This is a genomic window from Calothrix rhizosoleniae SC01 (assembly GCF_900185595.1).
Lineage (GTDB): Bacteria > Cyanobacteriota > Cyanobacteriia > Cyanobacteriales > Nostocaceae > Calothrix_A > Calothrix_A rhizosoleniae.
This window is the reverse complement of sequence record NZ_FYBH01000288.1, coordinates 1-45,362: the sequence shown is the minus strand read 5'-3', so window position 1 is coordinate 45,362 and position 45,362 is coordinate 1. Positions and strand designations below refer to the sequence as shown.

The window sequence follows — 45,362 nt, the reverse complement described above, 5'->3', positions numbered from 1 at the left end:
TATTGTTCTAGATGTATTAATTGGTCATGCGGTGCGATTGTCATGGTTAGAAAAGCATCCCCAAAGGAGCGATCGCTATGATGAAGATAAGGTAAAAGCATGGCCCGCTTTTTATGATACTTCCCCCAGTGATTGCGCCGATTATGTGGTCAAGGCATTCCGCTTCCTGACACAATTTGGGTGAAATAATTCCAGGCAAAATTTGGGCCAATTTCCTCTACCCAATTTCAATGCTCAAATATATCTTTATATTGGAGTAAATCTAACTTGACTATTGTCGGTAAACACTTAAAAGATTCTTTCGTTACTTCCCACCTTCCTTCCCTTTGTAGCATTGCCATCAATTTCTGTTGCACGCTGATTAAATAACGCACATCATTGGCTGCATAACTCAATTGTGCTTCCGTTAAGTTGGCTGCATTTCCCCAATCAGAACTTTGAGCAGTTTTATCCAGTTCTACTTGTTCCAATTCTTTGACTACATCCTTGAGTCCGTGACGTTGGGTATAAGTACGAGCTAATTTACTGGCAATCTTGGTACAAAAAATAGGACTGGCATTAATGCCGAGATGGTAACGTAAAGCTGCCAGATCAAAACGGGCAAAGTGAAATATTTTCAAGATATTTGTGGCTTCCATCAGCTTTTTTAAGTGGGGAGCCTCTTTTTGTCCCTTTTCTATCCTAATCGCAGTTACCTTGCCTTCTATATCACACAACTGTACTAAACACAAGCGATCGCGTTGTGGTAAAAGTCCCATGGTTTCTGTATCTACTGCGATTGCTTCTGATTGAAGATACTCCTCGACAACAGTATGACTGAGATCGCGATCGCACACATGAAAATCTGGTAATGTCATAATCCACTCAAAAATAAAATGTAGCATCTAGCAAACAACAGTCTTTTTAGACACTACATTATGGTGCAAAAAATAGGAATGGTTGATCACGAATTATACTGATTACACAGATTACACTGATAAAAGTGATTTGTGTAATCTGGAATTTCATAATCTAAAAATCAAAAGTAAGAATACTTATATTTTCCCCGTTTCATCTATTTGGGATAGTTGTTTTATTTACGTCGTACTTTACTAGTACGAAGAAAAATTTGTGTTAAGTAAACTTGCTTTCGATCATTGATAGCGACACCAATACCAGTTAAGTTGAAATTACCTTTAATATTTTTTAAATGTCCCTGACTCTTGAGCCAACCTGTTACAGCTTCAGAGGCTGGATCGTCATAGCCTATATTATAGGCAACATTTTCTGCTGCACTATTGTAAGCAATGGGAATCAAACTGACTCGTTCCTCGAATTCCTGGTGACTGAAGGGGACTTTTTCCAAAGCCATATTTTGACTATGATACCTTGCCTGTCGGGAAACTTTTGCATTCAGGGTTAGTTTCGGCAGACCTTTGGCAGTGCGGTAGCGATTAATTTGTTCAAAAACTGACTTTTCTATGGTTCTGGCATGAAAATTAGTAGATTTTGCGACCAAATGAGAAATTGTAGAAGTTGGTTGGCGATCAATAGTCTTTTTTGTAGAGGTGTGACCCGGCACAGGGATGGTCGTTAATCCACTGCCAAGGACAAGCATACTCAAAGCAATGCCAAAAGTAGTTTGTCGGAACATGGAGAGTTAAATCACATATGAGTTAATTGGACGTACACCCTATTTTTTGGTTCCTTGGTGCATCAGTATACTAGTAATTATTGAAGAATAAGCAAATATTTACAGATTATTTAAGCTTTGTCTAGAGTAGTAGTTTTACTGATTTAATATGTAGAATTATAGATGAAAAATTAGCTCTAGACAAGTTTTGACTGTAAATTAACTCAGAAAAGCCTCGATATATTTAATTTACTCATAATTGCTGCAAAAATATACAAATTAGGATTTCAAATTGCTTATTCTTAATTATTCGGATGATTGATTCCCATGTCAGAAGAAACACTGATAATTATCGCTGAAGATGTCCATAAATGGTATGGTAAATTCCATGTACTGCGTGGTGTGAGTTTGACTGTTAGCCGGGGGGAGGTCGTGGTCTTGATGGGCCCTTCTGGCTCTGGTAAATCTACTTTTATCCGCACGTTCAATGCTTTGGAACCATATCAACAAGGTAGTATTGAAATTGATGGTATTACCCTCAGTCATGATTTGCGTAATATTGAAGCAATCCGCCGGGAAGTGGGGATGGTATTCCAGCAATTTAATTTATTCCCCCATTTAAATGTTTTACAAAATATAACCTTGGCTCCCATTTGGGTACGTAAGTGGTCAAAGGAAAAAGCACAAGACTTGGCAATGCAATTATTAGAAAGGGTGGGTATTCTCGAACAAGCAAATAAATACCCCGGACAGTTATCTGGAGGACAACAGCAACGGGTAGCGATCGCTCGCGCTTTAGCTATGCAACCAAAAATTATGCTGTTTGATGAACCGACCTCAGCCTTAGATCCAGAAATGGTAAGGGAAGTTCTGGATGTAATGCGAACTCTCGCTGGAGATGGGATGACAATGGTAGTTGTGACTCATGAGGTCGGATTTGCCAGAGAAGTTGCCGATCGCGTAGTGTTGATGGATGGAGGTTCCCTAGTAGAATCAGCAACCCCAAACAATTTTTTTAACCATCCTCAGGAAGAACGCACCCGTCAATTTTTATCCCAAATTTTGTAGCTGAACGATATAGCCCTACGGGCAAGTAAGTAGAAGGCAGGGGGCAGGGAGCAGGGGGAACAATGCTTGCCCTCTAATTTCCTCGTCCTATAATCGCTGAAAAATTTAACTTGATAACAGCAACTCATTGCAGGTTGTCACCCATGATGGGTATAACCCCGTTGTTGACTAATGAAACTTAGGATAGAATTTTGCCCTCACGATTGAATCCCAATTGCGCCAGCTTTTCACCGTATTTCTGGCGCTTTCTATTTATAGCAGAAGGCAGGAGGCAGAGGGCAGGAGGCAGGAGGGAAAAGCTTACTATATCTGGATTTTAGCTTCTCAATATTCTAAATTCTTCATTCTAAATTCTAAATTCTAAATTCCCCTTGATTAATTTCGTCAATTATTGTGATCAGAAGACTTTTTCAAGTTATTGTGTATCATTGCCCAATCCAAGGGAAATGCATCTTGGGTATACACTTCTAAGGCTTGATTATAAAAGAAAATAGCTTTTTCCTGATTCTCAGTCTGATCCCCCATGATTCTTTCTGCGTAAACTGTACCAAGATTATTCAGTGTCATTGCCCAATCTTGGGGAAATTGTGATTTAGTTCTGACTTTTAAAGCATCATGGTAAGCAGCGATCGCTTTTTCTTGGTTTTCAGCCCGCTCCCCCATGATTCTTTCTGCATAAACTGTACCGAGATTATTCAGCGTCATTGCCCAATCTTGGGGAAATTGTGCTTGAGTTCTGATTGTTAAAGCATCATGGTAAGCAGCGATCGCTTTTTCTTGATTTTCAGCCTGATCCCCCATGATTCTTTCTGCATAAGCAAGACCAAGATTATTTTGCACCATTGCCCACTCAAACAATAGTCCTAGCTTTTGATAAGCATCTAAAACCAGCTCATAGCCAACGATTGCAATTTCCATGTTCATCTCTTCTTCTGCCATGGTAAACAGCTTAATTAAGTTACTCAATTCCACCACTAAAGCTACAATATATTCTGCCTCATCATTCTCTACATCTTCGATAGTGGTGATGAACCAGTAACTTAAGACAGAGATAAAATTTTTATCCAGTTTGTCTGTATTCTGCTGCAATAAAGCATAAACTACCTGGCGATCGCTACTTGTTTGCGCGATCGTTTGTATAATTTTAGGTAAAAATTCTAAGTGTGCTTCTAAACCCTCTAGTATATTTTCCAAATTTGTGATGCCTTCTCCTGCCTCTACTTCATCATCAATGTCTAAATGATTGAGTTTATCTTGGAGATTGAGTAACCAATTTTTAGTCTTCTCATTTCCATCCTCTCCAGCTTGTTTAGCTGCTGTTTTTATCATTTCCAAAAAATCAGCATCAAGTAAATATTGATGAGTTAATAAAATATCTGATTCTTCCTCAATCTGACAATTTAATAACTTCTGTATTAAATCAAAATAGTTATGAATACGTTTTTCATCCATAGATAATTGACATTGATGTTGTAATAATTAACTATTTTTTGTTATTAATAATTATGTTAAATGAGTAAAGACAATTTTCAATAAATCTACACTACTAAATGGCTTATCCAAGAATCCAGATACTCCTAATATTTGAGCTTTAAATCTATTTAATATTCCTTTGTTTGCAGTCATCCCAACAATTGGTGTTTTTTTAAACATAGATTTATTCCTTATCAAATGACATAATTCATACCCATCTATTTGTGCTGTATTCAGATCCAATAAAATCAAATCTGGACGGTAACGAATAATGGAGAAAAGGGCTTTCACTGGTTGATAAATAGTGACAACTGAAAAAATATCATTGGATAAAGTATGACTAATATGTTTCAGATTTGCAAGACTATCATCAATGGCAACAATTGTATATATTTTTTCCCGATGCAAATTTAGAGGAATAATCTGATGGTTTTCACAGTCAGAATCATTGATTATGAGATTTGACTGTGTTTGTTGGCTATTTTTTTCAGATACCTGGGGTATTTCTCCACTATTCAATAGACAAGGAATATCTGTAGAAGAGTTATCTGGATGATTAATAGATTTAGTTTTCAACGTATCAATAACTATTTTGGGTAATCTATCAAAGGGTGGATCTGGTTCATGTAGTGCAATTTCCCCTTCGACAATATAAGGATATATATTACTAGCTAAAACTAATTCATCTTGATTACTAATTACAGCCAAATGACGAATACTCAAGCCCTGATTCCAATGAGTTGAATTGGACTTATTTGTGATTTTTTCAATAGTTGCTGGTTCAGTATTCCCTAAGTATGGACGCTGATAGGGAGATGATATGTTGTTACCCATTAATTGCCATATTCGCAAATTCTCTTGGCAAATTTTGAGAATTTTGTTTATATTTAACCTGCAAATCTTCGGAATATCATGTAGTTTATTTGTCAGTTTATAACTACCTTGTTGAATTAATAAAAATGATTCAATCACCTCTTTCACCATCTCTTGAATCAACAAGGCTGCTTCTGCTAAAGAGAGATATTTCTGTTCAATTAGCCAATGAATACCTTGATACTCTGGATGGTGGGAAAGTTGACTGTGATAACCTTCTATAAATACTTGTAATTGAGCAAAAATTTCATTCGAAAGTGTGGGTATTTGAGCCCCTAGGCGATGCGAATGCCTTTCTAGCCGATCTACCGGTTCTACAGAATGAGTAGCGTAAATTATTTTTCCTTGTTCCACATAAATCGACCAAGAAACTCTATTGCTTAATACCTGTAAGGAAGTACTATCATGACTGTTCGCTAATTGTCTTAATAAACCCAGAGGATATAATTTTTTGAATGTTCCATAATTAATGCTATCTAAATATTCTCTTCCATTATCATAAGCAGATGACATATTTTTATATCAAAAAATACCTAATGCAAAAGTATAGTAATTAAGCTTTTTAACAAAACATGTTCAATGTTTTAACCTGGATATTTTTCTGTAATTTGGTCATGGATGGTAATTTTGTTGTAATGTAAAATCATAGAAATATAATCATGCTATAAAAATAATATTCCAGTTGAAAACACATTACCCAAAAATCCTCATTGTGTCTTTCTCCCTACTTTTAACAATAAATTATGAACTAAAGTAAAATTACGTAATTCCAGAAATATTGTTGCTATTTTTAATCCACAAAAAAATCCTGAATAATTATAACACATTAGTCAGAATTATAAAAAATGTATACATTTTTTATAATTACCACACTGTTAAAATACTCATAGCTATAATTGTGCTTAGGTTCACGATTTTAGATTAATTTTATTTTTAACTATAGTTTCTACATCAAATCTTTAAGAAAAATCAGAACCAGAAGCCCGATTATCTGCTTAGATGTGTGATATATATTGTGAGATATCCACTCATAGGGCTTATACCTAAATCTAGAACAACCATTTTTTTGGAAAAATTCTCTGAATAATTAATTAACCAGAATTTTGGTTGTGTTATCTATTGGGTTGAAAAAGTAGAGGAGCAGGGAGCAAGGAAAATTAATTATTTTTTCATATTCTCTAGTATACGTAAGATGATTCTTGTGAATTGCTGGGGATGAAATTATATTTATTACCTCAACTATTTCTGTAGCCACTGCGGGTATTTCAGCTATATACTTTTGAGAGAAAGGAAGACTAAGTCTTGGCGTTTAACATAACACAAAAAGTTATGCCCGATACATTACAACTTGATGAAGTAGTGGAATTTGCGGAGAATCCAGAACCGCGATGCCCTTGCGTACTACTGCTAGATACTTCTGGTTCTATGCACGGAGAAGCGATTGAAGCTCTCAATCAAGGTTTATTGAGTTTTAAAGATGAATTGATTAATAACTCTCTTGCATCTAGGCGAGTAGAGGTGGCGATAGTCACCTTTGATAGTGCAGTGAATGTAGTGCAGGATTTTGTGACTGCCGATCAATTCCAGCCGCCAATATTAACGGCACAAGGATTGACTAATATGGGTTCTGGGATCAATAAATCCTTAGATATGATCCAGGAGCGCAAAACACAATATCGAGCAAATGGTATTGCTTACTATCGTCCTTGGATATTTATGATTACAGATGGGGAACCCCAAGGAGAACTAGATCAAATAGTTGAGGAAGCTACAAAGCGTTTACAAACTGATGAAGCAAATAAGCGTGTTGCTTTTTTCTCAGTAGGTGTGGAAAATGCGAATATGACACGTTTAAGTCAAATAGCTGTTAGAGCCCCCTTGAAGCTCAAGGGCTTAAACTTTATAGAAATGTTTGTCTGGTTATCAGCGAGTATGTCAGCAGTGTCCCATTCTCAAGTAGATGAGCAAGTTGCCCTACCACCCATTGGCTGGGGAGCGGTGTAATAGTGATATTCCCAACTACTCTACTACACTGATTTATTCACCCCAAGAAAACCTGTTTCTTTGAATTTAGTATCGGGGAATGATTTTTGCATTGATTTTTCTAATACAACATGGTGGGAATAAACCAACTTAAAAATCATTAAAAAGTCTCTATTGTAATCTGCCTTTTTTACTTTGCCCAATTGTACTAGTTATTCACCCAGCTGTTGGAAAACTATATTTATGAATATCTCAACACAGATACCCGATTGGCAGGTAGTATCTGCCTCTGTATGTGGAACCAGCCATATTAAGAACTCCCAACTGTGTCAGGATGCTCATCACTGGCAAGTATTGACAGATAGTGTTTTAGTGGCAGCTGCTGCGGATGGTGCAGGTTCGGCAAAATTGGGCAAAGTGGGGGCAATGATAGCGGTGGAAACTGCCATTGAATACATTTCGATGCAGAATGTGAACCGTGAAATCTTGGTTAATGATGCGGCTGTGCGATCGCTGTTAATGGATGCTATTTTAGCTTCCAGACAAGCAGTAGAAGAGGAAGCTGTAGCTTGTGACACAAATCTTCAAGATTTAGCAACTACCTTAATCATAGTCGTTGGTACCCCAGAAATGGTAGCAGTGGCGCAAATAGGTGATGGGATGGCAGTCGCTAAAGACCTACAAGGAAATCTAATTGCACTGACGGTTCCAGATAATGGTGAATATATTAATCAAACCACATTTTTGACTACAGTTGATGCTTTATATACAACACAGGTGAAACTCTACCGGGATACTATAGTCAATGTTGGTATTCTCACTGATGGACTACAAATGCTTGCCATGAATATGGCCGCAGGTGAACCCCATAATCCTTTCTTTTCCCCCTTATTTGACTTTGTCAGTAAGGCAGAGGATGAAACGGTAGCCAGGGAACAATTGGTGAATTTTTTACGTTCAGATAAAATAACACAGAGGACAGATGATGATTTAACACTCATCCTTGCTGCCTTAAATAATTGATTAAAAATCACTGTGCCGTCTGCCCATAAACCATATATATACCAACTATTGTGCAGGTACTACGTTATCTTTCTAACCAAGAAATTGTTCCTCTCAACCTCAATGTAAGTTTGGGGCGTGGTGGGGAAGCTTGTGTGTATACAGTACCCACTGACAGTAATTTAGTGGCAAAGGTATATCATAAGCCCACAAAAAAACATGCTCATAAACTTCAGGTCATGCTTGCCCATCCTCCGGAAAATCCCATGGCGAGTTTAGGGCATATTTCCATTGCTTGGCCCAGTGAAATACTGCAATCGGCAGATGGGAAGCAAGAAGTTATTGGCTTTTTAATGCCTCGAATTCGGGGAATGCGTCCTGTCATTGACTTTTATAATCCCCTGACTAGAAGACAGCATTGCCCTTTATTTAGTTATCAGTATTTAATTCGTGCTGCTCGCAATTTAACAGCTGCTTTTGCTGCTTTACATCACAGTGGATATTGCGTAGGTGATGTTAACGAATCAAATATTCTAGTTAGTGACACCGCCCTAGTTACTTTAGTTGATACAGATTCATTTCAGGTCAGGGATCCAAACCACGAAATTATTTATCGCTGCGAAGTTGGGAAGCCAGAATTTACACCTCCAGAGTTACAGAATAAAACTTTTGCTCAGCATGACCGAACCATAGTCCATGATCTATTTGGATTGGGGGTACTATTATTTCAATTGTTAATGGAAGGTACTCATCCCTTTGCCGGTATATTTCAAAATCAAGGGGAGCCACCCCCCTATGAAGCCAGAATTGCTGCTGGTCATTTTACCTATAGCCAAAAGCGAGTAATTCCCTACGTCCCATCACCAATAGCTCCTCCTTGGGAAATTTTGCATCCTTGTTTGCAAGAATTATTTGTACGCTGTTTTGAATATGGACATGATAATCCTCTCCTGCGCCCTAGTGCTCAAACTTGGTTATCTGCTTTAACTGAAGTAGAGAATAATTTAAGTAGTTGTCATGTTAATCCCCAGCATCGCTATAGCAATCACCTATCTAAATGCCCTTGGTGCGAACGGACAGTACGCTTGGGAGGAAGAGATCCTTTTCCGTCTCTCCAAGCAGTTGCGAACAAAGAACATCTCAAACCACGGGTAAAAGCGAAAAAGAAATATCCCTCAGCTCAACCCCAACATCAACGTCAACGTTCTCCACAAACTGTTCTCCCCACCCACCGCGTTAATTATCAACCATCTGTACTACCCTATCAATTTTTTCACTATAAAAAAGCTCGGACAAATCCCAAAATATACCCAGTGATTTTATGTTTACTGGGCTTTGGTTTTTTGGGTTATTTAGACTTCATGGTCAAATTAACCAATCGTCCCTTCGTGCAATCCAATTATAGTCAAACAAATTGGATTACTCGTCAAAAGGATAATAACCTCTCCTTTGCTGATTATTATCGACAGGGACATGCATTTTATAAAATTCGTAAATATGAGTTAGCGATAGAAAAATTTAGCCAAGCAATCAAAAAAAATCCCAAACATGCTAAAACTTATGTTAATCGTGCCAATGCTCGTTTTAATCTGAAAAACTACGAAGCTGCGATCTTAGACTATAATCAAGCCATAAAAATTAGCCCGAATGAAGTTAAAGCTTATGTAAATCGGGGTAATGTGCGCTTACTAATTGCTGAATATAGTAAAGATCCAAACACAGAATATAAGCAAGCGATCGCTGATTATAATATTGCCTTGAGAATTAACCCCCAGGAAGTAGAAGCTTATATCCGTCGAGGTATAGTTCGCTTCCAGTTGGCTAAATATCATGGAGACTACCAACCAGATTTCCAAAAATCCCTAACAGACTTTAACCAAGCTATTAACATTAGTCCATCTAGGGCAGAAGCATACTTCCAGCGTGGTCTAGTTCGTTATCAAATTGCTCAGTATAGCAGTGATTTTGAGCAGGAATACCAACGGGCGATCAAAGATTTTAACCGGGCTGTAGAAATCAATCCTCATATGGCAAAAACATATCTCAAACGAGGAATTGTTAAATATGAGCTGAGTCAATATTCTGACAAAAATACTCAAGAACAAAAAAATCAAGCAGTTGCAGACTTGGAAACTTCAGCGCGTATTTTCCTCGAAAATAAAGATATGGAAAATTATCAAAAGGCATTAAGTAGTATTTGTTTAATTGCAGAAAATAAATGTGGCGATATGTCAATAAATAGTGAAAATATGCAAACTTATAAGTTACCAGAAGTTAAGTAATTCAGTAATCATTTGGCGGAGCATCCCACTTTTTTTACAATGTCAAGGATTCAATCACTTAAGTAATCTTGAATCAAGCAAAACGCTTACTTATTAAAATCTTCTAATATAAAAGTTTCCCAACGAGTATTTTCTGAACTCTGATAATCAACCTATACAGGTAATGCTTCACCATTTGGATTTTTGGCGTTGCATATTTGCGGGATGAATCATTTAAATACAGGTATTCCTCTATACTTCAAGTAATGAAGTAACAATCGAATAGAGTGATTAAGTATATATACGTCGCCAAAATTTCAATAGGTACTTAATCAGTACTATTTTTTGAGAATCAAGCACGAGTGCATCCCAGTTATTATTTTGCATCAAAATAATAAATGTCATTGCGCTAGCGTAGCTCCTCTGAAAGAGGCGCGCAAGGACTTGAAGCGTAAAGCCTACGGCATAGCTTCGCTTAACGCAGAGCGTGTCCGCTAGGACTTAGCAATCGCAAAATCTTCAATTCAGAACAAGTTCATGCGATTGCTTCTTCATTCCTCCTCACAATGACCTACAAAAAAGTGGGATGCTCCCAATGACAGCGCCTAGATTTTAAGGCGATGTGTTTGACCCTTCACTTAATTGACCCACAGCATTATAAATTTCAAGGTGGGAATGTGGGCTAAATGAGATTGCTGCAAGCTATGAGTTTAATCGAACCATCTGATACTCAAATATGTCATGAAAAACATATTTTTGCGAAATAATATGTATTATCAAACATAATTTTATATGCGCTTACCCTGGTAGGTATTAAGTATCAAAAAAAAACATTTTATTAATATTTATATAATATTTAAGTCAACTTCACAATATTTTTACATACAATACTGTTTAATTTATAAACTCTTTAATCTGCTATATCAAATAGCATTTAAATTATTGATTACAGCAATAATTAATATTTGCTTATAACCTGATGTAAATAGTTAATTAGTAACTACAAATACTATTTTTATAAGTCTAAAAGTTGTATATATCTACCTACTTATCTATCTTCATAATTTTGATGTAAGCATATGAAAGCAGTTATTTTGGCAGGTGGTCTAGGTACGCGCATAAGTGAGGAGACTTCTATCAGACCAAAGCCAATGGTAAATATTGGTGGTAAGCCAATACTATGGCATATCATGAAGATTTACTCCAGTCATGGTGTGAATGATTTTATCATTTGCTGTGGCTATAAAAGTAACGTGATTAAGGAATATTTTGCTAACTATTTCTTATATATGTCAGATATAACTTTTGACATGCGATTTAATCAAATGAATATACATTCTGGTTATGCAGAGCCTTGGCGCGTCACTTTGGTTGACACTGGTGAAAAGACAATGACTGGAGGTCGCTTAAAACGAGTTCAAGAACATATTGGAAATAATACTTTTTGCTTTACTTATGGCGATGGTGTCAGTAACGTAAATATTGCTGAAGCAATTGAATTTCATAAACAGCAAAAGACATTAGGAACTCTCACAGCAGTCCAACCTCCAGGACGTTTTGGTGCCATGGTTCTAGAAAATGAGCAAACCAAAATTAGTAGTTTTCGAGAAAAGCCTCAAGGTGATGGAGCTTGGATTAATGGAGGTTATTTTGTTCTGGAACCGGAAGTAATTGATTTGATTGCAGATGATTCTACAGTTTGGGAGAAAGAACCCCTAGAAAAGTTGGCTGATATGCAACAGCTATCTGCTTATAAACATCATGGTTTTTGGCAACCAATGGATACTTTACGAGATAAAAATTATTTGGAAGACTTGTGGAAGGACAACCAGGCTCCTTGGAAGGTATGGTAGATAATACAAGGACAAGTATATCTATATCTATATCTTAGTATTAAAACATACTCAATTGACAGAACTTGAAGGAGCAACAAACACCATGTACGATTTTGCAATTATCGGAGGAGGAATAGTTGGACTTTCCACAGGGATGGCTATTGGTCAACGCTATCCTGATGCCCGGATTTTAGTCTTGGAAAAAGAAAGTAGTTGGGCTTTTCACCAAACTGGTAATAATAGTGGTGTAATTCACTCTGGTATTTACTATAAACCAGGCAGTTTTAAAGCCAAATTTTGCCGGGATGGTTGTCGCTCTATGGTAGAGTTTTGTCAAGAGCATGGCATTGATTATGAAATTTGTGGTAAAGTCATTGTTGCAACGACTGCAGAAGAATTACCTCGTTTAGAGAACCTGTTTAAGCGTGGTTTAGAAAATGGCATCCAAGTCAAACGCATTAGCCCCGAAGAAGTTAAAGAAATTGAACCCCATGTTCGTTGTGTCGGCGGGATTCAAGTCCTTTCCACTGGTATTGCCAATTATAAGCAAGTTTCCTTTAAATATGCTGAATTGATTCAGCAGCAAGGAGGAGAACTAAAACTAAATACCAAGGTGGAGAAAATTAGCAAGAGTGGGAATCACCAAGTACTAGAGACTAATAACGGTACTTTTACTGCTCGCTTTGTCATTAACTGCGCTGGATTATATAGCGATCGCATGGCAAAACTTGGTAAAGTAGATCCACAAGCGAAAATAGTGCCCTTCCGGGGAGAATACTACGAACTGACACCGGAAAAACGCTATCTAGTCAAAGGTTTAATTTATCCAGTTCCCAATCCCGAATTTCCATTTTTGGGAGTTCACTTTACCCGCATGATTGACGGTAGTGTCCATGCAGGACCAAATGCTGTTCTCAGTCTCAAGCGGGAAGGATACAAAAAAACAGACTTTGATATCCGTGATTTTGCTGAAGTAATGACCTATCCTGGTTTTTGGAAACTAGCAGCAAAACACGCCGATGAAGGCATTCAAGAAATTATTCGTTCTTTTAGCAAAGCAGCCTTTACTAGAAGTTTGCAACAATTAATACCAGAAGTTCGAAGGGAAGATTTAGTACCCACCCATGCAGGAGTTCGGGCTCAGGCTTTGATGGGTGATGGCAAATTAGTGGATGACTTTTTAATTATTCATGGTGAAAATTCCGTCCATGTATGCAATGCACCCTCTCCAGCAGCTACATCTTCCATTGAAATTGGTAAATCCATTGTTGACCAAATTCCTGACCAGCAGCATCTATCACCAACCACCATTCCCTAGGATAGAAAAAAATGAAAGTACTGGTAACTGGAACAGAAGGTTATCTCGGTTGTTTATTACCCCCCTTATTAATGGAAAGGGGACATGAAGTTCTCGGTGTCGATACTGGCTTTTATAAAGTTGGTTGGTTATACAACGGTACTAAGGTGACAGCCAAAACCCTGACTAAAGATATTCGCCATATTTGTGCAGCAGATTTGCAAGATGTAGAAGCGATCGTACATATGGCGGAACTATCCAACGATCCTACCGGACAACTAGCACCCCAGATTACCTACGAAATTAATCACCAAGGTTCTGTAAGACTGGCTAAACTTGCCAAACAAGTGGGAGTACGACGCTTTGTCTATATGTCATCTTGCAGTGTCTATGGTGTCGCTACAGAAGGGGATGTCACAGAAGCATCCCCCATCAATCCGCAGACAGCCTATGCTGAATGTAAAACCTTGGTAGAAAGAGATGTTCAGCCCTTAGCTGATGATGACTTCTCCCCTACCTTCATGCGGAATGCTACAGCCTTTGGTGCATCTCCCAGAATGCGCTTTGATATTGTTTTAAATAACTTAGCAGGTCTAGCATGGACTAGCAAACAGATCAAAATGACCAGTGATGGTACACCCTGGCGACCCTTAGTTCATGCTTTAGATATTGGCAAAGCGATCGCTTGTGCTTTAGAAGCACCAAGGGATATAATTCATAATCAAATCTTCAATGTCGGGGATACAGCTAATAATTACCGAGTCAAAGAAGTAGCTGAAATCATTGCAGATATTTTTCCCGATTGTCAGTTAAATTTTGGAAATAACGGTGCGGATAATCGCAGTTATCGAGTTTCTTTTGAAAAGATTAATACAATGCTTCCCGGTTTTAAATGTGATTGGAATGCACAACAAGGTGCTCAACAATTATTTGATGTATTCAGTCACATTGATATGAGTCAAGATACTTTCTTGTTTAGAGGTTTTACCCGCCTCAAACAATTAGAATATCTGATTCGTACCCAACAGATTGACCAAGGTTTCTTTTGGAAATAAGGTATTAGCATGTATCTTTGGATATATCCATATAAATTACTAAAATCTTAACATCACTGTCATCAAGCTAAATTTCGTTATTTCACTTTGATGACCTAATTAAGATTATTGGATTAATACTCGATGATTAGTGTTAATATAGGAGTCCTAATTGATTTTTGAAATATACATACTGGATTGACACAGCTAAAATAGTGCAATAGGTGTAGGTTGGGGAGCCACTCCGTTGCGGAGGTTCCCTCCGTTATAGGAAGTGGCATTTGAAGGATGAAACCAACACCAGTAAGGCTTTGTTTGGTTTCCCTATCGCTCAAACGCTCCCTACATTTTTAGGCGTGTCACTCCACTACAAGTACCTACATTTTTTCAATCTTCAAAGGGGATTCCTATATCCTAACTTAACCTTAAATCTCAATTAATATTACTCCTCACACACAATTTTTCGTCATTCCATTCAGATATAAGTAGGTTGGCGTAAAAAATTATCGTTTGGATAAGGCAGGGGGCAGGGAGCAGGGAGCAGGGGGAACAAGGGTTTTAGGCTTATTTACTATTCTTCACATAGTTTGGTTTTATTGTGCCGACTTACTTAGAAGCGTAAAATTTTACGTTTCTAACAACTAATTCAAGCTTTTCGTTTCTGCTGTAATTTTCACAAATAACCGAAGAGTAAAAGGATACACAATTTATTTATGGGCAAATAATCAACAATTGTGTGGCGATGCATAAGCATTCTTTCGCAATAATTCATTACTTCAAGCCCCTGACTTTAGAAATGAGGTCAATCCAAAATCCACAATCCAAAATTGTTTGACAAATGACTAAATTACTGACAATAGCCATTCCTACCTATAATCGTGCCCAATTACTAGATAAGCAATTAACATGGCTAGCTCAAGCCATTAAAGGATTTGAATCAGAATGTGAAATTATTATTTCTGATAATCGATCATCTGATAATACCCAAGAAATTATTCATAAATGGCAACTACATTTTATCAATGATGTCCCGTTTCAGAATAATAGAAATCATGCCAATATTGGTGTGATGAGAAATATTGCTCATTGTATTAATACTGCTACCAGCAAATATTTATGGATGATTGGAGATGACGATCCAATTCAAAATCGAACTTTGGCTTATGTCATTAATGAACTTAAACAGCATCAGGAATTATCATTACTAACTCTTAACTTTGCCTGTCGTTATCAACCAACAGGGAAAATAATTTATGAGCGTTGTTTTGCTGTTGATAAAGAAGAAGTTAATATTGATGGTAAAGCAGTATTTCAACATTGTTTAGAAGAAAATCATTCGGGAATTGGATTTTTAAGTGCTCAGGTGTATCGGACTAAAATTATCCAAAATGCTGTAGCACATTGGCCAAAAAGTGTGAATAACATGGAAGCCCAAGTATATTGGGTAGGCTATTGTGCTGCTCATGGTAGCGTCAAAGTGACTAAAGAGGTTTATCTGGAAAGTGCTTTTGGTAGTAGCTATTGGATGAAAGATCCAAAAGTTTTGTTAAAGATGCAATATATTGATTTACCAACCATCTATGCCAAAATAGAGGAAATCGGATATTCTAGTAAATATTGTCGGAATTTGATTTTAAAACACTTTACACACAATAACTGGAAGGTGTTTTTTGGTGCTTTGAGAAGATGGCCTATTATTGCTATTAATACCATCATTCCTTATCTGATTTTGGTAGTTACCTCAGTTTGGGAAATATTCCTATCACCTAAGCGGATCGAATCTCGAAGCCATTAATTTGAGATTGTGCAGTAGCTACAGGATAGATTAGATGAAATTCGCATGTAGCGCTCGCATAAATATGAGCTGATAATTAAAGTTTGTGTAATAGAAAAGTAAAGTGTATCAACATAAACTCCATTAAGCAACAGCGATCACGTACTAATTATGAGGGCTAATTATAATTAGCTCATTCATTTACAATATTGATTATTCATGATTTTCACAGAAACTAAACTCTCAGGCGCATTCATTATTGACTTAGATCAAAGATCTGACCATCGAGGTTTTTTTGCCCGTACTTTCTGTGGTCAAGAATTTGAGGCACATAGTTTAAAACCAACGGTTGCTCAATGTAATACATCCTATAACTATCAAAAAGGTACCCTCAGGGGTATGCACTATCAAATACCCCCAGCTGCTGAGGCTAAATTAGTTCGTTGTGTTCGTGGCGCTATTTATGATGTGATTATCGATATGCGTCCAGAATCTCCCACATTCTTATCCCATGTAGGGGTAGAATTATCCGCCGATAATCGTCGCGCCTTATATGTTCCAGAAATGTTTGCTCACGGTTATCAAGCACTCACAGATGAAAGTGAGGTCATTTATCAAGTGGGTGAATTTTATCAACCAGGCTATGAAAGAGGTTTACGTTATGATGACCCTTTCTTTAATATTGAGTGGCCCATAGAGGTCACAGAAATTTCCCAAAAAGATAGTAATTGGCCTTTATTACGCATGATGACTGTTGGTAGTGGCTACCCCAGATAGATATAGACAGACAAATAAACTGACTGTCTTAATTCTCTCACCCTGAGATAATTTCCTACCTTTGTGTAGGGCAGAATACCTGCGTAAAATTATACAGTTTTACTTTTGATAACTGACTACTTTTTTCCAGAGGAGTCAGCGTAAATTAATTATCCCAATTATTTGTAAAGAGTTTCGCCCATGATTATTGTTGATCGTGCCTTACAAGCCCGTGCTGCAGCAGGTAATCCCATCAAGGTAGGAATGATTGGTGCTGGCTTTATGGGTAGAGGTATTGCTAATCAAATTATTAACTCTGTACCCGGAATGGAGTTAGTAGCTATTTCTAACCGCCATCTAGATGCTGCTCGACAGGCTTATACTGGAGCAGGAGTAGAAGATGTACAAGTAGTTTCCACTGTCAGTGAATTATCTACAACCATTGCCACTGGTAAATATGCGGTGACAGAAGATCCAATGTTACTTTGCCATGTGAGTGAAATTGATGCCTTAATTGAAGTCACTGGTGCTGTAGAATTTGGCGCTCAAATAGTGATGGAAGCGATCGCTTACCGCAAGCATATAATTATGATGAATGCGGAACTTGACGGTACTATTGGGCCAATCCTGAAAATTTATGCTGACAAAGCTGGGGTCATCCTTACAGCCTGTGATGGTGACCAGCCAGGGGTACAAATGAATCTCTATCGCTTTGTTAAAAGTATTGGTTTAACTCCTTTATTATGTGGCAATATCAAAGGATTGCAAGACCCTTACCGTAACCCCACTACCCAAGCCGCATTTGCCAAAAAATGGGGTCAAAAAGCCCATATGGTGACTAGTTTTGCCGATGGTAGCAAAATTTCCTTTGAACAGGCAATAGTTGCTAATGCTACAGGGATGAAAGTTGCCCAACGGGGAATGTTGGGATATGAGTTCAAGGGTCATGTGGATGAATTAACTAAAATGTATGATGTAGACCAACTCAAGGAATGGGGAGGTATTGTTGATTACGTAGTTGGTTCCCAGCCCGGTCCAGGGGTATTTGTATTTGGCACCCATGATGATCCTCAACAGCGTCATTACTTGAACTTGTATAAGCTAGGTGAAGGGCCTCTCTACAGTTTTTATACTCCTTATCACCTCTGCCATTTTGAAGTCCCAATATCCGTAGCTCGGGCAGTCTTATTTCAAGATTATGTGCTTGCTCCCTTAGATGCTCCTATGGTTGATGTAGTAACTACAGCTAAAATTGACCTCAAAGCTGGGGAAACTATTGATCCCATTGGCTATTTTATGACCTATGGACAATGTGAAAACGCCGACATTGCTCAACAACAGAATCTATTACCAATGGGTTTAGCCGCAGGATGTCGCCTGAAAAGGGATATTCTCCAAGATAGGGTTATTACTTATGACGATGTAGAATTGCCTACAGGAAGAATGTGCGATCGCTTACGTTCAGAACAAAGTGCGTATTTTTACCCCAGCAAAGCCCTGGTAAGTGCCATGTAGCTGACTTCTAAGCAGGGGTGCAGGGAGCAGGGAGCAGAGGGAGTGTGGGAGTGTGGGAGTGTGGGAAGAGAGTGAAGAGAGGGAAGGAGGGAAGGAGGGAAAGAGGGAAAGAAGTGTGGGAAGTGCGGGAAGTGTGGGGAGATGAAATAACTAACTATCAACCATCAATTACCAACCCCCAACTATCAACTACCAACCATCAACTACCAACCATCAACCATCACTCCCTCACTCCCTCACTTCCTCACAAGGGTAGATTTTTAACATTTCGGTTGAAGCTAGACTTGGGAGATTAGAAGACAGGCAGACAAGGAAGATTGTTCAACGGTAAAATAGGCTTTTGAACCAGTTTGTATTGTTGGGAACCGTACTTTTTTGGTTCGGGTTTCCTCCCTTATCTACTTTCCCACCTTGTCCTCCAAGTCTTACCAACACCCAATTGTAAAAAGCCTACACCTGTGAGGACTGCCCCCTGCCCCCTGCCTCCTGCCTTATGCCTTGCCCAAAGGGCAGATAAACTTCAAACTAGCCTTAGGAAATAAGAATGAGAATTGCTCTAGTCCATGATTACTTAACCCAGAAAGGAGGGGCAGAGCGGGTATTTGAATTGCTTTGTAAACGCTACCCACAAGCAGATATTTTTACGTCTTTGTATGCTCCGCAACAAACTATTGATTTGAGTGAGCGTATAGTTAACACTACATTTTTACAAAAAATTCCTGGCGCGACCAAATATTTCCGCTTAATGGTACCCTTCTATTTCCCAGCATTTCGTTCATTAAATTTGCAAGAATACGATTTAATTATTAGTAGTAGTACCAGCTTTGCCAAAGCAGTCCAAAAAAGACCAGGGGCACGCCATATTTGTTTTTGTCATAACGTTACCAGATTTTTATGGGATACTGCAACTTACTTACGAGAATATAAAGATTATCAATATTTTGCTCCTCTAATTACCCAAATTTTTCAGCTCATGAGAGCAGTAGATTTGAAATATGCCCAAGAGCCAGATATATACATTGCTAATTCTCACATTGTTGCTGAACGGATTCAAAATATTTATGGAAAGCAAGCAACTGTAATTAATTTTCCCATTGATACTAACAGATTTGTTTTCTCTGCCCAGAAAGATGAATATTATTTAGCTGCAGCCAGAATGATCAGTTATAAACGACTGGATGTAATTATTGAAGCTTTTAATTGGTTAGGATGGAGGTTATTGATATCTGGAAATGGGCCAGAAAGAGAAAGACTCCAGTCAAAAGCATTAGGCAATATTGAATTTTTAGGACACACAACAGATGCTAAACGTACCCAATTATTCGCTAAAGCTAAATCTGTAATTGTGGCCGCTTTAGAAGATTATGGCTTAGTTCCAGTGGAGGCTAATGCTAGCGGTACACCAGTAATTGCTTATGGAGCTGGAGGGGTATTGGATACTCAAATATCTGGCAAAACAGGGGTGTTATTTAAAAGACAAACTCCTGACTCCTTACAAAATGCACTCCTGAAAAGTAGAAAAATTAATTGGAATTATCAACAAATTCGCAATCATGCAGTGACAAATTTTTCGGAAGAGGCATTTTTTCATCAAGTTGAGCAAGTAATTGCAATGGCTTGTCAGTAAATAGAAATCATTATTTTTATTGCTTGAGATATAAAAATGCTGCAAACTAATCTTAATCCCCAAATGAATACAGCAGTCGAGAAAGAGCCTGGTTATGGGCAAATATTTTCAGTTCTAATCCGCAGATTACCTTGGGTATTAGGTATATTTATGGCAGCAGTTGCGATTGCTGGTGTTATCACTATCTTGACTAAACCTACTTATAAAAGCTCCATGCAAATACTAGTGGAGTCTAATTATCAAGGTAGAGGTCAAAAAGACGGATTTGGCAAACAGAGTGAATTTACAGAATCTTATTTTGTTGTAGATACTGTAACTCAATTAAATTTGATGCGGACATCTGGATTGATCAAAAAAGCTATTCAGGAATTAAAAGCTGATTATCCAGATATGAGTTTAAAGCAAATGCACCGTTCCTTTGTCTTGACTCAAGTTAGGGATAAAGAAGATGATGTTGCCACCAAAATTTTCTTAGCAGAATATTCGGATAAAGATCCAGTTAAAACTCAAAAAGTATTAGAATCAGTTAGACAAGTTTATCTTGATTACAATAAAAAACAACAAGAACAACGATTAAAAAAAGGGCTGAAAGTTATTCGTGACCAATTAAAACAAGTTAAGAATGAGGTCAGAATCGCTGAAGCTAATTTACAGAAATTTCGCAGAAGCAAGAATTTAATTAATCCGGAATCCCAAGCAACAGCTCTAGAAAATTCTCTGAATAAAATTCAACAAGAACGACGTGCTACCCGCTCTCAATACGAAGAAGCGATCGCTCGTTATAATTCTTTACAAGAACAGCTGAAGCGCACACCCCAAAGTGCCCTAGTTTCTTCTCGCCTCAGTCAATCTTCCCGTTACCAAGCATTATTGGATGAAATTCAAAAAACGGAGTTGGCTTTAGCTCAAGAAAGATTACGTTTTACAAATGATACCCCCCAGGTCAGAAAGCTGATTGAACAGCGCAATAGCCAGGTAAAATTATTACAAAAAGAAGTATCAAGGACTTTAGGAGGAGCAACAAGCAAAACCTCAAGTACGAATATTCTCCAACAAGGACAATTAGGTGAAATAGATCTTAATCTTGCTAAGGAACTTGTAGAAGCTCAGACAAACATATTGGCTTTACGGGCGCGGGATAGAGGTTTAGTAAAAAAGAACAGTCGTTGCGGACAGAAGTGAAACAATTTCCCACAATTCTGGCAGAGTATAGTCGTTTAAGTCCCCAAGTCAAGTTAAGTCGTGAAAGACTACAACAACTATTGAAAGCAGAACAAGAAGTCAGACAAGAACTTTCCAAAGGGGGATTTGATTGGCAGGTGGTGGAAGAACCTCTATTGGGGATAAAAATAGGCCCTAACCTGCGTCAAAACCTATTACTAGGGGGAGTTGTGGGATTAATGTTAGGAAGCATTGCTGCTTTTATCCGAGATGCGTCTGATGATGCTTTACGCACCACGGCGGAGATTGAAGAAAAGATTTCTCTGCCAGTATTGGGTGCGATTCCCAACTTACCATTAACTCAATCTCAAGATTCATTAGTGCAACTGTTGGATGACAAATCGTCAGAGCAAACATCTCAGACTGTTCAAGTGCTGCAATCCACATCTCGTTGGGAATCCCTAGATTTAATCTATAAAAATATTGAACTGATGAGCCTTGGCTCTAATTTAAAGTCTTTAATGATTACCGCAGCCATTGAAGATAGAGGCAAATCAACTATGGCATTGGGATTAGCCATGAGTGCAGCTCGCTTACACAAAAAAGTATTGCTAATTGACGCAGATTTGCGTACTCCCAATTTACACAAACAACTAGAACTTCCCAACGAACAAGGACTTTCCACTTTATTAACCACAGAAGTTACATCACCAAATCAAATTAGTATTCCATCTTCTGGCTCATCTTACATTGATATTTTAACCGCCGGACCAATTCCTGCGGATCCAGCTCATTTATTAAGTTCACCTCGTATGGTGCAATTAATGGCTGAATTTGAAGAAACTTATGACTTAGTAATTGTTGATGCATCCCCGGTTCTGGGATTAGTAGATGCTTTACTGACTGCCTCATGTTGTCAAAGTATAGTCATGATAGCCAGTATGGGTAAGGTGAGTCAAACTCAATTGTCTCAAGCAACCGCGATGTTAAATCGTTTAAATTTGATTGGGATAGTGGCCAATGGAACTTCTAATTCTCATTATAGTTATGTACCCTACGCTCAACGAAATCAATTAGCATTACAACCAGCTGTAGAAAAATAATCCTGGGAACCGGGTTTTTTGCTTGCAGAATCAACCCTAGTTCTCATAATTTTACACAACATATACGTGCAAGTAATAAGTGAGCCATTGCGGTGGACGGGTTTCCCGGCATAAAGCAAGTGGCGCAACCCATAGGGGTTCCCCGGCATAAAGCAAATGGCGTTGACGTAGTCTCTCCGAATGGAGATACTCCGAAGGAGTAATAAGCTTACTGTTTATAGGTTTCAGCTTTCAACAATGTACGCTCTCTAATGGCGTAATGCTATAAAAAGAGCCAAACAGTATTGTTATTAATCAAATTTTGCTAGATTCTCATCTTATTCTATCCTCAAAAATATGACTAAATTAACTCTTGCCAATGCCCAGGATACTAGCATTATTTACCAAGAAGATCAAAATAATTCATTCCTATCTTGTAGGCTCCTATGGCGCAGGAATCAATTGCTAGTTAAGCCATCTAATGTAGAAAATGAATATTTGTATCATAAAATGGATTGCCAACAATTATTGGTAGATTGCTTAAATCATTCTCCAGTAAATTTAGTCCGTATAGATCCACAATTAGGTGAAGAACAATTAAAGTTATGGGCTGATGCTTGTCAGGAAGTGAATAAACCAATATACTTACTTATCCCTAGTGCAAATATTAAACATAAAATCAGTTATTTGCTAAGACAATGGTTACAACAAGCAACCAATTTGCTATTAGCTTTTATCTTATTTTTGGTACTCCTGCCATTTTTAGCACCACTATTTATCTGGATACATTTTAATCCACATCAATCATTATTTACCTATGAATGGAGTGTAGGAAAAAGGGGAAAACTTTTTAGAATAATTAAATTATGTACTGTTGATATTCAGCAGATAGCCTCAAATAATTCACAAGATATTTACATGAGTCAAGGTCAAAAATATGTCAAAATCATAATAAAATTAATGCATAAATATAATCTTGACAAGCTACCTCAGTTGATGAATGTCCTCCGAGGCGAGATGCTGCTATTTGGCTCTAATCCTTGTATTTTACAAGATACGGTTAGCTTATCCCATGCAAAGCAAAAGCAGTTAAATAAAATGCCAGGAGTTATCAGCTTATCTCAGAGATTTTTGTACTCAAAGACATTAAATATAGATAGTCAAATCTTGTGAATAATGTGATCAAATTAAGTTGCATCTCCTATATTAGAATCAATATATCAAGTTGTTTACATAGAATATTCACATAAATATACTTCTATATAAATAAAGCCAAAATTCTAATTATAGAATCGGACTTGGAACAATATTAATATATTGAATCATGAGTAGAATATGATTAAATAATATGGAACTTAAAATTTACAGACCATTGCCAAATATTTTCAAAAAAATAGTCAAGACCACAGGTGTATGGCAAGATAATTATTTAATTCTGCGAGAATTTAAACATTTTCAGCAAGTAGCTATTCTGGCTTTATTATTCTCTATTCTTGCTGCTGCTTTTGAGGGAGTTAGCATTGGTTTATTGCTTCCTTTTTTGCAAAAATTAACTACTCCTAATGCAGAAGCATTTCGGATTGGTATACATTGGTTTGATGTTTGGATTTTAGGAGTTAATGCATCAGCAATTAGTCGTTTATATCGTATATCAATTCTGATTTTATTCGTAACTTGGATCCGTGCAGGATTTAATTATTTAGCACAATTACATACAGAATTGGCTCAATTAAATCTTGGTGATCGTCTCCGCAAACAAATATTTGAACAATTACAATCCTTACCTGTTGGCTACTTTAATAAAAATCGTTCTAGTGAAATTTTAAATACTCTGACTCTAGAAATAGAGAGAATTAAGCAAGGTTTTAGTGGAGCATCATTTTTATTAACTAGAGTATTAACCATTATTGTCTATTTGATATCCATGTTGATTATTTCATGGCAATTAACAATAATGTCAGTATTATTATTTTCACTATTAGGTGTAGGTTTTAAGACCTTGAATGCCAAAATTAGAGAAAAAAGTTTTGGTCTATCAACTGCTAATGGTCAATTTACATCAACAGCAATGGAATTTCTCCAAGGAATTCGTACCGTCCATGCATTTTCTACCCAAGATTTCGAGCGTCAGCGTTATTATCAAGCCAGTGACAATATAGTTAGTGCTTCTAAAAAAGTTGCCTTGATTTGGACTTTAATTAAGCCATTTGCGGAAGGGGTAGCTACTACTGTACTCGTAATTATGATTATTATTGCTTTTAGCAGATATGTAGTTGCTGGAAGTTTACAGGTATCTTCCTTATTGACATTTTTCTTTGTACTATTCCGCTTAGTACCAATTATGCAAGATGTCAATGGGACTATGGCATTTATTAGTACTCTACAAGGCTCAATTACTAATATTCAAAAACTCCTACAAACAGAAAATAAAGTTTATTTTCAAAATGGCTCAATTAATTTTACAGGGTTAAAACAAGGCATAGATTTAATGTCTGTTGATTTTGGTTATGATGGGAAACATTTAGTTTTACAGAATATAACCTTAAGTATTGAAAGAGGCAAAATGACTGCATTAGTAGGAGGGACTGGTGCAGGAAAAACGACTCTAGCCGATTTAATTCCTCGATTTTATGATGTCACCGATGGCATAATTTCTCTGGATGGGGTGGATATCCGGAGGTTAGACATCAACTCCTTACGTAGCAAGATAGCTGTCGTCAGTCAGGATACATTTATTTTCAACGACTCCGTCTGGAATAATATTGCTTACGGAACAATGGGTGCAACGGAAGCAGAAATTAAGCAAGCGGCACATCTAGCCAATGCAATTGATTTTATCCAAGAAATGCCAGAAGGCTTTGATAGTATTTTAGGCGATCGCGGGGTATGTTTATCAGGTGGACAGCGTCAAAGAATTGCAATTGCTCGTGCATTGTTGAAAAATCCAGAAATTTTGATTTTAGATGAAGCAACCAGTGCTTTGGATTCCATGACTGAGAAATTAATTCAAGAGTCTCTGGAAAAATTAGCGATGGGGAGAACTGTAATTGCTATTGCTCATCGTCTTTCTACCATTGCTAAGGCTGATAAAGTCGTAGTCTTAGAACATGGACGAATTATGGAACAAGGTAGTTATCAAGAGTTACTCAAATTACGGGGTAAGCTTTGGCAATATCATAAAACTCAGTATGAGATATAGGGAAGAGGAGGGAAAGAATAAAAGAGTGATGATGATTTCCCTTTGCTCCTTGCGTCCTCTTTTTATCTAAGAAATATTTATCTTGAAATGTAAATTATCAAAGATGGTACCTAATATAGGAATTGAACAGCCTTTAGTTAGTGTTATTATTCCCACATATAACCGTTGTAATTATCTCCAAGCAGCAATTGATAGTGCAATTAAACAAACATATGAAAATATTGAGATTATTATTTCCGATAATTGTAGTATTGATAATACCCAAGATATAGTAGAATCCTTCTTAGATTCCAGAATTAAATATTGGCAACATACCCAAAATATTGGTATGTTTGCGAATCAAATGCACGCCTTTAAAATGGCACAGGGTAAATATATTGCCAGTTTACATGATGATGATATTTGGGAGCCAGATTTTTTAGCAAAGTTAGTCCCTGCTTTAGAAACCTCTCCTAATTTGATTCTTGCTTTTTGTGATCAATACATTATTAATGATGAAGGTAATATTGATCATGTGGCAACAGAAAGATATACAAATGCTTATAAAAGGCATATACTTGAAGCAGGAATTTATCAACAATTCGATCAAATTGGTCTGATCAATAAATCTATTCCCACTGCTGCTGCTTGTGTGATTCGTAAAGATTTGATTAATTGGGATATAATTCCCGCAGAAGTTGAGGGAATGTGGGATTTATACTTAACTTATCTGTGTTGTACTTCTAACTATGGAGCCTACTATTGTCCCGAAAGATTAGCTAACTATAGAGAACATCTATATACAGATACTATGTTGAGTGGACATCGAGATGCTCAAGCCAAAATCCGCAAAGCAAAAAGTGAAATATTTTGCTATCAAAAATTTATGGAAGATAGCAGGCTCAAGGATTTTCATGCATATTTTCAAAAAAAATGGTTAGAGGCTCATACCACTTTAGCAATTGGTTTACTCAGAATTGAACAAGTAAAGGCAGCTCGATACTATATTTGGAAAGCTATAAAAGCACAGGCATTTAATTTAAGAAATTTGGCAACCCTTACTTTGAGTTATACTCCCCGTTCAATTACTAATCAATTACTAGGAGTATCTAAATAAGGGACTTCCAAATAAAAAAATAATCAATCAATTGGAATGCAGGGGAGCAGGGAGCAGGGAGCAGGGAGAGTGAAGCAAGCAGTTCAAGTCCAGAAATTGGGTAATTTATTTTTTGGTGTTCCCTAAGCTTTAATGATCCCCCCTATCCCCTATACCCTATCCTCTACACCCCGTTCATTCTACATATCTTTTCCGCAAGCAAACTGGATTCCTGTATATTCTCTATTTTTTTATCAAAAACAAGACTTTTAAAGTATTCTGAGGTGTTATGTGAAACTATGTATTGTTACCCATAAACTCAAAAAGGGAGATGGACAAGGAAGGGTTAATTATGAAGTAGTTAAAGAAGCTTTAAATCGTAATCATCAATTAACATTAATTGCCAGTGAAATTGCACCAGAAATTCAATATCAGTCAGATATAACGGGTGTTTATATTCCTGTTAAAGGCATTCCCACAGAACTACTGAAAAATTTACTATTTTCCCAAAAAAGTGCTGCGTGGTTACGGCAAAATCGCCAATCCCTTGATGTCATTCAAGTCAATGGTGCGATTACAGTCACCAATGCTGATGTCAATGCTGTACATTTTGTTCACAGCTCTTGGTTAAAGTCACCTGCTCACATTTCCCGTATTCGTCGAGACTTATATGGTGCTTATCAGTGGTTCTATACTGCTGTCAATGCAAATTGGGAAACAAAATCTTTTCAACAAGCTCAAGTGATTGTGGCTGTATCCCAAAAGGTAAAGGAAGAATTAGTCAGTATTGGCGTACCATCCACTAAAATACGAACAATTATCAATGGGGTAGATTTAGAAGAGTTTACTCCTGGTAACACTTCCCGCACTCAATTAGGTTTACCAGAGAATGTACCCTTGGCATTATTCGTCGGGGATATTCGCACAACTAGAAAGAACTTAGATACTATCCTTCATGGTTTGGTAAAAGTCCCCAATCTACATTTAGCAGTGGTAGGAAGTACGGAGGGTAGTCCTTTCCCTCAGTTAGCCGCTTCCTTGGGATTAGAAAAGCGAGTGCATTTTCTGGGATATCGTCGGGATATAGCCGAGATTATGCGGACAGCTGATGTATTCGTTTTTCCTTCTCGTTACGAAGCTTGTACCCTAGTATTATTAGAGGCTATGGCTTCTGGATTGCCTGTAATTACCGCGACTTCTACAGGTGGTGCAGAATTAGTCACATCTGAATCGGGGATAGTTTTACCAGATTGCAATGACATAGATGGTTTAAGTAAGGCTATGTTATCTCTAGTTAGTGATTCTCTGCTTATGGAGAGTATGGGGAAAGCAGGGCGGAGTGTTGCTGAACAACATAGCTGGAAAATCATGGCGCAAACCTATGTAGATTTATTTGAGGAGTTGAATCAAAAATGAAGAATACTGTTCTGATTCCAACTTATCGCCGTCCTCTAGATTTATCATGTTGTCTATTAGCAATTCAGGCACAGACAAAACCAGCTTTTCAGGTAATTGTAGTAGTTCGGGATACGGATCAGTTAACTTGGCAATTTCTGGCAGAATTTGACCCTGGAAACTTACCCTTAGAAATTGTCACAGTCTCAGTTCCGGGGGTAGTAGCTGCGCTCAATGCTGGGCTAGCAGTAGTCAAGGGTGATACTGTTTCCATTACCGATGATGATGCTGCACCCCATCCTACTTGGTTAGCAAAAATTAGCGATCGCTTGATCAATGATACTGGCATTGGTGCCGTGGGGGGAAGGGATTGGATTTATCAGCATAATCAATTAGAAGATGGTTCCCGTGAAGTGGTGGGAAAGGTGCAATGGTTTGGACGAGTGATTGGGAATCATCACCTAGGAGTGGGAGAACCTAGGGAAGTTGATGTGCTGAAGGGAGTAAATATGAGCTTTCGCAGTTGTGCCATTGCTGATTTACGTTTTGATGAGAGAATGCATGGTACGGGAGCACAGGTACATTTTGAATTGGCTTTCTGTTTGGCATTAAAACGATTGGGTTGGAAGTTGATTTACGATCCTCAAATCAGGGTAAATCATTATCCTGCACAGCGTTTTGATGAGGATAAGCGTCAGCAATTTCACCAAGTTGCTTTTATTAATGCTGTACATAATGAAACCTTGGGCTTATTGGAGTATTTTTCTCCCCTAGGAAGGTTAGTATTTCTGATTTGGGCGGTGTTGATAGGAACTAGGGATGGGTTGGGTTTTGTCCAATGGTTACGCTTACTCCTCAGTCAGAGGGGTTTGGCTACCAAGAAATGGTTGGCTTCTGTAGAGGGACGTTGGCAAGGTTTTTGTACTTGGAAGCAATGGGATATGCATCGGGTAAAGTTTTTTGGGTTGTCTCATGCAAAGGACGCATTTAGACACCGGAAGTAGCTTCCTGAAAGGTAGACGCAAAGATTAAGTAGGGTGGGCATTGCCCACCTTACCTTTTATGTTGTAACTAATTTTATACATACGCCATTAAGTATAAATCCTACGATTCAAAATCCAATATTTAAAATCCAAAATCTCAAATTGAATGACTTTTTCCCCTCATTATCCAAATACTAATACTTTTCCCCAGCAGCAATCGACTTTAGGTTGGTTGGCGATTGGGGCGCTTATTTTATTAACAACTGCTTGTACTATTGTTGGTGCTGGCAGCATTATTCGTCCACTCTTTCCTCTGACAACTTTAATTGTTGGCTTGTTTTTATACTTGCGTTATCCGATCCTATATGTCGGTTTTACTTGGTGGATTTGGTTTCTCACTCCTTTGGTACGCCGTCTTGTAGATTATCGTAGTGGTTGGGTAGATCCGAATATTATTCTCCTGGCACCATTTTTAGTGACACTGATTTCTGGTATCACCTTGATTAAATACCTACCCAAATCCTACCGTATGGGTGGTTTCCCCTTTGTAATAGCGATTTTTAGCGTCTGTTATGGGTTTATGGTAGGGCTAATTTATTTTGATAAGATACTAGTCTTTCGCACTACCTTAGATTGGCTCACCCCAATTTTGTTTGGATTCCATTTGTTTGTGAATTGGCGCAACTATCTGCAATATCGGCAAAATATCCAAAATGTCTTTCTATGGGGAGTACTAGTTACGGGTATATACGGTGTTTTGCAATATCTTATAGCACCAGAATGGGATAGATTTTGGCTGATCCAAACTAAGCTTACCACCTTTGGAGATCCAGAACCATTAGGGATTCGGGTATGGAGTACCATGCACTCACCTGGTCCTTTTGCATTAGTAATTATGGCAGGATTAATATTATTGTTCAGCAGTCAACACTTCCTGCGTATTTTTGCTTCCGTGGCGGGTTACTTGGCATTTTTGTTGAGTATGGCTCGCGCTGCTTGGGGAGGTTGGTTGGTAGGAGTAGTTTTCTTACTAACTAATCTCAAACCCAGATTACAAATGCGGTTGATGGTGACTATTTTGGTAATGGCATTGTGCGTAGTACCCTTAGCCAATATTGAACCATTTTCGGAAGTGATTAGCGATCGCTTTGGGACTTTTACTAATATAGAACGAGATCAGAGCTTTAGCGATCGCTCGGACAATTATGAAAAGAATCTCAACATTGCTCTATCCAAGGTGTTTGGTAATGGAATTGGTGGTACTTGGACAGTTGATAGGGATGGAAAGTTAATTGCAATTGTCCTGGATAGTGGTATTTTAGATACGTTTTTTTCTTTGGGTTGGTTTGGTGGAATTCCCTATCTAGGTTCAATTTTGCTGATATTATATGAATTATTTCAAGATAGTGAAGGACGTAGTGATTCTTTTGCCAGTGCTTCCCGCTCTATTAGTGTGGCGATTGTCTTTCAGTTAATTTTTAGTAGTTTGATGATTTCCCTAGCTGGTGTGGTATTTTGGAGTTTTCTCGGCATGGGGATGGCAGCAAAGAAGTATCATCAATATCAACGAGTTTACTTTGAAAAGAAGCAAGATAAATTGATATAATATAAAGTCAAAAAATGTTTAAAATACATACAATTTTAAGGGTATGGTTTCTGCACCCTTACTAACGGGACTTGGACTTTTCTTGTAATTTAGTTTCCACTATATTTTCAATTTTTTCCTCATTCACTTTTTCATCAACTACTTTATTTATCTCGACTGTGAATTCTTCTTTTATCGTTTCTGTGACTTCTTTTTTTACTGCTGTCACCTCCTCATTGACAACATTTTTTATTGTCTGAGTGGTTTTTGTCGCAGCTTCTGTAGCAGCTTCTGTAGCAGCTTTTTTAACTTTTGTTGTTACATCTTTTATTTTTTGCTCCCCTTCTGCTTTTACAGCTTTTACAGCTTCGTCCTTGGATGCTTGAAAGATGCCAAAGAAGGCGGTATTACCTGATAAAGCAACCATGATTGAGATAAAGGCAGTTAATAGAGGATTATTAAATTTCTGTTGATTATCATTTTCTAAATCTAACTTTTCCTTCACTTGTTTGTATATACGATGGGCATATATATCTTCTGTATCTAATTTCTGAAGTAGATGTTTGAGTTCTTGATTTTCCTGATTTAAAGCTGCAACTTCTTTTTCTAAATTAGCCATTCTGTTTAGATTCTCGTCGAATTCAGATGATTGGATATTCTTATCATTCATTTTTTTGATGGGTAAATAAATTTATTTTGGTAGTATTATACACATAATTAACCAAATTATAGCGCTACGCCCAAGTAATAATTTTACTATTCATAGGTTTCAGCCTTCAACAATGTCTTAACATATATGACTAGTGCTATATAATATTTTATTGCAACTATTCATGACAGATAAAAACCTCGACTTATTTAATAAGTCGAGGTTCTATTAATTGCTAACTTACAATTCAAATATGATTGCCATATTTATCTCTGTAATCAGCAGATATTATTGTCAATTAACCTAGATTAACTTTCACAACTTTATTCTGCTCTTCAACTGTTTTAGGCAGTATTAAATTCAAAATACCATCTTTATAATCAGCAGTGACATTAGTATTTTGAATCCGTGTAGAGAGGGGAATTACACGCTGGAATTTACCATAGTAAAATTCACTTCTGGTATTACCATTTTCTTCTGATTTAGTTTCAGACTTACGTTCACCAATGATAGAAACTGCATCCTCTGTAACTTGAATATCTAAGTCTTTGGCTTCTATACCTGGTAGTTCTATCTTGAGACGAATAGCCTCATCCGTTTCTGATATTTCAGCAGCAGGAGTCTTAAAATAATTGTGCAAATCTTTTAAATCTGTAGGGACAAAATCATCAATTAAACGATTAAAACGACGTTCTAGACTATCAATTTCTTTCCAGGGGTTATAACGAACTAACATCATATTTCTCCGTTTATTTATTTCTTAATTGCTAGGTTTAACTTGTTGCTTTAATTATTATCTTAGGGGTAGTTATAAATAGTGCATATTCGGTTTGTATCACTTAATTAATAATGATTGCCGAACCGAGAAATAAATACTATTAAATGTACGGTTAACTGTAAAATTAAAAGTACGGTTAACTCGAAATACTAATATTATGGGAAGTCAAGAAAATTGGGAAAGCACAAGCGATGCAGCCGTCGCCGAAGCCTCTTCCCTCAACTCAGAACAGTATCAGAAAAAGATGCGGCGACGTAAAGAAGTACAAGAAAAACGTATTGCCCAAGCATCACCAAAGAAAGGCTTAATTATCGTCAATACTGGTAATGGTAAAGGGAAAACTACCGCAGCCTTGGGAATGGTATTGCGATCGCTCGGTCATGGGTATAAAGTCGCAATTGTTCAATTTATCAAGGGAGCATGGGAACCCTCGGAAAAAAAGGTATTCGATTTGTGGCAAAATCAATTAGAATTCCATGCTATGGGTGAAGGCTTTACCTGGGAAACTCAAGATCGCGATCGCGATACTGAAAAAGCACTGGCTGCTTGGCAAAAAGCATTAGAGTATATCCGCAACCCAGAATTTCAACTGGTATTATTAGATGAAGTGAATGTGGCTCTGAAACTTGGTTACCTCCAGGCTGAGGAAATTTTAACTGGATTAGAACAAAAGCCTGACGATAATCATGTCATTCTCACGGGTAGAGGTGCGCCACAGGCTCTAATTGACGCAGCTGATTTAGTTACAGAAATGAATTTAGTTAAGCACCCCTTTCGAGAACAAGGGGTGAAGGCACAACCAGGAATAGAATTTTAACCTGCAATTGTAAGAAGTCTCCCACCTACCTGCAAAGAAGGTGGTGAGATGAATTACAAACTAGTCTCTCATGTACGTTTGTACACAACCAAGGATGAAAATCACCTCTGACCGACTCCCGACTCCCCATTCCCCACTCCCCATTTTCAAGTTAGATTTATTCCTTTAACAACAGGTAATATAAACTACCATTACCACCTGTAACGCCAGCTCTCCTACCTGCTAAATAGCCCGAACCCATGAAGTAGTCAACCCTACCTGGAGTCTTAATGGCACTACCAGTGTCTTGATCTAGTACAAAGCGACTTACCCGCCGATATCTCAAGCGTCCGCCATTAGTTGGATAAGGGAAAGAAGCATTGACTATTGCTAGTGCTCCTGGAGGCATGAGAGATTTATCTGTGGCGATGGAACGCTCAGGGGTTACAGGAACCCCTAGACTACCTGTAGCAGGTTTACCATTAGTTTCTTTGAAGAAAACAAAGCGTTCCCATCGAGGGAAATAAGTATTCATTTCCAGGGGATTACTCTTAAAAAAGGCAACTACCTCGGGTAAGGTGAGTTTATTTAACGGTAACTTACCATCCTTTGCCAATTCCTTGCCAATACTTGTCCAAGGGTAGTCTGTCGCACCTGCATAACCAACAGAAGTTGTTTTACCATTAGTTAATTTCAAGGTAGCAGAACCCTGAATATGAACCATATAAGCATCTAAGCGATCGCGGAACCAAAATAATTCCAAACCACTTATAGGACTTTTCTTACCCAGCAAAGCATCTTTTCCTTCTAGCTCTACCCTAGTGGGGTGGGGTGTAGCCCATTGCTTAAAATCCGGTGGTACTCTATACAGTGGATATTTATATTCGGCAGTACGAACCCTACTAGCTTGGTAAACTGGCGCATAGTAGGCAGTAAACTTAACAGTGCCTTTGTTGTCATTACCTACGGATTTATAAAATGTAAACTCGCGGCGCACAGCATCTTGTAATTGAGAAGCTGACTTGGAATTGACTACCAACTGGCGAAAACGTACCAAGCTACGAATTACGCGCTCACGGGTAATTCCCTGAACCGGATAATTATCATAAGCCTGAATTGCCTTCTTCGCTTTTCTCAGATAATACAGACTATTATCAATGGATTTTACCAAAGCCCAGCGATCGCCTGCTTTGCCTTTACCTTGACCACCCCAAAAAATTTGGCTATCCCACCCCAAACAAGCGTGTCGAGGTTTACAATTATTACTCAACGGTAGTATTTTTAGTGGGGGTGGTGTCTCAACTTCCTGTGACTCTTCTGGAAACCGTAACTGTGGTTGAGTCGGTATTGATAGTGGTGGGGACTGCTGAGTTCCCTGTGCTACAGCTGACCAAACTGGGTAAGCCAGGATAGCACCCAAACTCAAAGACAGTAAACCAAGTTTTTTTCTCATATTTTACGTAAATCTTTCTACACTAGAGCTAAATATTGGTTCTACTCGAATTGCCGAAATCCGAGACGGACGCACTACCATATACTCCCCCTGAATGGTTTTTATGGGCACATTAATAAAATCTTCAGAAGTACATTTGGGAACTAGTTCACCACTATACCATTTTTGAAAATCTTGAACATTAGGAAAACGCACTTCTTCGGTATGACCACCTTCTAGGAATAGGTAGACCGCATATTCACTTGGAGTTCTAGGCATAAGATTGAATCATTTACAACATATCCAATCCATTGTTAACCACATTACCCCGGAATGGGAAGAGTAAGTATTCTATACTTGGGAAGATTCAGTACAAGATAAAAATAATGATTTTTTTGTTACTCATACCTATTGTCTAGGACGGTAGTTGAGATGGAAACAGTTCCCAATTTTTGCAAGTCGGTGTGAAGGAGATTTACAGAATTGAAAAGTTGCTGGTGTACCTCATGTGAGTGGGAACTGCTATATTGTTTATTCGCTATATTACTGATTAATTCAGGAGTTAATTTTTCTGGTTCATCCTGTTTGAACTACGGCAGATCCATTAAACAAATAATTTAAATCTTGCTAGTTGGGTTTCAATAGCTTGGGGTAGGATTTTATCTAATTCTTTGGCGTTTTGGAACTGTAAGATTTGTGATGTTGGCCAATCAAAGGGAAACTCACCACTTAATTCCAAACGTTGCATCTGTGCTAAAATTATCTGTTCAGAACGCTTGCTTTCTATGGCATAACCTATTTCCACACAAACATGAGGACTGGGGATGAGAGCCTCATGCTCTTGCTGCTTAATGCTGGTAATTGGTGTGGTATCGGCAATAAATAATAAACTTCTGCGGATTTTCCTCATCATTGTTGAGGATAGACGTAGGGAACCTGACTTGGGGCGATAGGATTCTACTAATTTCAAAGGCAGACGCGATCGCTTATTTAATTTTTCTAAACTTGTTTGCAATCCCTCTCGCAAAGCATCACTAGCTTTACCATGCTCCCCTTGGGAGCAAAAAAATATCGTTGGTTCTAATTGTGCTAATAATGTTTGTTTTGTGAAATAAATTTCATGACTAATCAAATCAATGTTAGCTACGCAGTAGCCGCCGCTACCTTCTATGTAAAACTCAATATTTTCCCCTTCCAAATAACGCCTAAACCAAGTAGATTGCTTCACTTCTTCACTATCTTCGAGAAAGTCTGCTCGCAATCCTGATTTTAATAAGCTTTTTTTACTGACACGAATATCTGGCGGGCGTTTTTCTAACTCCCCAATCGGCTCATAATCCTGAAGATACCATGCCCTCAGAGCAATTATTGACATAAGGCACTGCTTGAATCATCTCGTAGTGTTTAACTGTCTTGTAAGCTTACACCCAGATGTACACTTTAAAACAACAACACCCAAGCTCTACTAGCTGAGTTATTTCCTCTCATAATTCATTCTAGCCAGGGATGCCTTTGTAATTTAACTTCTGTGAAGATGTTAAACAAATCAGTGACATTGCCCCCTGATTGTCAGAGTGAGGAAATATCAACCCTCGAGATGGGTGTTGTTTTTTGTCTACGAGACAGATTTGAATTAAACAGTGCTTTTACCTCTTTATTAACTAAAATTGCTACTGTATGTATCTGCCAGGGAGGCTTTTTCATCGCCTCAATTATTAATTTATCACACCAGAATCATTAAGGTTATTGTTGCAACTAAAGTTTACTCAATAATTCTAGTACTGACATATTTACCCAGTGCTAAAAGTCTTATCTGGTCTACTTTTAGGCATCTTTGATTAAATTGGTATATCACTAATAATCCTACATATTAATTGTGAGTAATTACTCACAATTAATTAAGTTTATCAAGCCATTAGTAATTAAATATTGTGATACATTAATAATTAAAAACCTAACTTTTCTAAGACTGCCTTAGTAGACACAATATGTTTATTTAAACCCAATTCTTGGGGGCTAACTCCCAAAGCGAGAGCAACCAACTGTGGCAGATGCAAAACTGGTAATCCTAATTGTTGACCAATTACCTTTTCCACCTCTGGTTGGCGGGAATCCAAATTGAGGTGACATAAGGGGCAGGGAGTTACAATACAATCAGCCCCAGATGCGATCGCTTCTTGGATGTGCATACCTGCCATTTGAAAAGATTGGGTAGTCGCATAACTAGAAAGGGGCCAACCACAACATTGAGTCCTTCCCTGGTAATAAATTGGTGTGGCACCCAGAGCCCGAAATACATTTTCCATAGCTTGTGGATTAAACCGATCTTTCTCTGGTACAGATTTTTGTGTACGCAGTAAATAACAGCCATAAAAAGCAGCACAATTAAGACCAGTTAATTTCTGACTTACCCGTTGTTGAATTTCTTCTAAACCGTAATCTTGAACTAATGCATAGAGGAGATGCTTAACTTCTGTACTTCCCCGATAGGGCAAACAACCTTCTTTTTTGAGTAAATTGTTGACCTGTTCAAAATAAGCAGGTTCATCTTGCTGACAAGCCTTAAGACGCTCATCAACATGACCAATTACACCTTGGCAAGTACTGCAATGGGTAAGTAAAGGTAGATTTAATTCTTCAGCCAGAGCAATGTTACGAGCATTAACCGTATCTTCTAACAGTTGGGAATCTTCTTTAAAAGTGCCAGAACCACAGCAAGATCCTTTCTTTAATTCGATGAGCTCAATTCCTAAAGCTTGAGACAAGGCAACTGTAGACTGGTGCAGTTCCCCACAAGCTCCTTGAGCAACACAACCAGGAAAATAAGCATATTTTAGTGTGTGGGATAGCATAGGACATAATTAATTATGTGTATTTACAGAATTTAGCAGAAATTGATGAACCAAGAATCAGTTCATCTCAAGTGGTGTGAAGTTCAAACTTGATATCATCATGGTGAATGTGAACTATTAACTGATAGAAACAGGTGAAGATTTTCTAGAAGAAAATCCCTTGACTATATACGGAGGAGCACCCTTAAGGATAAGATGTATATGCTCAAATTCATGTCACCCTGAAGAAGTCAACAATAGCAAATGGTTGAGGTATTTAATCTATGAGCAAAGATAGTATTTTGAAAAAGGTACAAGAAATCGTCTCCGAACAATTGAGTGTTGACTCTGGGGAAGTGAAACCAGAAGCCAACTTTGCTGATGATTTGGGAGCTGACTCTCTTGATACAGTTGAATTGGTAATGGCTTTGGAAGAAGAGTTTGAGATCGAAATTCCCGATGAAGACGCTGAAGGTATTACCACTGTTCAACAAGCCGTAGATTACATTGCAGATAAAGTGCCTGCGTCTGCCTAAAAATGTATTGAGGATGAATTGGGATTCAGGATGTTATCTAACTCCAGTCCCTAGTTCTCACTCCTTAAGTTCCTGTTTTGTTTTGCTTGCATCTAAAGCCACCATTAACTGAATCATGACAGATCTGAAACGTAAACGCGTTGTTGTAACTGGTGTTGGCGCGATTACACCGATTGGTAACACACCAACAGAATATTGGGAAGGATTAATCAACGGACGCAATGGCATTGGTGAAATCACCAGGTTTGATGCGTCCAACCATGCTTGTCGCATTGCTGGTGAGGTGAAAAACTTCGACCCCCATGACTACATGGATCGAAAACAAGCCAAACGCATGGACAGATTTTCCCAATTTGGTGTGTCAGCAGCAAAACAGGCTGTGGCAGATGCACAATTAGTAATTAATGATTTGAACGCCGAACAAGTTGGTGTGATGATCGGTTCTGGCGTTGGCGGCATTAAAGTCCTGGAAGATCAACAAACGATCTACCTGAATCGGGGAGCAGATCGTTGTAGTCCGTTCATGATTCCCATGATGATTGCCAATATGGCGGCTGGGTTAACGGCAATTCATACGGGAGCAAAGGGCCCCAATTCCTGCCCTGTCACAGCTTGTGCGTCCGGCTCTAATGCCATTGGAGATGCTTTTCGCCTGATCCAAGGAGGATACGCCCAGGCAATGATTTGCGGTGGATGTGAAGCAGCAATTACACCTTTGTCTGTGGCTGGTTTTGCTGCGGCTAGGGCACTTTCTTTTCGCAATGATGACCCCAGCCATGCCTGTCGTCCTTTTGACAAAGAACGTGATGGATTTATCATGGGTGAAGGTTCGGGAATTTTAATTCTAGAAGTATTGGAATATGCCTTAAGTCGGGGTGCCAGGATTTATGGGGAGATAGTGGGCTATGCTATGACCTGTGATGCTTATCACATAACTTCCCCAGTACCTGGAGGAGAAGGAGCAGCTAGGGCAATGTCACTAGCACTGAAGGATGGAGGCATATCTCCAGAACAGGTTAGTTATATTAATGCCCATGGTACTAGTACTCCAGCCAATGATGCCACGGAAACCTCAGCTATCAAAAAAGTTTTAGGGGAACATGCTTATAAAATAGCTGTAAGTTCGACTAAGTCGATGACTGGCCATTTATTGGGTGGTTCGGGTGGTATTGAAGGGGTAGCTACCATACTAGCGATCGCTAATGACCAGATCCCTCCTACAATTAACCTGCAAAACCCCGATCCAGAATGCGACCTCGATTATGTACCCAGTACTAGCCGTTCCCAAAAAATTGATGTGGCGTTGTCCAATTCCTTCGGTTTTGGAGGTCATAATGTGACCCTAGCATTTAAAAAATATCTCTAGAATTTTGAGATTTAAAATTTTTAATTTTCCATTTGTGATACCAAATCGCAAATGGTTTCCAATTAATTCTACTCCCACTTAATTGAACAGAAACATCGTTACTACATTACTATTTTGCAGCTAGCCGCCAAGGGTAATTTTGCCCACAACGAAGAATGTATAGCCTTGTGGGCATTAAAGAAAAGTCCAGCCTGAGGTCAACGATTTTCCACTCCCCATTTTCAACTTAGAAAGCATAAAAGCTTATTTATAGTACTACGCTTTAAGGTTAGGACAAATTGAGAAGCTAAAATCCAGATATAACCAGCTTTCCACTCCTGACTTGAAAATAGGGGTTAGGTGGAGCGGGGTTGGGAGATAGAGAAGAGTTATTTTCATCTGGACTGCCTTCTGCTTATATATGGAAAGCTTTCTGTTGATAATTCCAGGTTGGTTGATTTGCCCCTTGTTGTAATAGTATGAAACAAAGCCACTGATGCAAGTCATTTCAGCAGTGGACTTTTCACCGACTCTTGTGCAGTCACCTACTATTCAGTAAACTGATCCGTAAATGGAAACCTGATTGAGCTGAAGTTTATATATGAAATCATTGGCATTGATTTCGTTGTTATATAAGCTAAAAGCCAAACTATATCAGCATTTCTGTGATATTGAGTTTAATTTATGGACAAGTCTAGTAGTTAATTCTCACTTCTTGAGACTAACTTCAAAGAAGTAGGAAAAAATATGTATCATTCCCATGATGGGAATCAGAAGATAATTCGGTGTTTACAATGCATCAAAATAATTATCTTAGCTATTTCCTCTGTACTGGAATTGATACCTCTCCCTGAGTTTCTGCCTTGCTCGAGACAGGTGACGATTCAAAATTAGTTGTCAAATCAACTAATTTTGTGGGGTGAGACACCATAGAATAAATGTTAGACCATATCACTACCCTAATTCAAAGCATTCACGGCTGAAATGTCATGATTATCAGCCAGAGAGACATTGAACCAAGTTAGTGGATATCTAAATACAAAAAACTCAGATTCTCTGGCTTGCCGGTCAACAAGTACCAGTGGGATGATGAGAATAATTAGGTGGGGAAAATCTCTAAATTACCCCAACAATAAAGCTCAAATAGTGCTAACCCGTCGTTAAAAACAATCTGATTATGGCTGTTGCAACCCAATCCCTTGAAGAACTGTGTATTAATTCGATTCGCTTTTTAGCAATCGATGCCGTAGAAAAGGCAAAGTCCGGTCATCCAGGACTACCAATGGGCGCAGCACCAATGGCATTTGTGCTGTGGGATAAATTCATGCGGTTTAATCCCAAGAATCCCAAGTGGTTCAACCGCGATCGTTTTATCCTATCTGCCGGTCATGGTTGTATGTTGCAGTATGCCCTACTGTACTTGACTGGTTACGATAGCGTCACTATAGAAGATATTAAACAGTTCCGCCAATGGGGTTCTAAAACCCCCGGACACCCAGAGAACTTTGAAACAGAGGGTGTAGAAGTAACTACCGGACCCTTGGGACAAGGTATTGCCAATGGGGTCGGTTTAGCAATGGCGGAAGCACACCTGGCAGCAAAGTTTAATAAACCCGATGCCAAAATAGTTGACCACTACACCTACGTAATTTTGGGTGACGGTTGCAATATGGAAGGTGTTTCGGCTGAAGCTTGTTCTTTTGCAGGACACCTGGGATTAGGCAAACTCATCGCTCTCTACGATGACAACCACATTTCTATCGACGGTTCCACTGATATCGCCTTTACGGAAGATGTGAGCAAGCGTTTTGAAGCTTATGGTTGGCACGTTCTCCATGTTGAAAATGGTAATACTGATCTAAATGCGATCGGCAAAGCCATTGAAGATGCTAAAGCTGTCACCAATAAACCCACCATGATTAAGGTGACAACCACCATTGGTTATGGTTCTCCTAATAAACAAAATACCGCCGGTGTTCACGGTGCAGCCTTGGGTGGAGATGAAGTCAAAGCAACTCGCAGTAATCTAAATTGGGAACACGAGCCTTTTGTAGTGCCTCAAGATACTCTCGACCATATGCGGAAAGCCATTGAGCGTGGTGCAACATCAGAGGCTGAATGGAACCAAGCTTTTGCTGACTATAGCAAAAAATATCCCCAAGAAGCTGCTGAATTTGAGCGTTACGTTACTGGTAAACTTCCCGATGGTTGGGACAAAGTATTACCTGAATATACTGCTGAAGATAAAGGATTACCCACCCGTAAGCATTCAGAAGCCTGCCTCAACAAGTTAGCGCCAATCTTGCCTGAATTAATTGGTGGTTCTGCCGATTTAACCCACTCCAACTTAACTGAGATTAAGGGCTTCGGTGACTTCCAAAGTGGACATTATGAAAATCGTAATGTCCACTTTGGTGTACGGGAACATGGTATGGGCGCAATTTGTAATGGTATGGCGCTCCACGGTTCAGGATTAATTCCTTACGGTGCCACATTCTTGATCTTCACAGATTACATGCGTGCTGCCATCCGCTTGTCTGCTCTTTCCCAAGCTGGTGCTATTTGGGTTATGACTCACGACTCGATTGGACAAGGAGAAGATGGTCCAACTCACCAACCAGTAGAAACATTGGCTTCCCTGCGTGCAATTCCCAACCTAACTGTGATTCGTCCCGCAGATGGAACCGAATGTTCTGGTGCTTACAAAGTGGCGATCGCCAGAGCTAAACAAAATGCACCCACCTTGTTGGCATTTTCTCGTCAAGCTCTCCCTAACTTTACACCTACTTCCATTGAAGGAGTAACTAAGGGTGCATATACAGTAGTAGATTGTCAAGGTACACCTGAATTAATTTTGATTGGTACAGGTTCCGAATTAAATCTCTGCATCACTGCTGCTGAGAAATTGGCAGGGGAAGGCAAGAAAGTGCGTGTAGTTTCCATGCCTTCTTGGGACTTGTTTGAAGCACAGGACGGAGCTTACAAAGAGTCCGTGTTACCAACAGCTGTTACCAAGCGTTTATCTGTAGAAGCTGGTGTTAGCTTTGGTTGGCATAAGTATGTAGGAACTGGAGGTGATACCGTGAGTATCGATACCTTTGGTGCTTCTGCTCCTGGTGGTACTTGTATGGAGAAATTCGGCTTTAGCGTTGATAATGTGTTAGCTAAAGCTAAAGCTTTATTAGGTTAGATTCGTTTCTCCGCTCGAACAGTGAGCGTAGTCAAACTGCTAATTAGCAACAGAATAATTTGACTTTTTGGGTGGGTTGAAAGACCTGCCCTTTTTTGATGTTTATGATGCTACATAAAACTAATCCAATAAATATGAGTTTTCTCTATTTAGTAAGAATAGTGCTGAAGACGAATAAGCTTTTTTGAATGCCATTGCATAGGGTGTTATGCAGAAAAATTCCATCCAATCCTCTCTCTCGTAAAGGATAGTTATACGGACAGATTCTGTATAATATCCAGATAAGGACATAAAAAAGAAGTTTTCCGTATAATAAGTAGTTAGGCTTCATCATTATTCGGCATAAAAAATTAAAGCTTCAAGCCTTAATTTAAAATAAATCTCATTTTAGAGAATAATCTCAAAATAGAGATATTGTTGAATACACTTATTGCCGACTCAAAATATCAATGTTATGTTTAAGACAATAAATGAATATTTTCTATATTAAGCAAACTTTATTTAGGGATGTTTAATTTTATATTTAAAGGTCTTACGAAAAAACTAGAACGTTCTTTAAATCATAGTTCTACTCATTTTGCAGAGAAGAATCGTAAAGAAATAAGCAAATTGTTTGATAAAAAAGTATATCCTCTTGCCGATAAGTTGGACTATATAGCAAAAAAAAGAATAGAAAAAACTTTAAATGGGTTAGATGAGTTAGAACATCAAACAAAAAACGATATTAAATATTTAATCGATCACACCGATAAAAAAGTTAGTCAAAATATCCAAGAAATTGACACAATACGTCGGGAAATAATCAGTGATTTACGTGAAACAATAGGTGAAGCAGATTATTATTTAGAGAATCGCATAAATCAAATTACATTATCAATCATGGAAGGTGTCTCTTCTATAGAAACAGTTACTAATAACGCTTTTGCACAAGCAAATTTTCTAGAAGAGAGAATATTTCAAGATGCTAATCAAATAATTGATCAACTTAACGAAATTATTGGTGGAGAAACTGAAATAATCAGGAATGAATTAAAAAAGATTTTAGCTCACTCTTTGCCAAATCCATTTGATAAGTGTAGACGGACACTCAAATTAGAAACTAAGCCAGGGATGATGTTATCTGATATTGAATTATATAGATTAACTGAGTGTTATGAATTAAATAAAATTGATGAAAAAACTCAGATAAATGAAATTTTGCAAGTTTATGGGCAGTTACAATTGAATGCCACAAGAATGGCTTATTTAGCGAGAAATTCCCCAGAACTAAAACGTCAAGCAGTCGCGGATTGGATTCATTATGGAATTCTATGCGAATTTTGGCGAAATACAGTTAATACCTATCAATTAGAAGATAGCCACATTAATATTTTATTGCCTTCTGATTAAATAGAAAAACAATTTTTAAATTTAATTAATGATATTTTTAAAATAAAAAAATGAAACTCAGTAATAATCAAACACCATTAAGTTATTTTGAACAAGCGATCGCAGAATTCAGAAAAACTCAGGAAGAGTTGCAAGCAGAACTAGAAGAGTTGAGAAAATTTAAACAAGACTATATTAAATTAGCCGAACAATTAGAATCCACAAATCAAGAATTACAAGCTGTAAAAACTGAATTGGGAGATATTAAAGCAGAATCTCAACAAGTTAATCAAAAAATGGAATCATTAGAGCATCAAAATCAACAAAATATTGATGCTGTCAAGACTGAGATTGAAAATGGTTCTATTGTTGCGAAAAAAGCGGTAATGCTTAGAGGTGTGGATGACAAGCATTGGATAGGATTTTATAGACTGGACGCTGTTAATCATCATTGCTTGGGAGTATGGAAAAGCCGCAATAAAACTTGGCATGATGATATTAGAGTTAAAGCATCATTTTTCCTACGTGCTAGAGATAGTAAGCATTGGATGGGGTGTATTGGTAGCCGTAACAGTTATGATGTTTTTCAAGTATGGAAATCAGATAATAGTTGGCAGTCAAGTGTTAGAGTTAGAGCAGCACGTCATATATATAAAGGTTGAGGGGTAAGGTGGGCAGTGACAACTCGCCTTTCTTACTTCAGCGATCGCCACAAATTACTACAATAAAGCTCGCAGGCTGTAAAATAAGAAGCCGATGAATTTTAGTCCAATCGCAATCCCTGGTAGTCAAACCCAACAGAAAAAATGATACAAATAGAGACTATTTAAACAACAAAATGCCTAATTATCTGTCAAAAAAATAAAGCTTCAAGCTTTAATATAAATCTCATTAAACTGCTAATTAAAAGAGTGCCTAACAAACTTCCTGGGTAGGCAGTTTAGCCGTTTTTTATAAGGGTTCATGAATAATTTAGGTTAGGCTAAAATTAGAAGGCTGACTTGAAACGAGGACAAGCCAATGGCAGTTCGACAACCCCACTACAGCAAAGAAGAGTTTGCTAGACGTGGTGATGAGATTTATGAGTCGCAGGTGCGTCAGCAAGTTGAGAAAGGTAATAACGGCAAGATTGTGGCGATCGACATCGAAACCGGAGATTTTGAAGTCGATAAAAGCGAAATTGCGGCTTGTGATCGCCTCGAAGCTCGTCGCCCAGATGCTCAAATTTGGATCATTCGCATTGGTTATCGCCATGTTCGTCGATTCGGCGGGCGTAGCCGGAGAACTGCATGATTACTGGGTTCGTGAATGTTGAGTTTGAGCCGATTATTCCACTCTCAATTCGTCGTACTGATAGCAAGGTTTTTACACAAGATGCGATCGTCGACACAGGATTCAACGGTTGGCTTTCCCTACCTCCCGATTTGATTGCTGAATTGAACCTGAAATGGAAGAGGCGAGGTCGGGCAATTCTCGGAGATGGTAGTGAGTGTGTTTTTAATGTTTACGAAGCGGTTGTCGTTTGGGATGACACCTTGCTCACCATTCCAGTAGACGAAGCTGATTCAGAACCACTCGTTGGAATGTCATTGATAGAAGGGTATGAGCTAAAAGTGCAGGTTTTTGAAGGTGGTCGTGTCGAGCTCCGCAAAGTCAACACGGTATAATGGGGTCTTTAAACAAATAAAAACACACCAAAAAAGCGATCACTCACCCTAACAGGAGTAAGGTAGACTCGCCTTTGTTAAGTCAGCGAGCGCCACCACTGCTGAAGTAAGAAGGTGCGCGTGGTTTCCATGCCTGCTTGGGAACTGTTTGAGAAACAAGATGGAGCTTATAAAGACTGT

The 45,362-nt window shown here is 38.2% G+C and carries 38 protein-coding genes and 1 pseudogene; 29 read left to right on the top strand and 10 right to left on the bottom strand.

The annotated features are described in order from the left end of the window. A partial coding sequence (locus CALSC_RS17270) for a hypothetical protein (RefSeq protein ID WP_143288290.1) occupies positions 1 to 184 on the top strand: 184 nt, incomplete at its 5' end. Positions 185 to 227: 43 nt separating this feature from the next. On the opposite strand, the gene CALSC_RS17265 is transcribed toward CALSC_RS17270, so the two are convergent. Next, a complete protein-coding gene (locus tag CALSC_RS17265) occupies positions 228 to 857 on the bottom strand; it encodes a ribonuclease H-like domain-containing protein (protein ID WP_088242542.1) in 630 nt (209 codons plus the stop codon). Positions 858 to 1,072: 215 nt separating this feature from the next. Beyond that, positions 1,073 to 1,633: a CAP domain-containing protein gene (locus CALSC_RS17260; protein WP_088242540.1), complete on the bottom strand. Its 561-nt coding sequence runs from the start codon at positions 1,631 to 1,633 to the stop codon at positions 1,073 to 1,075. Between the two features lie 306 nt (positions 1,634 to 1,939). Here CALSC_RS17260 and CALSC_RS17255 point away from each other — a divergent pair, with 306 nt between their 5' ends. Further along, the gene (locus tag CALSC_RS17255; RefSeq protein WP_088242539.1) at positions 1,940 to 2,680 is read left to right on the top strand and encodes an amino acid ABC transporter ATP-binding protein; all 741 of its coding nucleotides are present in this window, start codon (positions 1,940 to 1,942) and stop codon (positions 2,678 to 2,680) included. 384 nt (positions 2,681 to 3,064) lie between these two features. Here the strand turns inward: CALSC_RS17255 and CALSC_RS17250 are convergent, their stop codons facing one another. Together CALSC_RS17250 and CALSC_RS17245 are read right to left on the bottom strand one after the other, a co-directional pair. Then, positions 3,065 to 4,132 carry a tetratricopeptide repeat protein gene (locus CALSC_RS17250; protein WP_088242538.1) on the bottom strand — a complete coding sequence of 356 codons (1,068 nt, stop codon included), beginning with the start codon at positions 4,130 to 4,132 and terminating at the stop codon, positions 3,065 to 3,067. Positions 4,133 to 4,183: 51 nt separating this feature from the next. Beyond that, positions 4,184 to 5,539 (bottom strand): DUF4388 domain-containing protein, encoded by a 1,356-nt coding sequence (locus CALSC_RS17245; protein ID WP_088242537.1) that lies wholly within the window; start codon positions 5,537 to 5,539, stop codon positions 4,184 to 4,186. An 816-nt stretch (positions 5,540 to 6,355) separates the two neighbouring features. On the opposite strand from CALSC_RS17245, the gene CALSC_RS17240 reads away from it, so the two are divergent. The 18 genes and pseudogenes from CALSC_RS17240 to CALSC_RS17155 all read left to right on the top strand — a co-directional run bounded on the left by CALSC_RS17240 (position 6,356) and on the right by CALSC_RS17155 (position 30,611). Further along, a complete protein-coding gene (locus tag CALSC_RS17240) occupies positions 6,356 to 7,030 on the top strand; it encodes a vWA domain-containing protein (RefSeq protein WP_088242536.1) in 675 nt (224 codons plus the stop codon). 222 nt (positions 7,031 to 7,252) lie between these two features. Next, positions 7,253 to 8,032 carry a PP2C family serine/threonine-protein phosphatase gene (locus CALSC_RS17235; RefSeq protein ID WP_088242535.1) on the top strand — a complete coding sequence of 260 codons (780 nt, stop codon included), beginning with the start codon at positions 7,253 to 7,255 and terminating at the stop codon, positions 8,030 to 8,032. A gap of 50 nt (positions 8,033 to 8,082) precedes the next feature. After that, on the top strand, positions 8,083 to 10,293 hold the full coding sequence (locus CALSC_RS17230) for a tetratricopeptide repeat protein (protein ID WP_088242534.1): 2,211 nt from the start codon (positions 8,083 to 8,085) through the stop codon (positions 10,291 to 10,293). 1,058 nt (positions 10,294 to 11,351) lie between these two features. After that, a complete protein-coding gene (gene rfbF / locus CALSC_RS17225; RefSeq protein ID WP_088242533.1) occupies positions 11,352 to 12,125 on the top strand; it encodes a glucose-1-phosphate cytidylyltransferase in 774 nt (257 codons plus the stop codon). Between the two features lie 85 nt (positions 12,126 to 12,210). Next, positions 12,211 to 13,425, top strand: a complete 1,215-nt coding sequence (gene lhgO / locus CALSC_RS17220) for an L-2-hydroxyglutarate oxidase (RefSeq protein ID WP_088242532.1) — start codon at positions 12,211 to 12,213, stop codon at positions 13,423 to 13,425. An 11-nt stretch (positions 13,426 to 13,436) separates the two neighbouring features. Beyond that, on the top strand, positions 13,437 to 14,459 hold the full coding sequence (locus CALSC_RS17215; protein ID WP_088242531.1) for an NAD-dependent epimerase/dehydratase family protein: 1,023 nt from the start codon (positions 13,437 to 13,439) through the stop codon (positions 14,457 to 14,459). Between the two features lie 817 nt (positions 14,460 to 15,276). Beyond that, a complete protein-coding gene (locus CALSC_RS17210) occupies positions 15,277 to 16,233 on the top strand; it encodes a glycosyltransferase family 2 protein (RefSeq protein ID WP_088242530.1) in 957 nt (318 codons plus the stop codon). Between the two features lie 198 nt (positions 16,234 to 16,431). Next, complete coding sequence (gene rfbC, locus CALSC_RS17205) at positions 16,432 to 16,989, top strand: dTDP-4-dehydrorhamnose 3,5-epimerase (protein WP_088242529.1); 558 nt, start codon at positions 16,432 to 16,434, stop codon at positions 16,987 to 16,989. Between the two features lie 180 nt (positions 16,990 to 17,169). Continuing rightward, a complete protein-coding gene (locus CALSC_RS17200; RefSeq protein ID WP_088242528.1) occupies positions 17,170 to 18,483 on the top strand; it encodes an NAD(P)H-dependent oxidoreductase in 1,314 nt (437 codons plus the stop codon). A gap of 71 nt (positions 18,484 to 18,554) precedes the next feature. Beyond that, positions 18,555 to 18,779 (top strand): hypothetical protein, encoded by a 225-nt coding sequence (locus tag CALSC_RS17195; RefSeq protein WP_143288289.1) that lies wholly within the window; start codon positions 18,555 to 18,557, stop codon positions 18,777 to 18,779. Between the two features lie 248 nt (positions 18,780 to 19,027). Then, the gene (locus CALSC_RS17190; RefSeq protein ID WP_088242526.1) at positions 19,028 to 20,110 is read left to right on the top strand and encodes a glycosyltransferase; all 1,083 of its coding nucleotides are present in this window, start codon (positions 19,028 to 19,030) and stop codon (positions 20,108 to 20,110) included. Positions 20,111 to 20,146: 36 nt separating this feature from the next. Next, positions 20,147 to 22,374, top strand: a pseudogene (locus tag CALSC_RS17185) (GumC family protein). 336 nt (positions 22,375 to 22,710) lie between these two features. Then, a complete protein-coding gene (gene hepC / locus CALSC_RS17180; RefSeq protein WP_088242525.1) occupies positions 22,711 to 23,526 on the top strand; it encodes a heterocyst development glycosyltransferase HepC in 816 nt (271 codons plus the stop codon). Positions 23,527 to 23,701: 175 nt separating this feature from the next. After that, the gene (gene hepA / locus CALSC_RS17175; RefSeq protein WP_088242524.1) at positions 23,702 to 25,552 is read left to right on the top strand and encodes a heterocyst formation ABC transporter subunit HepA; all 1,851 of its coding nucleotides are present in this window, start codon (positions 23,702 to 23,704) and stop codon (positions 25,550 to 25,552) included. Positions 25,553 to 25,655: 103 nt separating this feature from the next. After that, positions 25,656 to 26,648 carry a glycosyltransferase family 2 protein gene (locus CALSC_RS17170; RefSeq protein ID WP_088242523.1) on the top strand — a complete coding sequence of 331 codons (993 nt, stop codon included), beginning with the start codon at positions 25,656 to 25,658 and terminating at the stop codon, positions 26,646 to 26,648. 270 nt (positions 26,649 to 26,918) lie between these two features. Beyond that, positions 26,919 to 28,043, top strand: a complete 1,125-nt coding sequence (locus CALSC_RS17165) for a glycosyltransferase family 4 protein (protein ID WP_407641946.1) — start codon at positions 26,919 to 26,921, stop codon at positions 28,041 to 28,043. Continuing rightward, positions 28,040 to 29,026: a glycosyltransferase family 2 protein gene (locus tag CALSC_RS17160; protein WP_235006826.1), complete on the top strand. Its 987-nt coding sequence runs from the start codon at positions 28,040 to 28,042 to the stop codon at positions 29,024 to 29,026. Before CALSC_RS17165 ends, CALSC_RS17160 begins: the two co-directional genes overlap by 4 nt. Before the next feature lie 145 nt (positions 29,027 to 29,171). Beyond that, the gene (locus tag CALSC_RS17155) at positions 29,172 to 30,611 is read left to right on the top strand and encodes an O-antigen ligase family protein (protein ID WP_088242522.1); all 1,440 of its coding nucleotides are present in this window, start codon (positions 29,172 to 29,174) and stop codon (positions 30,609 to 30,611) included. A gap of 61 nt (positions 30,612 to 30,672) precedes the next feature. On the opposite strand, the gene CALSC_RS17150 is transcribed toward CALSC_RS17155, so the two are convergent. Continuing rightward, positions 30,673 to 31,260 (bottom strand): hypothetical protein, encoded by a 588-nt coding sequence (locus CALSC_RS17150; protein ID WP_143288288.1) that lies wholly within the window; start codon positions 31,258 to 31,260, stop codon positions 30,673 to 30,675. A gap of 277 nt (positions 31,261 to 31,537) precedes the next feature. Next, on the bottom strand, positions 31,538 to 31,978 hold the full coding sequence (locus CALSC_RS17145; RefSeq protein WP_088242520.1) for an Hsp20/alpha crystallin family protein: 441 nt from the start codon (positions 31,976 to 31,978) through the stop codon (positions 31,538 to 31,540). Between the two features lie 196 nt (positions 31,979 to 32,174). Between CALSC_RS17145 and cobO the strand changes: the two genes are divergently transcribed. Beyond that, positions 32,175 to 32,834 (top strand): cob(I)yrinic acid a,c-diamide adenosyltransferase, encoded by a 660-nt coding sequence (gene cobO, locus CALSC_RS17140; protein ID WP_088242519.1) that lies wholly within the window; start codon positions 32,175 to 32,177, stop codon positions 32,832 to 32,834. Positions 32,835 to 32,991: 157 nt separating this feature from the next. Here cobO and mltA read toward each other — a convergent pair whose 3' ends face one another. From mltA to CALSC_RS17120, 4 genes are all read right to left on the bottom strand, one after another. Continuing rightward, positions 32,992 to 34,266, bottom strand: a complete 1,275-nt coding sequence (mltA, locus tag CALSC_RS17135) for a murein transglycosylase A (protein ID WP_088242518.1) — start codon at positions 34,264 to 34,266, stop codon at positions 32,992 to 32,994. Between the two features lie 3 nt (positions 34,267 to 34,269). Beyond that, positions 34,270 to 34,524 carry a hypothetical protein gene (locus CALSC_RS17130; protein ID WP_088242517.1) on the bottom strand — a complete coding sequence of 85 codons (255 nt, stop codon included), beginning with the start codon at positions 34,522 to 34,524 and terminating at the stop codon, positions 34,270 to 34,272. Between the two features lie 325 nt (positions 34,525 to 34,849). Further along, on the bottom strand, positions 34,850 to 35,620 hold the full coding sequence (locus CALSC_RS17125) for a hypothetical protein (RefSeq protein WP_088242516.1): 771 nt from the start codon (positions 35,618 to 35,620) through the stop codon (positions 34,850 to 34,852). A gap of 571 nt (positions 35,621 to 36,191) precedes the next feature. Beyond that, complete coding sequence (locus CALSC_RS17120) at positions 36,192 to 37,097, bottom strand: CoB--CoM heterodisulfide reductase iron-sulfur subunit B family protein (protein WP_088242515.1); 906 nt, start codon at positions 37,095 to 37,097, stop codon at positions 36,192 to 36,194. A gap of 263 nt (positions 37,098 to 37,360) precedes the next feature. Between CALSC_RS17120 and acpP the strand changes: the two genes are divergently transcribed. The 8 genes from acpP to CALSC_RS28205 form a co-directional block, all read left to right on the top strand. Further along, on the top strand, positions 37,361 to 37,612 hold the full coding sequence (gene acpP, locus CALSC_RS17115; RefSeq protein ID WP_088242514.1) for an acyl carrier protein: 252 nt from the start codon (positions 37,361 to 37,363) through the stop codon (positions 37,610 to 37,612). 115 nt (positions 37,613 to 37,727) lie between these two features. Beyond that, the gene (fabF, locus tag CALSC_RS17110; RefSeq protein ID WP_088242513.1) at positions 37,728 to 38,978 is read left to right on the top strand and encodes a beta-ketoacyl-ACP synthase II; all 1,251 of its coding nucleotides are present in this window, start codon (positions 37,728 to 37,730) and stop codon (positions 38,976 to 38,978) included. 1,156 nt (positions 38,979 to 40,134) lie between these two features. After that, on the top strand, positions 40,135 to 42,147 hold the full coding sequence (gene tkt, locus CALSC_RS17105; RefSeq protein WP_088242512.1) for a transketolase: 2,013 nt from the start codon (positions 40,135 to 40,137) through the stop codon (positions 42,145 to 42,147). Positions 42,148 to 42,654: 507 nt separating this feature from the next. Next, entirely contained in the window at positions 42,655 to 43,536 is an 882-nt protein-coding gene (locus CALSC_RS17100; protein WP_088242511.1) for a hypothetical protein, read from the top strand. 50 nt (positions 43,537 to 43,586) lie between these two features. Beyond that, positions 43,587 to 44,177 carry a hypothetical protein gene (locus tag CALSC_RS17095; protein WP_088242510.1) on the top strand — a complete coding sequence of 197 codons (591 nt, stop codon included), beginning with the start codon at positions 43,587 to 43,589 and terminating at the stop codon, positions 44,175 to 44,177. A gap of 358 nt (positions 44,178 to 44,535) precedes the next feature. Further along, positions 44,536 to 44,808, top strand: a complete 273-nt coding sequence (locus tag CALSC_RS17090) for a hypothetical protein (protein WP_088242509.1) — start codon at positions 44,536 to 44,538, stop codon at positions 44,806 to 44,808. Further along, complete coding sequence (locus tag CALSC_RS17085) at positions 44,805 to 45,182, top strand: clan AA aspartic protease (RefSeq protein ID WP_088242508.1); 378 nt, start codon at positions 44,805 to 44,807, stop codon at positions 45,180 to 45,182. The genes CALSC_RS17090 and CALSC_RS17085 overlap by 4 nt, the downstream gene beginning before the upstream one ends. A gap of 114 nt (positions 45,183 to 45,296) precedes the next feature. Beyond that, a partial coding sequence (locus CALSC_RS28205; protein ID WP_407641947.1) for a hypothetical protein occupies positions 45,297 to 45,362 on the top strand: 66 nt, incomplete at its 3' end.

Bases quoted from the DNA above. Each gene is read 5' to 3' on its own strand.
- CALSC_RS17265 (WP_088242542.1), bottom strand. From the start codon at position 857: ATGACATTACCAGATTTTCATGTGTGCGATCGCGATCTCAGTCATACT.
- CALSC_RS17260 (WP_088242540.1), bottom strand. From the start codon at position 1,633: ATGTTCCGACAAACTACTTTTGGCATTGCTTTGAGTATGCTTGTCCTT.
- CALSC_RS17255 (WP_088242539.1), top strand. From the start codon at position 1,940: ATGTCAGAAGAAACACTGATAATTATCGCTGAAGATGTCCATAAATGG.
- CALSC_RS17250 (WP_088242538.1), bottom strand. From the start codon at position 4,132: ATGGATGAAAAACGTATTCATAACTATTTTGATTTAATACAGAAGTTA.
- CALSC_RS17245 (WP_088242537.1), bottom strand. From the start codon at position 5,539: ATGTCATCTGCTTATGATAATGGAAGAGAATATTTAGATAGCATTAAT.
- CALSC_RS17240 (WP_088242536.1), top strand. From the start codon at position 6,356: ATGCCCGATACATTACAACTTGATGAAGTAGTGGAATTTGCGGAGAAT.
- CALSC_RS17235 (WP_088242535.1), top strand. From the start codon at position 7,253: ATGAATATCTCAACACAGATACCCGATTGGCAGGTAGTATCTGCCTCT.
- rfbF (WP_088242533.1), top strand. From the start codon at position 11,352: ATGAAAGCAGTTATTTTGGCAGGTGGTCTAGGTACGCGCATAAGTGAG.
- lhgO (WP_088242532.1), top strand. From the start codon at position 12,211: ATGTACGATTTTGCAATTATCGGAGGAGGAATAGTTGGACTTTCCACA.
- CALSC_RS17215 (WP_088242531.1), top strand. From the start codon at position 13,437: ATGAAAGTACTGGTAACTGGAACAGAAGGTTATCTCGGTTGTTTATTA.
- CALSC_RS17210 (WP_088242530.1), top strand. From the start codon at position 15,277: ATGACTAAATTACTGACAATAGCCATTCCTACCTATAATCGTGCCCAA.
- rfbC (WP_088242529.1), top strand. From the start codon at position 16,432: ATGATTTTCACAGAAACTAAACTCTCAGGCGCATTCATTATTGACTTA.
- CALSC_RS17200 (WP_088242528.1), top strand. From the start codon at position 17,170: ATGATTATTGTTGATCGTGCCTTACAAGCCCGTGCTGCAGCAGGTAAT.
- CALSC_RS17190 (WP_088242526.1), top strand. From the start codon at position 19,028: ATGAGAATTGCTCTAGTCCATGATTACTTAACCCAGAAAGGAGGGGCA.
- hepC (WP_088242525.1), top strand. From the start codon at position 22,711: ATGACTAAATTAACTCTTGCCAATGCCCAGGATACTAGCATTATTTAC.
- hepA (WP_088242524.1), top strand. From the start codon at position 23,702: ATGGAACTTAAAATTTACAGACCATTGCCAAATATTTTCAAAAAAATA.
- CALSC_RS17170 (WP_088242523.1), top strand. From the start codon at position 25,656: ATGGTACCTAATATAGGAATTGAACAGCCTTTAGTTAGTGTTATTATT.
- CALSC_RS17160 (WP_235006826.1), top strand. From the start codon at position 28,040: ATGAAGAATACTGTTCTGATTCCAACTTATCGCCGTCCTCTAGATTTA.
- CALSC_RS17155 (WP_088242522.1), top strand. From the start codon at position 29,172: ATGACTTTTTCCCCTCATTATCCAAATACTAATACTTTTCCCCAGCAG.
- CALSC_RS17150 (WP_143288288.1), bottom strand. From the start codon at position 31,260: ATGAATGATAAGAATATCCAATCATCTGAATTCGACGAGAATCTAAAC.
- CALSC_RS17145 (WP_088242520.1), bottom strand. From the start codon at position 31,978: ATGATGTTAGTTCGTTATAACCCCTGGAAAGAAATTGATAGTCTAGAA.
- cobO (WP_088242519.1), top strand. From the start codon at position 32,175: ATGGGAAGTCAAGAAAATTGGGAAAGCACAAGCGATGCAGCCGTCGCC.
- mltA (WP_088242518.1), bottom strand. From the start codon at position 34,266: ATGAGAAAAAAACTTGGTTTACTGTCTTTGAGTTTGGGTGCTATCCTG.
- CALSC_RS17130 (WP_088242517.1), bottom strand. From the start codon at position 34,524: ATGCCTAGAACTCCAAGTGAATATGCGGTCTACCTATTCCTAGAAGGT.
- CALSC_RS17125 (WP_088242516.1), bottom strand. From the start codon at position 35,620: ATGTCAATAATTGCTCTGAGGGCATGGTATCTTCAGGATTATGAGCCG.
- CALSC_RS17120 (WP_088242515.1), bottom strand. From the start codon at position 37,097: ATGCTATCCCACACACTAAAATATGCTTATTTTCCTGGTTGTGTTGCT.
- acpP (WP_088242514.1), top strand. From the start codon at position 37,361: ATGAGCAAAGATAGTATTTTGAAAAAGGTACAAGAAATCGTCTCCGAA.
- fabF (WP_088242513.1), top strand. From the start codon at position 37,728: ATGACAGATCTGAAACGTAAACGCGTTGTTGTAACTGGTGTTGGCGCG.
- tkt (WP_088242512.1), top strand. From the start codon at position 40,135: ATGGCTGTTGCAACCCAATCCCTTGAAGAACTGTGTATTAATTCGATT.
- CALSC_RS17100 (WP_088242511.1), top strand. From the start codon at position 42,655: ATGTTTAATTTTATATTTAAAGGTCTTACGAAAAAACTAGAACGTTCT.
- CALSC_RS17095 (WP_088242510.1), top strand. From the start codon at position 43,587: ATGAAACTCAGTAATAATCAAACACCATTAAGTTATTTTGAACAAGCG.
- CALSC_RS17090 (WP_088242509.1), top strand. From the start codon at position 44,536: ATGGCAGTTCGACAACCCCACTACAGCAAAGAAGAGTTTGCTAGACGT.
- CALSC_RS17085 (WP_088242508.1), top strand. From the start codon at position 44,805: ATGATTACTGGGTTCGTGAATGTTGAGTTTGAGCCGATTATTCCACTC.